Annotated in this window: 49 protein-coding genes (2 of these 49 running past the window's edge); 25 read left to right on the top strand and 24 right to left on the bottom strand. The window is 72.5% G+C overall.

Going from position 1 to position 57120, the window contains the following annotated elements:
- Window positions 1-749: the 5' portion of a hypothetical protein gene (locus ACZ6CZ_RS18710; protein WP_469022036.1), read on the bottom strand. The gene continues 88 nt to the left of window position 1, outside the view; only the first 749 of its 837 coding nucleotides appear in the window; the start codon lies at window positions 747-749; the stop codon falls past the left edge of the window.
- A gap of 337 nt (window positions 750-1086) precedes the next feature.
- Between ACZ6CZ_RS18710 and ACZ6CZ_RS18705 the strand changes: the two genes are divergently transcribed.
- The 3 genes from ACZ6CZ_RS18705 (at window position 1087) to ACZ6CZ_RS18695 (ending at window position 4572) form a co-directional block, all read left to right on the top strand.
- Window positions 1087-1257, top strand: a complete 171-nt coding sequence (locus ACZ6CZ_RS18705; protein WP_469022033.1) for a hydrophobic protein — start codon at window positions 1087-1089, stop codon at window positions 1255-1257.
- A gap of 603 nt (window positions 1258-1860) precedes the next feature.
- Window positions 1861-2190, top strand: coding sequence for an alpha-amylase (locus ACZ6CZ_RS18700; protein ID WP_469022030.1), 330 nt, complete (start codon window positions 1861-1863; stop codon window positions 2188-2190).
- Between the two features lie 252 nt (window positions 2191-2442).
- Entirely contained in the window at window positions 2443-4572 is a 2130-nt protein-coding gene (locus tag ACZ6CZ_RS18695; RefSeq protein WP_469022027.1) for a SpoIIE family protein phosphatase, read from the top strand.
- A gap of 12 nt (window positions 4573-4584) precedes the next feature.
- Here ACZ6CZ_RS18695 and helR read toward each other — a convergent pair whose 3' ends face one another.
- A complete protein-coding gene (gene helR, locus ACZ6CZ_RS18690) occupies window positions 4585-6732 on the bottom strand; it encodes an RNA polymerase recycling motor ATPase HelR (RefSeq protein ID WP_469022024.1) in 2148 nt (715 codons plus the stop codon).
- A gap of 763 nt (window positions 6733-7495) precedes the next feature.
- Between helR and ACZ6CZ_RS18685 the strand changes: the two genes are divergently transcribed.
- A complete protein-coding gene (locus ACZ6CZ_RS18685) occupies window positions 7496-11341 on the top strand; it encodes a discoidin domain-containing protein (RefSeq protein ID WP_469022022.1) in 3846 nt (1281 codons plus the stop codon).
- An 89-nt stretch (window positions 11342-11430) separates the two neighbouring features.
- Here ACZ6CZ_RS18685 and ACZ6CZ_RS18680 read toward each other — a convergent pair whose 3' ends face one another.
- The 7 genes from ACZ6CZ_RS18680 to ACZ6CZ_RS18650 all read right to left on the bottom strand — a co-directional run bounded on the left by ACZ6CZ_RS18680 (window position 11431) and on the right by ACZ6CZ_RS18650 (window position 21668).
- Window positions 11431-13806, bottom strand: a complete 2376-nt coding sequence (locus tag ACZ6CZ_RS18680; RefSeq protein ID WP_469022019.1) for a discoidin domain-containing protein — start codon at window positions 13804-13806, stop codon at window positions 11431-11433.
- A gap of 78 nt (window positions 13807-13884) precedes the next feature.
- Entirely contained in the window at window positions 13885-15480 is a 1596-nt protein-coding gene (locus ACZ6CZ_RS18675) for a glycoside hydrolase family 13 protein (protein WP_469022016.1), read from the bottom strand.
- Between the two features lie 179 nt (window positions 15481-15659).
- The gene (locus ACZ6CZ_RS18670) at window positions 15660-16556 is read right to left on the bottom strand and encodes a carbohydrate ABC transporter permease (RefSeq protein ID WP_469022014.1); all 897 of its coding nucleotides are present in this window, start codon (window positions 16554-16556) and stop codon (window positions 15660-15662) included.
- A gap of 17 nt (window positions 16557-16573) precedes the next feature.
- Window positions 16574-17551: a carbohydrate ABC transporter permease gene (locus ACZ6CZ_RS18665; protein ID WP_469022012.1), complete on the bottom strand. Its 978-nt coding sequence runs from the start codon at window positions 17549-17551 to the stop codon at window positions 16574-16576.
- A 7-nt stretch (window positions 17552-17558) separates the two neighbouring features.
- Complete coding sequence (locus ACZ6CZ_RS18660) at window positions 17559-18917, bottom strand: ABC transporter substrate-binding protein (protein WP_469022009.1); 1359 nt, start codon at window positions 18915-18917, stop codon at window positions 17559-17561.
- A gap of 161 nt (window positions 18918-19078) precedes the next feature.
- Complete coding sequence (locus tag ACZ6CZ_RS18655; protein WP_469022007.1) at window positions 19079-20092, bottom strand: LacI family DNA-binding transcriptional regulator; 1014 nt, start codon at window positions 20090-20092, stop codon at window positions 19079-19081.
- Between the two features lie 82 nt (window positions 20093-20174).
- Complete coding sequence (locus ACZ6CZ_RS18650; protein WP_469022005.1) at window positions 20175-21668, bottom strand: polysaccharide pyruvyl transferase family protein; 1494 nt, start codon at window positions 21666-21668, stop codon at window positions 20175-20177.
- 250 nt (window positions 21669-21918) lie between these two features.
- Here ACZ6CZ_RS18650 and ACZ6CZ_RS18645 point away from each other — a divergent pair, with 250 nt between their 5' ends.
- Together ACZ6CZ_RS18645 and ACZ6CZ_RS18640 are read left to right on the top strand one after the other, a co-directional pair.
- Entirely contained in the window at window positions 21919-22776 is an 858-nt protein-coding gene (locus tag ACZ6CZ_RS18645; RefSeq protein WP_469022002.1) for a DUF4253 domain-containing protein, read from the top strand.
- A gap of 84 nt (window positions 22777-22860) precedes the next feature.
- Entirely contained in the window at window positions 22861-23136 is a 276-nt protein-coding gene (locus tag ACZ6CZ_RS18640) for a hypothetical protein (protein ID WP_469021999.1), read from the top strand.
- 63 nt (window positions 23137-23199) lie between these two features.
- Here ACZ6CZ_RS18640 and ACZ6CZ_RS18635 read toward each other — a convergent pair whose 3' ends face one another.
- Window positions 23200-23892 carry a hypothetical protein gene (locus ACZ6CZ_RS18635; RefSeq protein WP_469021996.1) on the bottom strand — a complete coding sequence of 231 codons (693 nt, stop codon included), beginning with the start codon at window positions 23890-23892 and terminating at the stop codon, window positions 23200-23202.
- A 290-nt stretch (window positions 23893-24182) separates the two neighbouring features.
- Here ACZ6CZ_RS18635 and ACZ6CZ_RS18630 point away from each other — a divergent pair, with 290 nt between their 5' ends.
- Both ACZ6CZ_RS18630 and ACZ6CZ_RS18625 read left to right on the top strand, forming a co-directional pair.
- Window positions 24183-24602, top strand: coding sequence for a YciI family protein (locus tag ACZ6CZ_RS18630; protein ID WP_469021993.1), 420 nt, complete (start codon window positions 24183-24185; stop codon window positions 24600-24602).
- Window positions 24599-25744 carry an RNA polymerase sigma factor gene (locus ACZ6CZ_RS18625; protein ID WP_469022606.1) on the top strand — a complete coding sequence of 382 codons (1146 nt, stop codon included), beginning with the start codon at window positions 24599-24601 and terminating at the stop codon, window positions 25742-25744. Before ACZ6CZ_RS18630 ends, ACZ6CZ_RS18625 begins: the two co-directional genes overlap by 4 nt.
- Before the next feature lie 31 nt (window positions 25745-25775).
- On the opposite strand, the gene folE is transcribed toward ACZ6CZ_RS18625, so the two are convergent.
- Window positions 25776-26405: a GTP cyclohydrolase I FolE gene (folE, locus tag ACZ6CZ_RS18620; RefSeq protein ID WP_469021990.1), complete on the bottom strand. Its 630-nt coding sequence runs from the start codon at window positions 26403-26405 to the stop codon at window positions 25776-25778.
- Between the two features lie 160 nt (window positions 26406-26565).
- Between folE and ACZ6CZ_RS18615 the strand changes: the two genes are divergently transcribed.
- Both ACZ6CZ_RS18615 and ACZ6CZ_RS18610 read left to right on the top strand, forming a co-directional pair.
- The gene (locus tag ACZ6CZ_RS18615; protein ID WP_469021987.1) at window positions 26566-27333 is read left to right on the top strand and encodes a helix-turn-helix transcriptional regulator; all 768 of its coding nucleotides are present in this window, start codon (window positions 26566-26568) and stop codon (window positions 27331-27333) included.
- A gap of 218 nt (window positions 27334-27551) precedes the next feature.
- A complete protein-coding gene (locus ACZ6CZ_RS18610; protein ID WP_469021985.1) occupies window positions 27552-28142 on the top strand; it encodes a DoxX family membrane protein in 591 nt (196 codons plus the stop codon).
- A gap of 103 nt (window positions 28143-28245) precedes the next feature.
- On the opposite strand, the gene ACZ6CZ_RS18605 is transcribed toward ACZ6CZ_RS18610, so the two are convergent.
- Window positions 28246-29202, bottom strand: a complete 957-nt coding sequence (locus ACZ6CZ_RS18605; protein ID WP_469021983.1) for an ornithine cyclodeaminase family protein — start codon at window positions 29200-29202, stop codon at window positions 28246-28248.
- Window positions 29199-30005, bottom strand: coding sequence for an IclR family transcriptional regulator (locus ACZ6CZ_RS18600; protein WP_469021979.1), 807 nt, complete (start codon window positions 30003-30005; stop codon window positions 29199-29201). Before ACZ6CZ_RS18600 ends, ACZ6CZ_RS18605 begins: the two co-directional genes overlap by 4 nt.
- Before the next feature lie 155 nt (window positions 30006-30160).
- Between ACZ6CZ_RS18600 and ACZ6CZ_RS18595 the strand changes: the two genes are divergently transcribed.
- Both ACZ6CZ_RS18595 and ACZ6CZ_RS18590 read left to right on the top strand, forming a co-directional pair.
- Window positions 30161-31474 (top strand): amidohydrolase family protein, encoded by a 1314-nt coding sequence (locus tag ACZ6CZ_RS18595; protein WP_469021977.1) that lies wholly within the window; start codon window positions 30161-30163, stop codon window positions 31472-31474.
- Window positions 31471-32604, top strand: coding sequence for a dipeptidase (locus ACZ6CZ_RS18590; RefSeq protein WP_469021974.1), 1134 nt, complete (start codon window positions 31471-31473; stop codon window positions 32602-32604). Before ACZ6CZ_RS18595 ends, ACZ6CZ_RS18590 begins: the two co-directional genes overlap by 4 nt.
- Before the next feature lie 130 nt (window positions 32605-32734).
- On the opposite strand, the gene ACZ6CZ_RS18585 is transcribed toward ACZ6CZ_RS18590, so the two are convergent.
- Together ACZ6CZ_RS18585 and ACZ6CZ_RS18580 are read right to left on the bottom strand one after the other, a co-directional pair.
- Window positions 32735-33082, bottom strand: coding sequence for a VOC family protein (locus ACZ6CZ_RS18585; RefSeq protein WP_469021972.1), 348 nt, complete (start codon window positions 33080-33082; stop codon window positions 32735-32737).
- Window positions 33083-33181: 99 nt separating this feature from the next.
- Window positions 33182-33670, bottom strand: coding sequence for a MarR family winged helix-turn-helix transcriptional regulator (locus ACZ6CZ_RS18580; protein WP_469021969.1), 489 nt, complete (start codon window positions 33668-33670; stop codon window positions 33182-33184).
- A gap of 58 nt (window positions 33671-33728) precedes the next feature.
- Between ACZ6CZ_RS18580 and ACZ6CZ_RS18575 the strand changes: the two genes are divergently transcribed.
- From ACZ6CZ_RS18575 to ACZ6CZ_RS18565, 3 genes are all read left to right on the top strand, one after another.
- Window positions 33729-34607, top strand: coding sequence for an alpha/beta fold hydrolase (locus tag ACZ6CZ_RS18575; RefSeq protein ID WP_469021967.1), 879 nt, complete (start codon window positions 33729-33731; stop codon window positions 34605-34607).
- Window positions 34608-34751: 144 nt separating this feature from the next.
- Window positions 34752-35489: an esterase/lipase family protein gene (locus ACZ6CZ_RS18570; RefSeq protein ID WP_469021965.1), complete on the top strand. Its 738-nt coding sequence runs from the start codon at window positions 34752-34754 to the stop codon at window positions 35487-35489.
- A gap of 115 nt (window positions 35490-35604) precedes the next feature.
- On the top strand, window positions 35605-36537 hold the full coding sequence (locus ACZ6CZ_RS18565) for an immunity 49 family protein (RefSeq protein ID WP_469021962.1): 933 nt from the start codon (window positions 35605-35607) through the stop codon (window positions 36535-36537).
- Between the two features lie 57 nt (window positions 36538-36594).
- Here the strand turns inward: ACZ6CZ_RS18565 and ACZ6CZ_RS18560 are convergent, their stop codons facing one another.
- The 3 genes from ACZ6CZ_RS18560 to ACZ6CZ_RS18550 all read right to left on the bottom strand — a co-directional run bounded on the left by ACZ6CZ_RS18560 (window position 36595) and on the right by ACZ6CZ_RS18550 (window position 39117).
- Complete coding sequence (locus tag ACZ6CZ_RS18560; protein WP_469021960.1) at window positions 36595-36813, bottom strand: hypothetical protein; 219 nt, start codon at window positions 36811-36813, stop codon at window positions 36595-36597.
- Window positions 36814-36840: 27 nt separating this feature from the next.
- On the bottom strand, window positions 36841-38301 hold the full coding sequence (locus ACZ6CZ_RS18555; RefSeq protein WP_469021957.1) for a hypothetical protein: 1461 nt from the start codon (window positions 38299-38301) through the stop codon (window positions 36841-36843).
- Between the two features lie 129 nt (window positions 38302-38430).
- A complete protein-coding gene (locus tag ACZ6CZ_RS18550) occupies window positions 38431-39117 on the bottom strand; it encodes an SDR family oxidoreductase (protein ID WP_469021953.1) in 687 nt (228 codons plus the stop codon).
- A gap of 128 nt (window positions 39118-39245) precedes the next feature.
- Between ACZ6CZ_RS18550 and ACZ6CZ_RS18545 the strand changes: the two genes are divergently transcribed.
- From ACZ6CZ_RS18545 to ACZ6CZ_RS18505, 9 genes are all read left to right on the top strand, one after another.
- Entirely contained in the window at window positions 39246-39806 is a 561-nt protein-coding gene (locus tag ACZ6CZ_RS18545) for a TetR/AcrR family transcriptional regulator (RefSeq protein WP_469021950.1), read from the top strand.
- A gap of 393 nt (window positions 39807-40199) precedes the next feature.
- Window positions 40200-42782, top strand: a complete 2583-nt coding sequence (locus ACZ6CZ_RS18540) for a lantibiotic dehydratase (protein WP_469021947.1) — start codon at window positions 40200-40202, stop codon at window positions 42780-42782.
- A 50-nt stretch (window positions 42783-42832) separates the two neighbouring features.
- Window positions 42833-44173, top strand: a complete 1341-nt coding sequence (locus ACZ6CZ_RS18535; RefSeq protein ID WP_469021945.1) for a B12-binding domain-containing radical SAM protein — start codon at window positions 42833-42835, stop codon at window positions 44171-44173.
- Between the two features lies 1 nt (window position 44174).
- Window positions 44175-45266, top strand: a complete 1092-nt coding sequence (locus tag ACZ6CZ_RS18530; RefSeq protein WP_469021943.1) for an arginase family protein — start codon at window positions 44175-44177, stop codon at window positions 45264-45266.
- A complete protein-coding gene (locus tag ACZ6CZ_RS18525; protein ID WP_469021940.1) occupies window positions 45263-46315 on the top strand; it encodes a hypothetical protein in 1053 nt (350 codons plus the stop codon). Before ACZ6CZ_RS18530 ends, ACZ6CZ_RS18525 begins: the two co-directional genes overlap by 4 nt.
- On the top strand, window positions 46315-47250 hold the full coding sequence (locus ACZ6CZ_RS18520) for a PHP domain-containing protein (RefSeq protein ID WP_469021938.1): 936 nt from the start codon (window positions 46315-46317) through the stop codon (window positions 47248-47250). The genes ACZ6CZ_RS18525 and ACZ6CZ_RS18520 overlap by 1 nt, the downstream gene beginning before the upstream one ends.
- A complete protein-coding gene (locus ACZ6CZ_RS18515; RefSeq protein WP_469021935.1) occupies window positions 47247-49832 on the top strand; it encodes a lantibiotic dehydratase in 2586 nt (861 codons plus the stop codon). The genes ACZ6CZ_RS18520 and ACZ6CZ_RS18515 overlap by 4 nt, the downstream gene beginning before the upstream one ends.
- Entirely contained in the window at window positions 49829-51073 is a 1245-nt protein-coding gene (locus ACZ6CZ_RS18510) for an MFS transporter (RefSeq protein ID WP_469021933.1), read from the top strand. Before ACZ6CZ_RS18515 ends, ACZ6CZ_RS18510 begins: the two co-directional genes overlap by 4 nt.
- A complete protein-coding gene (locus ACZ6CZ_RS18505; protein ID WP_469021931.1) occupies window positions 51063-51974 on the top strand; it encodes a phosphotransferase family protein in 912 nt (303 codons plus the stop codon). Before ACZ6CZ_RS18510 ends, ACZ6CZ_RS18505 begins: the two co-directional genes overlap by 11 nt.
- A gap of 87 nt (window positions 51975-52061) precedes the next feature.
- Here the strand turns inward: ACZ6CZ_RS18505 and ACZ6CZ_RS18500 are convergent, their stop codons facing one another.
- The 4 genes from ACZ6CZ_RS18500 to ACZ6CZ_RS18485 all read right to left on the bottom strand — a co-directional run bounded on the left by ACZ6CZ_RS18500 (window position 52062) and on the right by ACZ6CZ_RS18485 (window position 55362).
- Window positions 52062-53426 carry a phosphatase PAP2 family protein gene (locus ACZ6CZ_RS18500; protein ID WP_469021928.1) on the bottom strand — a complete coding sequence of 455 codons (1365 nt, stop codon included), beginning with the start codon at window positions 53424-53426 and terminating at the stop codon, window positions 52062-52064.
- 146 nt (window positions 53427-53572) lie between these two features.
- The gene (locus ACZ6CZ_RS18495; RefSeq protein WP_469021925.1) at window positions 53573-53833 is read right to left on the bottom strand and encodes a hypothetical protein; all 261 of its coding nucleotides are present in this window, start codon (window positions 53831-53833) and stop codon (window positions 53573-53575) included.
- Window positions 53834-53905: 72 nt separating this feature from the next.
- Window positions 53906-54085: a hypothetical protein gene (locus ACZ6CZ_RS18490; protein WP_469021922.1), complete on the bottom strand. Its 180-nt coding sequence runs from the start codon at window positions 54083-54085 to the stop codon at window positions 53906-53908.
- Window positions 54086-54201: 116 nt separating this feature from the next.
- Window positions 54202-55362: a S1 family peptidase gene (locus ACZ6CZ_RS18485; RefSeq protein ID WP_469021920.1), complete on the bottom strand. Its 1161-nt coding sequence runs from the start codon at window positions 55360-55362 to the stop codon at window positions 54202-54204.
- Between the two features lie 299 nt (window positions 55363-55661).
- Here ACZ6CZ_RS18485 and ACZ6CZ_RS18480 point away from each other — a divergent pair, with 299 nt between their 5' ends.
- Window positions 55662-56276, top strand: coding sequence for a lysozyme family protein (locus ACZ6CZ_RS18480; RefSeq protein ID WP_469021918.1), 615 nt, complete (start codon window positions 55662-55664; stop codon window positions 56274-56276).
- On the opposite strand, the gene ACZ6CZ_RS18475 is transcribed toward ACZ6CZ_RS18480, so the two are convergent.
- Window positions 56269-57096, bottom strand: a complete 828-nt coding sequence (locus ACZ6CZ_RS18475) for a carbohydrate ABC transporter permease (protein WP_469021915.1) — start codon at window positions 57094-57096, stop codon at window positions 56269-56271. The two genes, ACZ6CZ_RS18480 and ACZ6CZ_RS18475, sit on opposite strands and share 8 nt — an antisense overlap.
- A gap of 5 nt (window positions 57097-57101) precedes the next feature.
- Window positions 57102-57120 carry the end of a carbohydrate ABC transporter permease gene (locus tag ACZ6CZ_RS18470; protein ID WP_469021912.1) on the bottom strand. Its footprint extends 935 nt past the window's final position, so the window shows 19 of its 954 coding nt (coding positions 936-954); the start codon falls outside the window, past its right edge — the gene reads right to left on this strand; its stop codon occupies window positions 57102-57104.

The raw sequence follows: 57120 nt of genomic DNA, 5'->3' as shown, positions 1-57120 counted from the left end.
GCGGTCGCGGCCGGGCCGGCGGCCGCGTCGGGGGAGGTGTAGAAGACGGACGTGCCCTGCTTGCTGCGCTGCGCGTGGCTCTTGGCCACCAGGCTCTCCAGGGTGGTGCGCACGACCGTCGTCTTGATGGCGCGGCCGGGATGCTGCTGCCCCAGCGCCTGGGCGATCTCGGCGGCGGAGCGCGGTTCGCTCTGACTCGCCAGGTGCTCGCGGACCAGGGACACGAGCGAGGGCTGAGCCGGTTCCGCGGATGCCTTCGCGGACGTCTCGGGAGTCGCTTCGGCGGGGGCCTCGGCGACGGCCTCGACGGGGGCCTCGGCAGCGGCCTCGACGGGGGCCGCAGCGGCCGTCTCGCCGGGCGTCCCCGCCGTTTTCTTCCGGGGCGCCCGCTTCTTGGCGGCGGGCTTGCCGGCCGCCGGGGCGGACTTCTTGGACCGCTGCCTGGAGGCGCCCGCCGTGGCCGGGGCCTTCTTCCGCGGGGCGGGGACCACCGCGGCCGATTCCTTCGCGGCCGGTTCCGCCGCGGCCGGTTCCGCCGCCGGGAGGTCCGCGCCGGCGTCCACGCCGAGGGCCTGCTGGATGCTCTGCAGCACCGAACGGTCCCGTTCGAGTCTCGCGAGTTCCTCCTGGAGGAGGGCGATCTCACCGGCGACACGTTCCTGCTCTTTGCGGTTGGTCTCCAGATCGTCGGCGACCCGGGCCGCGTACTGGTTGGTCACCCCGTTTGATCCGGTGGTGGTCTCGGACATGACGTTCACGCTCCTTCATGGACCCCACAGGCCCTGGGCCGGGAACCCGCGCCCGTGCGGAGTCCGGATTGCGGTCTCCGGCACTGCATGCGAGACGGCAGCCCGTACCGCTGTGTGCCGCCGTGACGTAGTGATACCACGGGTGAGCGGTCGGGTGTTCTCTTCTGCAAGTCCGGCAACCGGCGCGGCGGTATGGGTGCGGGGCGGCAACACGGCGCGTAACGCGCGGAGTTGGGGAAAAGGAGGAAAGTGCCCGGAGGCGGCGTGAAAAAACCAGGTGGATCGCTCGTATGTTCCCAGGTTCGCAGGGCACCAGTAGCGTCGGAGGTTGATAACTATGGTTCCCCTGCTTCTCGTTCTTCTGCTGGCTCTGGTCCTCTTCGGTGCGGGTTTCGCACTGAAGGCACTGTGGTGGATCGCGGTGATCGTGCTGATCGTGTGGCTGCTCGGTTTCGTGGTGCGTACCGCGGACGGCGGCGGCCGCAAGGGCCGTTGGTACCGCTGGTGATTTGGCGGCAACCCGGCCTGTAGCGAGACCACTTGTGGGCCCCGGGACTTCCGGGGCCCACAGTCATGTCCGGGCCCGGCCGGGCCCGCGGGCAAACGGTGTGAGCACTGTCTTCCCGGGCACCCGGACCGACAGTTGGGGTCCGGCGAAAGCAGTGGGACCTGCCTCCGATCGCCGGGCCCCAGCCCATCCCATCCCCATCCCCATCCCCATCCCCATCCCCTTCCCACCCGCTGTCGTCGGTCCGGAACGGGGCGGTGACCGGCCAGAAGCGGGCCGGTGCGACGCGCGGCGGCTTGCAGGCGAAGCGGGCGCCCCGTCGGCGGACGGAGCCGCTCGCCTGCCCGAACGGCCGCGCTCCCGGCGGGACGTACCGCAATGGTTGAGTCGTCACCTTGTCAAAGAACGCCGACGCAGCGGCATTTCCGCAGGTGAGGCCGCATCAGAAATGCAACACCCCAGGTGACCTGAACCGTTGGCGGCGCTTTGCGTTCGGCCGACCGGTCTTGAAAGCTTCGACTCTCGAACGCGCCCACAGCGCGTTCGGACCGAATCATTCGGTATGGGAACATCTGTCCCTTCACGAAATCGAGGCCACCGGTCATGCAGAAGCGGATGAAGCGCATCACCGCGTCCGTCGGACTCTTCGGGTCGCTCGCGGCGTCGGCCCTCTCCCTCGCCCTCGCGGGGCCGGCCTCCGCCGAGCCCCTCACCCCGGTGGCGGCCCCCTCGTGCGTCGCCATGTACGAGAGCTGGCGCTACACGAACGCCGCCAACGACTGCGCCGACACGCTGAGTGTGGCGGTCGTCTACCAGGACGGTGCCACGAGCCTGTGCCGCACGCTGCCGCCGACCGCCTTCGCCACGGTCGGCGAGGGCTACCTCGGCCAGCACGGTCACGCCGACCACCTCGCCCTGTGCGAGCCCACGTGACCGCCTCGCGCGAGCGGGCCCGGGTGCCGCCGGTGCCCCCGCGGGCGCTCCCGGCCCGGCACCCGGCGCCGGGCGGTGGCAGGCCGTGCCGCCACTGCATCGCGGGCGTATCGTCCCTGTATGGGTGACGCTCAGTGTGCCCGGGGCGACGGGCGCGGCCCGGCGCCGCCGCGGCCGGCCGGGCCGGGGGCGGGTGCGGCGGTGCCCGCCGGCCGGTGGCCCGGGGCCGGCGCCCGTACGGGGAGGTGACGCATGTCCGACACCCCGTCCGGGACGTCCGGCGCGGACCTCGGCCCCGAACTGCTGAGTCCGGTGATGACCCGTGTCGTGCGGGACACCGGTGCCTACCTAGGTGCGCTCTACCTGCTGTCGCCGGACGGGCGGACGTTGCAGCTGACGGTGCTCGGCGGCATCTCGTGGCGGATCGCCTCGGCGTGGGCCAGAGTGGCACCGGCGGCCGCGACCCCCGTGAGCGACGCCGTGCGGGAACAGCGCCTGGTCTGGATCGGGAGTCAGCAGGAGCTGGCCCGCCACTATCCGCAACTGGCGCTCGTCCTGCCCCACCCCTTCACCATGGCCGCCGCCCCCGTCGCCGGCGGCCAGGCCGTGTGGGGCGGCCTGGTGCTGCACTGGTCCAGCACCCACCCGCCCGCGCTGAGCGAGGGTGAGCGCGAGGCGATCACCGACGCCTGCCGCTGCCTGGGCCGGCTCCTGTGGCAGGCCGCCGACGGCGGGCGGCCGGTACTGGCACCGCCCGAGCCGCACCTGCTGCCCGCGCTGCCCACCCGTACCGCCGGGCCGGACGAGGCACAGGCCGCGGTCGGCTTCGCCGAGCGGCTGCCCGACGGCTGCTGCGCCCTCGACCCGGACGGGCGGATCACCTTCATCACCACCGCCGCCGCGGACCTGCTCGGCGCCACGGTCCACGACCTGCTGGGCGCCCTGCCGTGGGAGGCGCTGCCCTGGCTGGACACCCCGGTCTCCGAGGACCGCTACCGGGCCGCGGCGCTCAGCCGAGAGCCCACCTCGTTCACCGCCCTGCGCCCACCGGACCGCCGGCTGTCCTTCCACCTCTACCCGGACGCGACCGGCATCAGCGTGCGCGTCGTCCCCAGCGCCTCGGTCCACACCTGGGCCCCGCCACGGCTGGTGCACCCCGCACCCCCCGTGGAACCCGGCCGCGCCACGGCCCTCTACCACCTGATGCACCTCGCGGCCACGCTCACCGAAGCCGTCGGCGTACGCGACGTCGTCGAACGGGTCGCCGACCAGGTCCTGCCCGCCTTCGGTGCCCAGGCGCTCGCCCTGATGGCCGCCCAGGACGGCCGGCTGCGCGTCATCGGCCACCGCGGCTACTCCGCCGCCCTCGTGCGCCGCTTCGACGCCGCCCCGCTGAACTCGGACACCCCCGCCGTGCACGTCCTGACGACCGGCGTCCCCGGCTTCTTCGCCGCCTTCGATGACCTCCAGCGGGCCTATCCCCCCGCGGTCCGGCAGGACGACATGGCCGCCTGGGCGTTCCTCCCGCTGATCACCTCCGGGCGCCCGGTCGGCTCCCTGGTCCTCGCCTACGACCGGCCGCACACCTTCTCCCAGGAGGAGCGCGCCATCCTGACCTCGACCGCCGGACTGATCGCCCAGGCCCTGGACCGCGCCGGTCTCTACGACGCCAAGCACCAGCTCGCCCGCAACCTCCAGGCCGGCCTGCTGCCCAGCGCGCTTCCCGACGTGCCGGGTCTGGACGTCGCCGCCCGCTACCTCCCCGCCAGGCACGGCATGGACGTCGGCGGCGACTTCTACGACCTGATCCGCCTCGACGAGGCTAAGGCCGCCGCGGCCATCGGCGACGTCCAGGGCCACAACGTGCAGGCCGCCACCCTCATGGGCCAGGTCCGCACCGCCGTCCACGCCAGCGCGGGCGCGCCCCCGGGCGAGGTCCTCGCCCGCACCAACCGCCTGCTCACCGACCTCAACCCCGGCCTGTTCACCAGCTGCCTCTACGTCGACCTCGACCTCCCCCGCCGGCGTGCATGCCTGGCCACCGCCGGGCACCCGCCGCCGATCCTGCGCCACCCGGACGGCCGCACGGAGGTCGTGGAGCTGTCGCCCGGACTGCTGCTGGGCATCGACCGGGCCGCCGACTACCCCAGCACCGGGATTCCGCTGCCGCCCGGCGCCATGCTCACCCTGTACACCGACGGGCTTGTCGAGGCGCCCGGCACCGACATCGAGGACGCGATCGCCGCTCTGGCCGACCAGGTCGCGCACGCCCGGAACGTGAGCATGGACGCCCTGGCCGACAGCCTCGTGGGCCAGGCCCGGCGCTCGGCGCGCCGCGACGACGACATCGCCCTGCTCCTCATCAGCCACCGGCCGGGCTGAGCCCGTCCGGCGTCAGGAACCGGTGAGGACGACGAGCTGCCGGGTTGCCCGGGTCATCGCGACGTATCGGTCGACCGCCCCCTCGACGCCCGCGCCGAACTCCTCCGGGTCGACGAGCACGACGAGGTCGAACTCCAGGCCCTTGGACAGCTCGGGCGTCAGCGACCGCACGCGCGGCGCCGGCGGGAAGGACGGGTCGCCGATGACGCACGCGGTCCCGTCGGGATGGGCGGCGAGCCAGGTGTCGAGGACGGACCGCAGATCGCCGGTGGAGCCGTGGACGACGGGAACACCGCCGGAGCGGATGGAGACCGGCACGTTGGCGTCCGGGAGCGCGGCCCGGATCACCGGCTCGGCTTCCGCCATGATCTCTTCGGGCGTCCGGTAGTTGATGCTCAGGGAGGCCAGGTTCACCCGGTCGAGCCCGATGCGGCGCAGGCGTTCCTCCCACGACTCCGCGAACCCGTGCCGGGCCTGTGCCCGGTCCCCGACGATGGTGAAGCTCCGCGACGGGCAGCGCAGCAGCAGCATCTGCCACTCCGCGTCGGTGAGTTCCTGGGCCTCGTCGACGACGACGTGCGCGAACGGGCCGGCCAGCAGGTCCGGTTCGACGGCGGGCAGCGCGCTGTCGTCGATCAGGCTGTCCTGGAGGTCCTCGCCGGCCAGCATCGTCACCGCCCCCTCGCCGTCGGGGTCGGCCGCGAGCAGGTTGTCGATGACACCGGCCATGCGCTCGCGTTCGGCGGCGACCGAGGCCTTGTGCCGGCGGCTGCGCCGTGACGCCTCCGGGTCACCGAGGCGCTGCCGGGCCGCGTCCAGGATCGGCAGGTCGGACACCGTCCAGGCCTGGGTCCCGGCGCGCTGGAGCTTGCGCACCTCGTCGCGGTCGAGCCAGGGAGCGCACAGGCGCAGGTAGGCGGGGACCGACCACAGGTCCGACACGATGTCGGTCGCCTCCAGCAGCGGCCAGGCGCGGTTGAAGGCCGCCAGCAGCTCCCGGTTCTGCAGCAGCGACTTGCGCAGCAGGGCGGGCGGGACGTCTCCGCCGTGCTTCTCCGTGAGGATCGCCAGGAGTTCCTCCCAGACCTGCTCACGCGCGTCGTTGTGCGGCGTGCCGGGTTCCGCCGCCTCGAAGGCGACGGCCCAGTCGTCGGCGGTCAGCGGAACGTCGGACCAGTGGGTGGTGACCGTCATCCCCTCGGCGGGCGGCTCCTCGTAGAACCGGACGGCCTTCTCGATCGCCTTCACCATGTCCGCGGACGACTTCAGCCGGGCCACGTCCGGGTCGGTCTCGGCCACCGCCGAGGCCCCCTCGGCGACGAGGTCGCGCAGGACGCAGATCTGCACGCCCTCCTCCCCGAGGCTCGGCAGGACGTCGGCGACATAGGCGAGGTAGGGCCGGTGCGGGCCGACGAACAGCACGCCGCCCCTGCGGTGACCCAGACGCGGGTCGGAGTACAGGAGGTAGGCGGCGCGGTGCAGGGCGACGACGGTCTTGCCCGTACCCGGGCCGCCGTCGACGACGAGGGCGCCTCGGGACGTGGCCCGGATGATGGCGTCCTGGTCCGCCTGGATGGTGCCGAGGACGTCCCGCATCCGGGGCGAGCGGTCGCCGCCCAGGCTGGCGATGAACGCGGACTGGTCGTCGAGCGCGGCGTGCCCGGCGGCCCCGTCCGGGGTGAACACCTCGTCCCAGTAGTCGCTGATCCGGCCCCGGGTCCAGCGGTACCTGCGGCGGCTGGTCAGACCCATCGGGTTGGCGTGGGTGGCACCGAAGAACGGTTCGGCCGCGGGAGAGCGCCAGTCGATCAGCAGCCGGCGGCCCGTGCTGTCCGTGAGGCCGAGACGCCCGACGTAGACGGGTTCGGGGTCGTCCGCGGTGACCATGTGCCCGAGGCACAGGTCCAGCCCGAAGCGGCGCAGCGCCCGCAGCCGGGCGGTCAGCCGGTGGACCTCCGTGTCCCGGTCCATCGCCTGGCGGCCGGCGCCGCCGGGCGCCCGGCGCTCCGCGTCCAGCTGGGCGGCCACCTCTGCGATCGACTGCTCGAGGCACTCCGCGAGGGCCGCGAAATGCCGCTCGTCGCGGGCGATCAGCGCCGGGTCGGCCTTGGGGGCGAGGCGCTCGGGAAGGTCGAAGGCGCTGGTGGTCAGGGGGTTCACTTGATCAGCTCCGATATGAGGCCGCTTGCGACGGTCATGCGCGGCAAGGCGTACCGGCGCTCCGCGGCGAGGATATCCCGGTCGGTGGCCGCAGCCGTGGTCGCAGCCGCGGACGAGGTCGCGGCGGTGGCCGGGCCGGGTCGTGCGGTGACCGGTGGCGGGTCGCCGGGGTGCCGGGTGGCAGGTCGCGGCGCGGGGGTGCTCGGGCGCCTGGGCGCTCGGGTGCGTGGGCGTGCTGGTGCGCGGGCGTGCGGGTATGCCGGTGTCCGGGGGTCGTGAGGGCGGGTGGTCGCTCAGGCCGGAGATTCTCCGGCAGGAGGGGGGCCTTGCGGCAAGCCCCCCGGTGCGCTATAGCTTGAGAGTGGCAAGGAGCGGCTGACCTCCTTGCCTTTTCCTTTTCCGCCCGGTCGGAGGGCCTCCTGCCACCGGCTGCGCGAGACGCCCCGCCCGGCCGTGAGCGGCCCCCGTGCGTCTCCTGACCGGCGGCCGCGCCCCGGAACCACCTGCCCGAGCCACCGGCCGGTGTCATCTCCCCGCAGCAACGCCCGAGCGCCCGGGTGTAATAGAGCGCGCTGATCCTGTAGACCCCAACACAGTTCTCTGGCATTCTCCGGCAGCCGAACGCAAAAAATCGAAGGCTGTCAGGCAGAGGGTGACACCTTCGGCGATGAAGACAGAGCCGCGCCTCGTCCGTCGTCCTGGCGGCGGGGCTGACGATTGGGGTTCCACCGTGATCAGGCAACGCTTCAGACGACGAGCCCTGGTGGCTGCCGTCACCACTTCGCTGGCAGCCGTGGGGCTGCCGGCACTGGCCGCGGCGGCGGACGCCCCCGCGCTCGGTGCCGACCTCGCCCGGGGAGCCACCGTCACCGCGAGCAGCAACCTCGGAGGCCACCCGGCGCAGCGCGCCACCGACGGGAACAGCGCAAGTTTCTGGCAGAGCGAACGGACCGGACGGACGCAGTGGGTCCAGGTGGACCTGGGCGCGACCAGGCGGGTGTCCCAGGTGGCGCTCACCCTGCCCGGCACGGGCGCGGGCGCGGTACCCGCCCGGACGTTCAAGGTGCAGGGCAGTACGACCGGGCGGGACTTCACCGACCTCACCGCTCCGCAGGAGCGCCGGGCGGGCGCGGCGGGAGCCGGCCGGGTCACGCTGTCCCTCGGGGTCACCACCACCCGCTACGTCCGCGTGCTGTTCTCCACCACGTCCGGCACGCGGGCCGGTGAGCTGGCGGATCTGGCCGTGTACGGCCCGGCCACCGGCGACAACCAGCCGCCCGCCGCTCCCGGCGGCGCGGCCCTGACCCGGTCCGGCCGGACGACGCTGACCTGGGGCGGCGCGCGGGACGACACGAAGGTGACCGCCTACGACGTCTACGTCGACGGTCGGCTGCGCACCAGCGTCCCGGCGTCCGTGCACCGGTACACCGACCCCCAGGGCGGCACCGGCGCGGCGTCGTACTTCGTCCGGGCCAGGGACGCCGCGGGCAACCAGTCGGCGAACAGCAGGACGCTCACCCGGACCGCGGCGGCGGGCGACACCGGCCGGCCGGTCGCGCCCGCCGCACCGGCGCTCACCCCGGACGGGCGCGGCAGGCTCGCGCTGACCTGGCAGGCGTCGCGCGACGACGTGGCGGTGACCGGGTACGACATCTACGCCGACGGCAGGCGGACGGCACAGGTCGGCGCGCACGCCACCTCGTACACCTTCACCCCGCCCGCGCACCGGACGGTCGCCTACTCGGTGCGCGCCCGGGACGCGGCGGGCAACCTCTCGCCCGCCAGTCCGGCCGTCACCCGGTACAGCGGCGCGGACGCCGCCACCAACCTCGCCCTCGGCAAGCCGGTCAGCGCCTCCTCCGTGCAGCAGACGTACGTGGCCGCCAATGCCGTCGACGGCAGCACGAGCACGTACTGGGAGAGCGCGCCGGGCGGCTACCCGAGCACCCTCACCGTGAAGCTCGGGGCGAACGCCGACACCAGCGCGGTCGTCGTCAAGCTCAACCCCGACAGCATCTGGGCGTCGCGCAGCCAGACCATCGAGGTCCTCGGCCGGGAGCAGAGCGCCGGCACCTTCGCCACGCTGGTGGCGGCCCGGAGCTACGCCTTCGACCCGGCGAGCGGCAACTCCGTCACCATCCCGGTGACCGGCCGGGTCGCCGACGTCCAGCTGAGGTTCACCGCCAACTCGGGCGCGACGGGCGGGCAGGTCGCGGAGTTCCAGGTGCTCGGGACGCCCGCGGCCAACCCGGATCTGGAGATCACCGGCCTGACGGCGTCCCCGCAGAGCCCCACCGAGGCGGACTCCATCAGCCTGTCCGCCACGGTCCACAACCGCGGCACGGCCGCCTCGGCGGCGACCGGCGTCGACTTCCAGCTCGGCGGCACCAAGGTCGCCACCGCGAACGTCGGCGCCCTCGCCGCGGGCGCGTCGCAGACGGTCACCGCGGGCATCGGCACCCGCGGCGCCGGCAGCTACCCGCTCAGCGCCGTCGCGGACCCGGCGAACAAGGTCATCGAGCAGAACGAGGGCAACAACTCCTACAACGGCCCCAGCCCCCTGGTGGTCAGGGCGACCGACACCTCCGACCTGGTCGCGTCCCCGGTGAGCTGGTCGCCCGGCGCCCCGGCAGCCGGTGACACGGTCGCCTTCTCGGTCGCGGTCAAGAACCAGGGAACGATCGCCTCCGCGTCCGGCGGCCACGCCGTCTCGCTCACCCTGACCGACGCCGGCGGCACCGTCGTCAAGACCTTCACGGGCACCTACGACGGCTCGATCCCGCCCGGTGCCACCACCGCGCCCCTCCGCCTGGGCACCTGGACGGCCGTGAACGGCAAGTACACCGTCAAGACGGTCATCGCCGCCGACGCCAAGGAGATACCGGCCAAGCAGGCCGACAACACCAGCACCCAGCCGCTGTTCATCGGGCGGGGCGCGGGCATGCCGTACGACATGTACGAGGCCGAGGACGGCGTCGTGGCGGGCGGTGCCCAGGTGATCGGGCCGAACCGGACCGTCGGCGACCTCGCCGGCGAGGCGTCGGGCCGCAAGGCGGTCACCCTGGACGGCACCGGTTCGTCGGTGGAGTTCACCACCAGGGCCGCCACGAACACCCTGGTGACCCGGTTCTCCATCCCCGACTCCGCGAGCGGCGGCGGCACCAGCGCGACCCTCGACGTCTACGTGGACGGCACCTTCCTCAAGGCGATCGACCTCACCTCCCACTACGCCTGGCTGTACGGCGCGGAGACCGGTCCCGGCAACTCGCCCGGCGCGGGCCCGGCCCGGCACGTCTACGACGAGGCCAACGTCCTGCTCGGCAGGACCGTCCCGGCGGGCAGCAGGATCAGGCTCCAGAAGGACGCGGCCAACACCTCGCGGTACGCCATCGACTTCGTCAGCCTGGAGCAGGCCACCCAGCTCGCCAACCCCGACCCGGCCGCCTACACCGTGCCGGCCGGCTTCTCGCAGCAGGACGTGCAGAACGCCCTCGACAAGGCCCGGATGGACACCACCGGCAAGCTCGTCGGCGTCTACCTGCCGGCCGGTGACTACGACACCTCCAGCAAGTTCCAGGTGTACGGCAAGGCCGTCAAGGTCGTCGGCGCCGGTCCCTGGTTCACCCGCTTCCACGCGCCCGCCGGGCAGGAGAACACCGACGTGGGCTTCCGCGCCGACGGCACGGCGGCCGGTTCGACGTTCGCGAACTTCTCCTACTTCGGCAACTACACCTCGCGCATCGACGGCCCCGGCAAGGTCTTCGACTTCTCCAACATCGCGAACGTGACGATCGACAACATCTGGAACGAGCACACGGTGTGCCTCTACTGGGGCGCCAACACCGACAACATCACCATCAGGAACTCCCGCATCCGCGACACCTTCGCCGACGGCGTCAACATGACCAACGGCTCCACGGACAACCACGTCGTCAACAACGAGGCGCGGGCCACCGGCGACGACAGCTTCGCGCTGTTCTCCGCGATCGACGCGGGCGGCGCGGACGAGAAGAACAACGTCTACGAGAACCTGACCACCCTGCTGACCTGGCGGGCCGCGGGTATCGCCGTGTACGGCGGCTACCACAACACCTTCCGCAACATCCGCATCGCCGACACCTTGGTCTACTCCGGCATCACCGTCAGCTCGCTCGACTTCGGCTACCCGATGAACGGGTTCGGTACGGATCCGACGACGCTGGAGAACATCACCGTCGACCGCTGCGGCGGCCACTTCTGGAACGGCCAGACCTTCCCCGGCATCTGGCTGTTCTCCGCGTCCAAGGTCTTCCAGGGCATCCGCATCAACAACGTCGACATCACCAGCCCGACGTACAGCGGCATCATGTTCCAGACCAACTACTCCGGCGGGCAGCCGCAGTTCCCCATCAAGGACACGATCCTCAACGACATCACCATCTCCGGCGCGCACCGCAGCGCGGACGCCTACGACGCCAAGTCGGGCTTCGGGGTGTGGGCGAACGAGATGCCCGAGGCGGGTCAGGGGCCGGCCGTCGGTGAGGTCACCTTCAACCGGCTGACCCTCAGCGACAACGCCCAGGACATCAAGAACACCACGTCCACCTTCAAGATCAACGTCAACCCGTAGGAGCCGCGTTCCGCCTGGCGGACACGAGTGCAGGGTCCGGCCCCGTGATCGGCGGGCCGGACCCTGTACGTCGTCCTTCTGCCGTTCGGTCAGGAGGTGTACGCCTCGACCTCGCTGAACTGGGCCGCGGGCCAGCCGGTGTTGGCCGTCACCCGGACCCTCAGGTAGCGCGTGCTCGTACCGGCGGGCAGGGTCACCGTCGCCGTGTTGCCGGTCGCCGGGTCGAAGCGGTAGGCCTTCGACGCGAGGAGTTCACCGAAGGACGAGCCGTCCGTGCTGCCGAGCACCGACAGGGTCTGCGTCCTGGCTCCCCAGGCGGTGGCGGGCGGAAGCTTCAGGACGACCCGGCCCACGCTCCGGGCGGCGCCGAGGTCGACGGTCAGCCACTGCGGGAAGGCGTTGTTCGTGCTCTCCCAGTACGAGTTCGCGTCACCGTCGACGGCCCTTGCCGGCACGTACACGTCGGTGCTGCCGCTGGCCGTGACCGGGCGCCCCTTGGCCAGGTTGTCCGTCGAGGAGGGCGGCGGGGACGTGGGCGGCGGCGAGGTGGGCGGCGGGGTGGGGTCCGTTCCGCCGTGGTCGTAGTTCGGCTTGGGCCACTCACCGCAGTAGGTGGCCGGCAGCTTGCTGTTCCAGCCGGAGTTGCCCGCGCCCTGGGTGAGGGACAGCTGGCTGCCCAGGCAGCTGTAGACCGGCTCCGAGAACCCGAGGTGCTTGGCCGTGACGTTGGTGAAGGAGGCCGACGCGGGGTCGTTGAACTGCATCGCGAAGGTGCCGGTGCCGTCGATGTTCACGTTGCTGAACTCGACGCCCTTCGTGGTGCCGGAGACGAACATGACGGCCGAGTAGGAGCTGTCCAGGATGTCGGTGTCGGTGACCTTGATGACGGCCTTGTCGATGGCGCTGCCCCGGGCGTCGAACCACACCGCGCCGATCGGGAACGGCCAGCCGTAGTCCGTGTTGCCCGCCCGGATGGTGGTGTTGCGGGCCAGTGTGAACGTACCGGAGACGTCCGTGCCGTTGCCGGGGCCGACCCCCGGGTAGCGGTTGCCGACGTGCAGGCCGCCGCCGTTGGTCAGCGTGTCCGCGACGACGTTGTCCGTGACGGAGATGTCCTTGCCGCCGTAGACCGCGATGTTGTTCGCGAGGATCGGCGCCACCACGGTGTTGTTCCTGAAGCTGTCACCGACGTTGTTCTTGGTGTCGGCCCACATGGCGAGGCCGTCGTCGCCCGTGTTGCGCAGGAAGGTGTTCTCCACCGACGAGTTGGTGACACCCCAGTGGAAGTTCACCCCGTCGGCCGTCTGGTCGAGGATGCGGCTGTTCCTGAGGTGGAAGTTGTCCATGGGCCCGTCCATCCAGGCCCCGACCTTGGTGTGCTGGATCCACAGGTTGTCGGCCGTGGAGTCGCTCAGCGCGCCGCCGAGCCCGTTGACCTGGTCCTCGTCGACCCGCTCGGTGATCTCGCCCATGATGGCGAAGTCCTTGAGCGTGACGTTCCGGCTGGGCCCGCCCGCCTCCTGCGGACGGATCTGGCCGCCGTAACCGCCGCCGCCGACGTACTTGCCGTAGATGCCCGCCGCCCGGCTGCGGTCGGTGGAGCTGCGGCCGGTCAGCACGGAGTACCAGGGGCCGGCCCCGCGCAGGGTCACCTGGTCGACCACCACATGGTCGGTGAGCCGGAACGTGCCCTGCGGGATCCACACCGTCCTGGCCTGCGCCTTGCCCGCGTCCACCGCCTTCTGGATGGCGGCCGTGGAGTCCGCGGCGCCGGAGGGGTCGGCGCCGTAGTCCGTGACCGACAGCGAACCGGCGGGCTGCGTCACGGGCGCCGCGACCTGCTCGAAGTCGGCGAGGTCCACGGTGGCCGAGGGGGTGGCGGTGGTCGAGGGCAGGGTGACGCGAACCTTCGCACCGGCCGGCAGGGTCTTGCCGAACAGGGCGCGGGTCTCGTCGTAGAAGTGGTGCGGCTTGTCGCCGGGGGAGTTGGTGAACGGGTAACTGCCGTAGAACCAGCTGTACTTCGACGTGAAGGACAGGTCCTTCAGCTTCGTCCCGTCCGCGCTCAGCTCGACGGGCGCGGTGATGCCCGTACCGGCCGCGTTGTCCGGCACGCTGTAGCGCACCGTCACCGCGTTCGCCGGCTGGGTGAGGGTGAACTCCACGTACTCACCCGCCGCGTCGAGCTTGACCGCGCTGCGGCCCGAGGCCTCGGAGGGCAGCGCGGTGTAGGTGCGGTCGGGGCCGATGACGGTGCCGTTGGTGCGCGCGGCCTCCGCCTCCAGCTCCGTGAACGGGACGGTGGCGCCGCGGCCCGCGACGGCCAGCGGTGAGAGGGCGGCCGTCGCGGCCTGGGCGCCGCCGGCCGTCCGGGCGACGGCCGTGGCGGCCCCTGTGCAGGCCAGCGCGGCTCCCAGGACGGCGGCGAGCCACCGTCTTGGTGTCGGCCTGGTGGTTGTCTCCATGTCGTTCTGCACCTTCCTGATGGGGGGAGGGGAAGTGCCGTGTGCAGTACTTCGGGTCCGGCGGCCGGGCTGCGGAGGTCAGGCCCGCAGCCAGGCCGCCGTGTCCTGCGGCAGCCGGCCCTCGTCGTCCAGGGGGCCACTGGTCAGCAGGACGGCTGTGTGGCCGGGGAGCGCGACGGGCTCCGCGGCCAGGTTGACGACGCAGACCAGTCCGCCCTCCCGGGCGAAGGCCAGCACCTCGCCGGGGGAGTCGAGCCAGCTCAGCGGTCCGTCGCCGAAGCCGGGCTCGCCGCGGCGGATGCGCAGCGCCGTGCGGTAGAGGGCGAGCATCGACCCGGGATCGGCGGCCTGCCGGTCGGCCGCGTACGCCGCCCAGTCAGCGGGCTGCGGCAGCCACGGCTCGGACACCGAGCCGAACCCGTGGTGCGGCTCACCGGCGGCCCAGGGCAGCGGAACCCGGCAGCCGTCCCGGCCCGGGTCCAGACCGCCGGAGCGGAAGTGCATCGGGTCCTGGATGCGCTCCGGCGCCAGCTCCACCTCCGGCAGCCCGAGTTCCTCGCCCTGGTACAGGTAGACGGCGCCGGGCAGCGCGAGCGACAGCAGGGCGGCGGCACGCGCCCTGCGGGTGCCCAGCGCCAGGTCGGTCGGCGTGCCGAACCGCTTGGCGGCGAAGGAGAACCCGGACTCGGCCCGCCCGTACCGGGTGACGGTGCGCGTCACGTCGTGGTTGCACAGCACCCAGGTCGCCGGCGCCCCGATGGCGGCGTGCTCGGCGAGGGTCGCGTCGATGGACTGGCGCAGCTCGGCGGCGCACCAGGGCCGGGTCATGAAGTCGAAGTTGAAGGCGGTGTGCAGCTCGTCGGGGCGCAGGTAGCGGGTGAAGCGCTCGGTGTCGGGCAGCCAGACCTCACCGACGAAGACGGCGCCGTACTCGTCGGCGACGGCCCGCCAGGAACGGTAGATGTCGTGCAGCTCGTCGCGGTCGACGTACGGGTGCGGATCGCGGCCCTTGACGAAGTCCGGCAGCTCGGGGTCCTTGGCGAGCAGCGCCGCGGAGTCGATGCGCACCCCGGCCACGCCCCGCTCGAACCAGAAGCGCAGCACCTCCTCGTGCTCCCGGCGGACCGCCGGGTGCGCCCAGTTGAGGTCGGGCTGCGCGGCCGTGAACAGGTGCAGGTACCACTCCCCGTCCGGGACCCGGGTCCAGGTGGCGGCGCCGGGGAACTCCGACGGCCAGTCGTTCGGCGGCAGTTCGCCGTGCGCACCGCGCCCGGGGCGGAAGTGGAACAGCTCGCGCTCCGGGCTGCCGGGTCCGGCGGCGAGCGCCGCCTGGAACCACGGGTGCCGGTCGGAGACGTGGTTGGGCACGATGTCGACGATGGTGCGCAGGCCCAGCTCGCGTGCCTCGCTGATCAGCTTCTCCGCCTCGCCGAGCGTGCCGAAGGCCGGGTCGATGGCCCGGTAGTCGGCGACGTCGTAGCCGCCGTCGGCCAGGGGCGAGAGGTACCAGGGGGTGAACCACAGGGCGTCGACGCCGAGTTCGGCCAGGTAGGGCAGCCTGGCGCGCACGCCCGCGAGGTCACCGGTGCCGTCTCCGTCTCCGTCCGCGAAGCTGCGCACGTAGATCTGGTAGATGGCGGCGCCACGCCACCACTGCTCGTCGGCCGGGTCCATGAGGGTTCCTTTCGGGCATGCGTGGTCTCGCCCGCGGCCGTGGGACCGTGAGCGGCGGGATACGGGCTCGGCGCGGCGGGCTGCCGCGCGCCGCCGCTCCCCGGCAGCGGGGACGGGGAGGGCCGGGAGGCGGCGGCGCGCGGGAACGGGGTGCCGGGGTGCCGGGTTCGCGGGCCGGTTCAGCCCTTGGTGCTGCCGGCGCTGATCCCGGCGATGATGTGCCGCTGGAACACGAGGAACATGGCGACCATCGGGACGCTGGCGATGACCATGGCGGCGATCAGGACGGTCAGCTGGATGTTCTGCGAGAGCTGCACCAGGGCCACGCTGATCGGCTGTTTGTCGGGGTCGGAGAAGACCATCAGCGGCCAGAGGAAGTCCTGCCACACGGCGACCAGGGCGAAGATGGACACCACCCCCAGCACCGGCCGGGACATCGGCAGCACCACCGACCACAGGGTGCGCAGGCGGCCGGCGCCGTCGAGTTCGGCGGCCTCCAGGACGTCGCGCGGGATATGGTCGAAGAAGCGCTTGAGCAGGTACAGGTTGAAGGCGTTGGCCACGGCGGGCAGCCAGATCGCCAGCGGGTCGTTGAGCAGACTGGTGTGGATCAGCGGCAGGTCGGCGACGGTGAGGTACTTCGGCACGACCAGTGCCTGCGCCGGGACCATCAGGGTCGCCAGGATGCCGCCGAGGATCACCTTGCCGAAGGCGGGCCTCAGCTTGGACAGGGCGTACGCGGCGGCCGTGCACAGGACGATCTGCAACAGCCAGGCCCCGGCCGCCTGGACGACCGTGTTCCACAGGTGCTGGGGCAGCTGCATCAGGTCCCAGGCGTCGGTGTACGCGCTGATGTGCCACCGGTCCGGCACCAGGGTCGGCGGGGTGCGCGTGACCTCGTCCGGTGACTTCAGGGCGCCGGTCGCCATCCAGTAGACGGGGAAGAGGAAGGCCAGGGCGAAGGCGACGATCACCGCGCCGAACACGGTCCAGTAGACGGCCTTGCCGCGGGTCCTGGACAGCGTGAGCGGTGACACGAGGGTGCGCACCGCGTACCCGTTCTGCTTGGCGGACATGATCGCTGGTCCTCCTCTCAGTCGTCGGTGCGGGTGAACCGCAGGTACAGGGCGGAGAACGCGCTCAGCAGGACCAGGAGCATGACGCTCAGGGCGCAGGCCCCGCCGAAGTCCTGATAGAGGAACGCGTACTTGTAGATGAGGTAGAGCACCGTGACGGTGGAGCTCTCCGGCCCGCCACCGGTGATGACGAACGGCTCGGTGAACACCTGCATGGTGGCGATGATCTGCAGGAGCATCAGCATCAGCATGATGAACCGGGTCTGCGGGATCGTGACGTGCCGCACCCGCTGCCAGATGTTCGCGCCGTCCAGCTCGGCCGCCTCGTACAGCTCGCCCGGGATGCCTTGCAGGGCGGCGAGGTAGATCAGCACGGTGCCGCCCATGTTGGCCCAGGTCGCCACGATGACCAGCGACACCAGCGCGGTGTCGGCGCCGTTGGTCCAGTTAGACGTCGGCAGGTGCAGGAAGCGCAGCGCCTCGTTGGCGAGGCCGGCGCCGGGGTCGTAGAACCACTTCCACAGCAGCGAGCTGACCACCGGCGGGATCATCACCGGCAGGTAGACCACGACGCGGAAGAAGGCCCGGGCGTGCCGTAGTTCGTTGAGCACCAGCGCCATGACGAACGGCACGGCGAAGCCGATGAGCAGGGCCAGCGCGGTGAACACGAGGGTGTTCTGCCACGCGGTCGTGAACTCGGGGTCGTGGAAGACATGGGTGAAGTTGTCCGTGCCCACCCACTGGGGCGCCGACCCCGGCGTGTACTTCTGGAAGGCGATGACCACCGCGCGGATCGCCGGGTACCAGGAGAACAGGGCGAAGCAGAGCAGGCCGCCGACCAGGAACGCGTAGGCCCGGACCTGGTCGAGGAGGGTGCGCCGCCACGGCGCGCCGCCCCGGCGGCCCGCCGTGCGCGCCTTCGGGGAGGAAGGCGGCGGCACGGTGGCGCGTACGGGGGCCGGGGCGGCGGCCGCGCGTTCAGCTGCGGTCTTCATCGTGGCTTCAGCCTCGCGCGAGGATGCCGTCGATCTTGCCGGAGGCGTCCTTCAGCAGACCGTCGATGTCGGCGTCCTTCTTGGTCAGGACGGCGGAGACGACGCCGTCGAGCACCGAGTAGATCTGCTGCGCCTTCGGCGGCTCGATCTTCATGTCGAGGTTCTGGTTGCCGTCGAGGAAGGCCTGGTAGTTCTCCACCGGGACGTTGGCGTTGGCCTTCTTGACCTGCTGGTCCTTGGCGTCGGCGGCGCCGGTGAACAGGCGCGGCTCGGGCAGGCCGACGGGTGCGTGGTTCTGCTTGGCGCGGGCGTAGTCACCGAGGAAGCCCTTGCCGGGGGTGAGGAACATGTGGTCGAGCCACTTCAGGCCGGCCCGGATCTGGGCGGGCGTGTCCTTCTTGCTGAACATGTAGCCGTCGCCGCCGATGAGCGTGCCGTGGCCGCCGGGCATGGGCGCGAGGGCGAGGTCCTTGTAGTTGCCGCCCTTCTCCTTGACCAGGATCGGGATGTTGTCGGGGGCGGAGAGGTACATGCCGAGCTTGCCCGAACCCATCATCTGCTGCACGTCGTTGATGACGAGCAGCTGCTTGCTGCCCATGGAGTCGTCCTCCCAGCGCATGTCGTGCAGGTTCTGCAGGACGGCGCGGCCGGCCGGGGAGTCGACGGCGGCCTTCTTGCCGTCGGCGGTGACGACGTCGCCGCCCTGGGAGTACATCTCGGCGGTGAAGTGCCAGCCGCCCTGGTTCTGGGCGCTGTAGTCGGCGTAGCCGACGGTGTTGTCGCCGAGGGCGGCGATCTTCTTGGCGTCGGCGCGGACCTCGTCCCAGGTGGTCGGGGGCTTGTCGGGGTCCAGGCCCGCCTTCTGGAACAGGCTGCGGTTGTAGATGAGGCCCATCGAGTAGCCGGTGCGAGGGACGCCGTAGACCTTGCCGTCGACGGTGTAGATGTCGCGCAGCTGCTTCTGGATGGTGCCGTAGCTCTTGAGTTCCTTGACGTACGGGGTGATGTCGGCGGCCTGGTTGACGTCCACGACGTGTCCGGCGTCGGTGAAGTACGTGTAGAAGACGTCCTCCATCTGCCCGCCGGCGAGCTTGGCGTCGAAGGTCTTCGGGTCCTGACAGGGGAACGCGTCGTGCGCGACGACGTCGATGTCCGGGTTCTGCTTCTCGAAGGCCGCGACGTCCGCGTCGAAGAACCGCCGGTCCACCTTGGCGCTCTTGGGCGGCTCGCAGTTGACCGTGATGCGGGTCTTGCCGTCGGCAGCGCTGGAATCACTGCCGGAGTCGCAGGCGGTGAGGCCGCCGGCCAGGGTCAGGGTGCCGGCTATCGCGGCGACGGTGGTGCGGCGGAACCCGGAACTTCTCATCGGTGGACCCCTTTGGCCATGAGCGTGGGAGGCACACACGGCTGCTCGCTGTGTGGCGGCCCACACTCAATCACCAACGACAGGGGCCCGCAAGATGTCGCGCTGAAGTTGTAAAATTACGACAGAGAAGCGGAACGCTGCCGCTTGGATGAGCGGAGCGCTCAGTCCGCGCGGACCACCTGCGCGGTGGAGCCCCGCACCACCAGTTCCGGCTCGAAGAGCAGTTCCTCCGGGGTGACGGCGCTGCCCGCGATCTGCGCCGTGAGCAGTTCCACCGCGGCCCGGCCCATGGCCTCGATGGGCTGGCGCACGGTCGTCAGCGGGGGTTCGGTGCAGTTCATGAACGCCGAGTCGTCGTAACCGACCACCGAGACGTCGTCCGGGACCCGCAGTCCGCGGCGGCGCGCGGCCCGCACGGCGCCGAGCGCGATGGGGTCGCTGGCGCAGATGATCCCGGTGACACCCCGGTCGAGCAGCCGGGCGGTGGCCGCCTGGCCGCCCTCCAGGGAGAACATCGCCCGCACCACGTACTCGTCCGGCAGTTCGGCGCCGGCCGCCCTGGCCATGGCGCGCGCCGTGGCGAGCTTGCGCTGCGAGGGCACGTGGTCGGCGGGGCCCAGGGCGAGCCCGATGCGCTCGTGGCCCAGCGAGGAGAGGTGGCGCCAGGCCTGCTCCACCGCCACGGAGTCGTCGCACGAGACGGCGGGGAAGCCCATGTCCTCTATGGCGGCGTTGATGAGCACGACCGGGATGTTGCGGTCGGCGAGCACCTCGTAGTGCTCGTGCGGGGCGTTGGCCTGCGCGTACAGGCCGCCCGCGAAGACCACGCCGGAGACCTGCTGCTGGAGCAGCAGCTCCACGTAGTCCGCCTCCGAGACCCCGCCCTTGGTCTGCGTGCACAGCACCGGGGTCAGTCCCTGCTGGGCGAGCGCCCCGCCGATGGCTTCCGCGAAGGCCGGGAAGATCGGGTTCTGCAGCTCCGGCAGTACCAGGCCGACCAGACGGGCGCGTTCGCCCCGCAGCTGCGTGGGTCGTTCGTAGCCCAGTACGTCGAGCGCGGTGAGCACCGCCTGGCGGGTGGCCTCGGACACCCCCGGTTTGTTGTTCAGCACCCGGCTGACCGTGGCCTCGCTGACCCCGACCTTGGCGGCTACCTGAGCAAGTCGTCGCGTCATGGGCGCAAGAGTAGCGCAAGAATTTCACGCAATTTGCGCAGATCGGTGACGCGGAGACAGGCAGCGGGATCGAGGTGAGGGGTCAGCCGTTGCCGGTGAACTTCCGGGTGCGGCGGCGCAGCGCGGGCCCGACGCGGACCAGGGCCCGCTTCTCGATGCCGGTGACACGGCGCTCCACCGCGGCGAGCTGCTTGCGGGCGGCGGCCAGCTCGGCCCGCACGGCGTCCAGCTGCTCGGCCTGCTCGCCGGCGCGCTTCTCGGCGGCGGCCAGCCTGCCGCGCAGCTCCTTGGTGTCCTTCGCCTGCCTCTGCGCCTGCTCACGGGTCTTGGCGGCGCCTGCCGCGATCCGTTCCCGCAGGTGGCTGAGGCGGTACCGCAGCTGCCCGTCGTCCGAGCCGTCCCAGACCGGCATCGACGCGGGCAGCTCCAGGGCTGCCAGCCGGGCGTCGAAGGCGGCGCCTCCGTCGCCGTGCGTGTACGTGTTCCGCAGGCCGTTGCGGTCCAGGAAGGCGGTGATGCGCTGGAACCGCTCGCCGTGGCCTGTGATCATCGCCGAGAAGTCGGCGTCCTCGTACAGCTCGCGCGGGTCGGTGCCGGCGGGCAGTCCGGCGATCGGGCGGTGCGGGATGTCGAAGTACCGGCACAGCTCCAGGGTGCGCGAGTCATGGGTGAGCACCACGCTCGGGGTGCCGGCCAGCAGGGCGGCGACGTTGCCGTGGATCCGGGTGCCGTAGGCGAAGTCGTAGCCGCGCAGCTCGTCGATCCAGGTCGCCGGGTCGAGCGGCATGCGCACCTTGTTCTCGCGCAGCAGGGCGTGACTGAGGTGCTGCGGGAAGGGGTCCTCGACGCCCGACTCGGGGGTGGTGTCGCCCCACAGCAGCAGCTCCGCGTCGACGGTGTTCTGCGCGTAGTAGGTCAGGTTCGGGTAGTGCTCCCAGGCGTGCCGGGCGATGCCGGCGACGTCGCCGACGGGTATCGCGTCCGGCGAGAGGTTGATGGCGACGCGCGAGCCGGCCGACAGCTCGGCGGGGCGGATGTCCGGGAACGCGGCGCCGTACAGGAACATCGACGGGCAGCCGATGATGTCGACGTCAGCGAAGCCCAGGCCCTTCAGGTAGCCGGCGGTCAGTTCGCCGCGGACGCCGATGGACGCCGAGCGGTCGAGGACCGCGGACGCGAAGCGCTTGACCGAGTCCGCCATCGGGTCCAGCCAGGAGGTGTCGTAGTCGGCGGGGGCCTGCGCGCCGACGCCGAGGACGACCACCGGGATGGTCAGCTGCTCGATCAGGGTCGACAACCGGTCGAGCGAGGCCTGGAAAGCAGGCCGGAACGCGTTGGCGAGCGGCACGACGAACACGTCGTACCGCTCGTTGATCTCGGCGGCGCGGCGCGCCGAGGGGTCGGTGCGGATGCCGTTCGACGTGACCTCCGTGTCCGGCGTCGTCAGCATCTTGTGCGCGGAGTCGCTGAAGAGCAGATTGCCGGTGTTCGTCCCGATCAGATCCTGCTGGATGAACTCGGTGGGACCGGCGACGCGGAACGGGCTCTTCCCGGAGCGGATCAGGATGCGCTTCACGACATTCCCTGGGGACGGAGGGGCTCGGCGGCGCTGCGACCGGCAACCGATCGAACGCATGAGTGAACGAACACTATAGGGAGGTAAGTGCATAGTGAAGGGAGTGTCGGAAAACGGTGTGAGTAAGGCAAGAGAGTGAGGGGACGATGAGGGGTGGAGGGGGCAAAAGGCATTCACCGGGCGGGGCTTCTTACGCTCGTCGCGCACGGGATGTGCATGGGACGCGGGCGCGTCTTAGGGTCCTGAGCGCATGAGCAGCTTTCTCCATCGGCCGCGGCTGGCCGCCGACGCACTGTCGCGCGCCCTCGCCGCGCGGTTCCCCCGGGCGCGCCCGGAGCGGGCGGTCACGCCCGCCGGGGTCGAGGTGATCGGGGTGTGCGTGGAGCGCGGGGAGGTCCGCGAGGTGTGGGAGGAGTGGCGCGGCAGGCATGCCGAGACGGGCTGGTGGCCGTACGTCACGCTGCTGTCCCCGGACGACGTGGCTCGCAACGGCCGGCACCGGGGCGTCGACGCGGACGCCCTGGAGGAACTGGCGGCCGAGGTGGTGTGCCAGGACCACGACGCACGCGCGGCGTCCGTGGTGGTGTCGAGCTTCCGGTGGTCGCTGATCTCCGACTTCGGCGACGTGGCCGAGGAGGAGGAGCTGCGTGACGAGTACGACCCCGACCGGCTGGCACCGCGGCTGGGACCGGCGCGGACGGAACCGCTCGCCGGGGTGTCGCGGTGGGGGACCGGTGACGAGGACGTCTTCCGGGGGCGCCGCCGACGGTGGATCAACTTCGTACCCGCGCGGGGCGGCCACGAGGTGCCCGTGGTGCTGCCCCGCCTGATCGGCACGGGCAACTGGTTCGGGCACGGCGACCGGGTCCTGACCCCCGCCGACGACGCCGCCCTGCTCCGGCGCTGGCACGAACGCTGGGGCGCCGAGCTCTTCCTCTCGGTGGGCGCCTACCTCGAGCTGGTCGTCGACAGGCCCCCGCTGGAGCCCCGGGACGCCGCGCGGGCCGCCACGGAGCTGATGGGCTACTGCGACGACACGGTGCAGGACGCGCGCGGCGCCGGTGACGGCATGGCGCGCTCGACCGTGTGGTCACTGTGGTGGGACTGACGGGCGAGGCCGGCCACCCTCCCGGGTGCGCGGGAACCCTGGGGCAGGCCCTCGCTGTCAGTGGTGGCTGAGAGGCTGGTACGCATGGACAAGGATGAGGAGCTGCTCCGCGGCCGGGTCTACGGCCAGGACCACGACGACCCCAACCCCGGCCCGCGGCCCGGCCGGACCTACGTCGAACTGGTCGGCGGGCCGCTGGACGGCCTGCTGCTCGACATCACCGGGCGGCGGCTCGACGAGTTCGGCACCGGTGTCGCCCTGGAGACCGAGCTGGGCCGGTTCGGCGCGGGCGGCAGGGCGATGTACGGCCCGAGACCGGGGGACCCGCGCCGCTTCGACTGGTCCGGGGACTCGCCCTGACCCGCACCGTGGGGCGTGCGGGCCGGAGGTCCGGGGCGGTCGTGCGGGCAGCCGCGGCGCGGGTCAGGGGGTGAAGACCTCGTCCAGCCGGTCGATGGCCCCGTCGGCACCGAGGTGGTACTTGAAGACCAGTCCGCTGTTGGGATGCGCCTCCAGCCAGTCGAGGAACTCCTGCACACCGATGTGCTGGTTCTCCGTGCTCTCCACCACGGGGTTGGTGGCGGTGACGTACGCGGCCTGGTCCATGGGCAGGTAGGTCTCCTTGCCCACGGTGACGAAGGGCGCGCCGTCGGAGTCGGCCGGTGCGCAGCCCCAGTTGCCGTACTTGACGATCAGGCTGAGGGACCCGCCCTCGGGGGTGTAGCGGTAGACCGCGATCTCGTCGGGGGAGATGGGCATCTTGTGGTCGCAGTCGTCGCCGTCCGAGCCGTCCGAGCCGTCCGCGCCGTCCGAGGCGGCGGGCTCGGCGGGAGCCGGGGTCGCGGAACCGGCCGAAGGGGCCGACGACTTGGCGCCGCCCGCGGGCGCCTTGGGGGTGCCGGCCGGCTTGGCGCCCGCCGTGGCGGAACCGGCGCCGGTGGCGTCGGAGGCCGGCTCGGCCGTCGCCGAGTGGCCGGCCGTCGGGGCGGACGCGACGTCGCCGTCTCCGTTGCAGGCAGTGAGCGCCAGCGCCAGCACGGCGACGACCGACGCGCTGGTCACGGTCGTACGGAGAGCGGCGCCGGGTCTGCGACGTGTGGTGCGGACTGCTGCCATGGTGTTCTCGATCCCTTCGGCGGGCGCGGCCCGGGTCGGGCCGCTGTCTGTCGCAGTCAGGGACGACTTCAGGCCAGGCGCCGTTGCGGCGGACGGCGGTCGTTGCCGAGTCGTGACAGCACCGCTCGCCACCTGGGCCGGCCAGTACGGCAGTCGGTCCAGTCGGTACGGCAGCCAGTACGGCAGCCGGTTCAAAAAAGTGCGGCCGGGATGTCGAGAACGCGTGACCGGCTCCGTCCCCGCGGTGAACGTGACCAGAATGGGTCGCACCAGCACCGAGGAGAACCACCATGGCCAAGTACCTGCTGCTCAAGCACTACCGTGGCGCCCCCGCCTGCCTCAACGACGTGCCCATGGACCAGTGGACGCCGGAGGAGATCTCGGCGCACGTGACGTACATGCGGGACTTCGCCGCCCGGCTCGAGGCGACCGGCGAGTTCGTCGACGGCCAGGGACTCGCCCCCGAGGGGACGTGGGTCCGCTACGACGGCGAGGGGCGCCCGCCCGTGACCGACGGACCGTTCGCCGAGACCAAGGACCTCATCGCCGGCTGGATGGTGATCGACGTCGACAGCTACGACCGTGCCGTCGAGCTGGCCGGCGAGCTGTCGGCCGCCCCCGGAGCGGGCGGGAAGCCGATCCACGAGTGGCTCGAACTGCGCCCGATCATGGCCGCGCCGCCCACCGTCCCCGGGTGCCCCCACCAGTGAACGAGGCACTGCTGCGCGGCCTCACACCGAGCGTGCTCGCGATCCTCGTCCGCCGCGGAGCCGACTTCGCGGCGGCCGAGGACGCCGTACAGGACGCGCTCGTCGAGGCGGTCCGCGTCTGGCCGGACGACCCGCCGCGGGACGCCAAGGGCTGGCTGGTCACCGTGGCCTGGCGCCGCTTCCTCGACGCGACCCGGGCGGACACCGCCCGCCGCCGGCGCGAGGACCGCGCCGACGGGGAACCGGCGCCGGGACCCGCGCCCGCGGCCGACGACACGCTCCAGCTGTACTTCCTGTGCGCCCACCCCTCGCTGACCCCGTCCTCCGCCGTCGCGCTCACCCTGCGCGCCGTCGGCGGACTGACCACCCGCCAGATCGCGCGGGCCTACCTGGTGCCCGAGGCGACCATGGCGCAGCGCATCAGCCGCGCCAAGCGCACCGTCTCCGGCGTGCGCTTCGACCAGCCCGGCGACGTCGCCACCGTGCTGCGCGTCCTCTACCTGGTCTTCAACGAGGGCTACTCCGGTGACGTCGACCTCGCCGCCGAGGCCATCCGCCTCACCCGGCAGCTCGCGGCGGCGATCGACCACCCCGAGGTCGCGGGGCTGCTCGCCCTGATGCTGCTCCACCACGCCCGGCGCCCCTCCCGGACCGCGCCGGACGGCAGCCTGGTACCGCTCGCCGAGCAGGACCGCGGCCGGTGGGACACCGGGGCCATCGCCGAGGGCGTCACGATCCTCCGGACGGCCCTCGCCCGCGACCGGCTGGGGGAGTACCAGGCCCAGGCCGCCGTCGCGGCACTGCACGCCGACGCGCCCACCGCCGAGGAGACCGACTGGGTGCAGATCGTCGAGTGGTATGACGAACTGGTCCGCCTGACCGGCAGCCCGGTCGTCCGGCTCAACCGCGCGGTGGCCGTCGGCGAGGCCGACGGGCCGCGCGCCGGACTGGCCGCGCTCGCGGCGCTCGACGACTCACTGCCCCGGTACACCGCGGCGGCGGCCTATCTGCACGAGCGCGACGGCGACCTCGCGAGGGCGGCACGGCTGTACGCCGAGGCGGCCCGCGAGGCACCCAGTCTCGCCGAGCGCGACTACCTGACGCGGCAGGCCGCCCGCCTCAACACCCGGCGGGGACACTGACGGCCCGCGCCCGCGTCCGCGCCCGCGTGCTTCAGGAGGCGGCGCCGGTCAGGGCGAGGAACTCGCCGCGGGTGCGGGCGTCGGAACGCAGCAGGCCCAGCAGTGTGGAGGTCATGGTGCTGGAACCGGTGGCCTGGACGCCGCGCAGCGTCATGCAGGAGTGCTCGGCCTCGATCACCACGCCGACGCCCTTGGGGTCGAGGTGGGTCTGCAGCCAGTCGGCGACCTGCTTGGTCAGGCGTTCCTGCACCTGGGGGCGGCAGGCGAAGTGCTCGACGACGCGGGCCAGCTTGGACAGGCCCAGGATGCGGGCGCCGGGAAGGTAGCCGACGTGGGCGGTGCCGACGAAGGGCAGCAGGTGGTGCTCGCACACCGACCGGACGGGGATGCGGCGGGCCAGCACCAGTTCGTCGTAGCCCTCGTCGTTGGGGAAGGTGGTCAGATCGAAGGGGCGCGGGCTGAACAGCTCGGCGTAGGCGCGGGCCATCCGTCCCGGTGTGCCGCGCAGGCTCTCCGAATCCGTCGAGATGCCCAGTGCGCCGAGGAACCGGCCGGCCGCTTCCTCGGCCGCGGCCAGGTCGACACCCCCCGGACTGTGGACGACCCGGAGGGCGGCGGGCCGCGCCGGTACGGCCTCCTGCGCGGTGGCGTCCAGAGCCATGGCGGCCTCCTCGCTCTGTCGTGACCAACGATTGCCGTGACCAACGATTCCTGATTTCACCAACCATTCTTGGTCTTATTCGAGGGGCGCGTCAAGAACCGCAGCAAAAGCACCTGCGGAGAAGGCTTGCGCCCATACGGGTGGGAGTTACGGTGGTGTCGTGGCATTGGATCCGATCGAGCCTGCCGACGCGGACGACACCGCGATCGACTCCCTCAGCGTGCTGAGCGAGGACTCCCGGCGGCGCATGTTCGCCTTCGTCCGCCGCTCCCGCCGCGCCGTCACCCGCGACGAGGCCGCCGCGAGCGTCGGCATCTCGCGCAAGCTCGCCGCCTTCCACCTCGACAAGCTCGTCGACGCCGGGCTGCTGCGCGCCCGCTACGAGACGCCCGGCGGCATCCGCAAGGTCGGCCGGCAGCCGAAGGTCTACGAGCCCACCGACACCCAGATCACCGTCAGCATCCCCGACCGGCGCCACGAACTCCTGGCGGACCTCCTCCTCGACGCCGTCCTCGCCGAAGGCGCCGACGAGACCGCCGCCCAGGCGGCCCTGCGGACCGCCGGCCGGCGCGGCCGGGAACTGGGCGAGGCCGCGCGGCGGGAGGTCCGCCCCGGCCGCCTCGGCCCCGAGCGGGGACTGACCGTCTGCGAGCGCCTTTTCGACCGCTACGGCTACGAGCCCGTCCGGGAGACCCCCGCCCGGCTGCGGCTGCGCAACTGCCCCTTCCACCCCCTGGCCGCACGAGCCCCCGCGCTGGTGTGCGGCATGAACCACGCCTTCCTCAGCGGATGCCTCAGCGGCCTGGAGGTCAACGGCGTCGAAGCCGTGCTGGCACCGGAGCCTGGGGAATGCTGCGTCCGGCTCGCCCCGAGCGGTGACCGTCATGACGATAAGCCCGAGAAGCCCGAGAAGCCCGAGCAGGCCTGACACGCCGCGCCCCACGCCGCCCGGCAGGGTGCCCGGCGCGCCGCCCGGGACGTCCCCGGCGGCCGGCCCGCGCGGTCCCCCACTCCGCGGAGCCGCCCACGCCCCCGTCCCGCTCCCGGGACCGCGCACGGGCGCCCACGCGTCACCCACCGGTGCTCGGCCGCGCCGCCGAGCTGGGGGAAACACCCGTTCCGGCTTTCCGACCGGGGGTTCTCACCATGTCGATCAAACGCATCACGAACCGTTCCGCCCCGTCCGCCACCTCCACCCCGTCCGCGGAACCGGCAGCGCGTCCCGCCGCGCCCGCCGCATCCGCCGCGCCCACGGTGACCGCCGCCGACTGCGGCCTGCTGCTGATCAGACTGACCTTCGGCCTGCTGATGGCCGCCCATGGAGCCCAGAAGGTCTTCGGCCTGTTCGGGGGCGACGGGCTCACGGCGACCGGCCGGGGGTTCGCCGCTCTCGGCTATCACCCGGGCAAGGTCTTCGCGGTGATCGGAGGCCTGTCCGAACTGCTGGGCGGCCTCGGTCTCGCCCTCGGCCTGCTGACCCCGCTCGCGGCCGCCGCCCTCATCGGGGTGATGATCAACGCGATGGTCTCGGTCACCGCGTCCCACGGCCTGTGGGAGACGCACGGTGGTGTGGAGTACAGCGTCTGCATCGCTGTCGTCGCGCTGGCCATCGCCGCCACAGGTCCCGGCGGAGTGGCCGTCGACCGGCTGTTCCCCTGGGGCGCCGGCGGCTGGAGATCGGCGGGCCTCGCCCTTGCCTTGGGAGGCATCGGTGCGGCGATCACGCTCGGTCTCTAGCCGCGACCGGTACACCGGGCGGCTGGCGGACCCGTGAGCCCACGCGGGCGGGCGGCGGCCCGGTCCGGGCGCCGGGCGCGCCGCCCGCCGTCGCCGCGCCCGGTCAGAGATCCACCGTGACGCCCCAGCCGCGGGCGCGGGCGACGTCGTGGGCGACCCGGGCCGCGGCCACGTCGAGGGCGGCGTGGCCGGTGGACTTGAAGACGGTGAGGGCGGTGGTGTCGCCGGCGCGCCCCGGGTGGTCACCACCGAGGACGGAGCCGAGGAGGTGCACCGCCCGCCCGGGGCCGAGCGCCCGCAGTTCATGGGCGCCGGCGGGCGGCGGGCAGGCGGCGGCGCCGGACCACTCGGCGAACAGGACGCCGTCCTCCACGGTGGCCGCGTCCAGTTCGGGCCCGCGGGAGCCGCCGACCGAACTGACATGGGCGCCCGGGGGGAGCCAGTCCCGGCGGACGACGGGAGCGGCGGCGTCCGTGCAGCAGAACACCACGTCGGCCCCGCGTACCGCGTCCTCGATGCCGGTGACCGCGCTCGCCCCGGGATGCGCCGCGGCCGCCTCTTGCGCGCGCCGCGGGTCGCGGCCGGCGACGACCACCTCCGCGTCCGGCCGTACGACCGCGAGCAGGGCCAGCTGGGCGCGGGCCTGGGCACCGGTGCCGACCACCGCGACCCGGCCGAGGCCGGGCCGGGCCGCCAGGGCCAGCGCGCTGTGGGTGGCGGAGGCCGCGGTCCGCACCTCCGTCAGCGACTGCGCGTCCATGACGGACAGCGTCCGGCCGTCGCGCTCGTCGAACAACGCCACCAGGCCCCGGTGCGAGCCGCGCCCCGGTCTGAGCGGGTCGGCCGTCACCGTCACCAGCTTGGCGGCCAGCCCCAGGCCGGGCACATGGCCGGGCATCGCGCCGAGCAGTCCGGCCGGGGTGAACGCGGCGATGCGCGGGGGAGCGGAGACCTCGTCACGGGCGACGGCGACGAGTGCGCGGGCCACCGCGTCCATCACGGCGGCCGGTTCCAGCGCGGCGGCCGTCCTCGCGCGGTCCAGGACCAGGACGCCGCTCATCCGCCGGCCTGCCGGGCCCCGGCCGAAGGCGCGGTCAGGGCGGCCGCCAGGTCGTCCGTGGCGGCACGCAACCGGCGCTCCAGCTCGGCCAGTCGCGGCGCGTCGCACTCCGCCTCCGGGCCGACGACGGTCAGCGCGCAGACCGGCGCGCCCGGACCGGGCACCACCGCCCGGCTGACCGAGGTGACCAGCTTTTCGTTGCGGCCGCGCTCCACCGCGACGCCGGTCCGCCGGACCTCGGTGAGTTCGCGGGTGAGGGCCTCCCGGCCGCCGTCGCCGTCACCCTCGGGCAGCTGCCCCAACCACCGTTCCCACAGGTCCGGTTCGAGCGCGGCGACCAGGGCCAGCGGTCCCGCGAACCGGCGCAGCGGGAGCAACTCGCCCCGCAAGTGGCTGATCATGGCGAGCCGTTCGGGTCTGACGACGTCGACGACCCGGGCGCCGCCCTCCTCCAGCACTTGGAGGTTGACCATCATGGCGGTCGCGGCGGACAGCCGTTCCATGACCGGACGGGCCAGCGCCGTCAGCGAGTTGCCCGCCGCCGACGCGGACATCCGCAGCACGGCGGCGCCCGGCAGATAGCGGTCACCGGCCCGCAGCACCCAGCCGCGCCGGACGAGGTCCAGCAGGATGCGGTAGGCGGTGGCGCGGTGCAGACCGACCTCGGCGGCGAGATCCGTGAGCCGGACCGGGTGCGGCGCGCGGGAGACGGCCTCGACCAGATCGAGCGCCTTGTCCACGGCCGACCTGGCACCTGTCGCCCCCGCACCGACCGCCTCGGACGTACCGACCGCGTCAGACATGGCGAACGCGCCCCCTCTTCCTCTTCCGTTCCCCGGCCCCGGGTCCTCGGTTACTCGTTGCGGTGACGTACGCAGGCTGGAGTACAGTACCGGCACTTTCAACACACGATACAGCTGTTACGTACAGCGCAACAGCGTGACCGGCAGAGGTGGCCATGACCGACGAATCCCCGGGTGCCCGCACCCCCTGGGCGCCGCCGCCCGCAGGAGCGGTCACGGTCTACCGCGGCGCCACCCTGTTCGACGGCACCGGCAGTCCGCCACGGCCCGGCACCACGATCGTCACCGACGGCGCCACCCTCCACACCGTGACCGGGGACGGCGACCCGCTGCCCGCGCTCGCCGCCGACGCCCCGCAGGTCGACCTGGACGGCCGCTTCGTCGTCCCCGGCCTGATCGACACCCATCAGCATCTGGCCACCCCACCCGACCGGCCCGTCGCCGAAGCCGTCCTCGCACGCCTGGTCCACAGCGGCGTCACCGCCGTCCGCGACATGGCCGACGACCTGCGGCAGATCGGCGACCTCGCCCGGGCCACCCTGGTGGGCGAGATCCCCGGCCCCGACATCCACTACGCCGCCCTCATGGCCGGGCCCACCTTCTTCGACGACCCGCGCACCCACCAGGTCTGCCAGGGCGCCGAGCCCGGCGCCGTGCCCTGGATGCAGGCGATCACCCCGGACACCGACCTGCCCCTCGCCGTCGCCCTCGCCCGCGGCACCCACGCCGCCGCCCTCAAGGTCTACGCGAACCTGGACGCCGCGACCGTCGCCGCCATCACCGCCGAAGCCCACCGCCAGGGCGTCCCCGTCTGGGCCCACGCCGCCGTCTTCCCGGCCGCGCCCGGCCAGGTCGTCGAGGCGGGCGTCGACAGCGTCTCGCACGTCACCCTCCTCGCCTTCGAGGACTGCGACGAACCGCTGACCGGGTACGGGACGAAACCCTCCGTCGACCACCGCAGGTTCACCGGGGGCGACAACGCGGCGCTGGCCGCGCTCTTCGCCGCGATGCGCGCCCGCGGCACCGTTCTCGACGCCACCGCGTCCATGTGGGACAGCGACGAGCTGCGCGGCGGCACCGCGGAGTCACGTGAACGCGCCCGCGTCCAGATCGAACTCGCCGCCGCCGTCACGGCTCAGGCCCACCGCGCCGGAGTCGACATCTGCACGGGCACCGATCACGAGACCGCTCCCGACGCGCCCTTCCCCGCCCTCTACGACGAACTCGCCTTCCTCGTCGACCGGTGCGCCGTCCCCGCCGCCGACGTACTGCGCTCGGCCACCCTCATCGGCGCCCGCGCCGCCGGCGCCGAGGCACTGATGGGCAGCGTCGAACCCGGCAAGCTCGCCAACTTCGCCGTCCTGGACGAGAACCCCCTCCAGGACATCGCCAACCTGCGCACCCTCACCCTCACCGTCAAGCGCGGCCACCGCTTCGAGCGCGCCGCATTCGAGAAGGCAGGGCGATGAACCCCACCGAGACAGCCCCCGGCACCGCCACCGCCGACACCGCCGCCGGGGGGACGGCCACACCCCTGATCGTCAACGCCCTGGGACAGCTCGACAATCCCAACGCGCCCGCCTCGGCCGAGGCCGCCGCCCAGCTCAACCCCTCCAGCGACCAGCTCACCATCGACGCCCGCGCGATCGCCGACGCCCACGCCTCGGGCCTGACCGCCGTCAACGTCACCCTCGGCTACACCATGGGCGACCTGCCGCCCTACGAGCACACGATGGACGAGATAGCCGTCTGGGACGCGCTCATCGACACCCACCGCGCCGACCTGCTCAAGGTCCGCACCGTCGCCGACATCCACCGGGCCCGCCGCGAGCGCCGTATCGGCGTCGTCTACGGCTTCCAGAACGCCGTCGCCGTCGGCGAGGATCCCGCCCTCGTCGGCGCCCGCGTCGCCACCTTCGCCCGCGCGGGCGTACGCGTCGTCCAGCTCACCTACAACCAGGCCAACCACCTCGGCGACGGTTCCATGGCCGCCGCCAACCGCGCCCTGACCCCCTTCGGCCACCAGGTGGTCGAGGCCCTGAACGACCATCACCTGATGGTGGACCTCTCCCACAGCGGCGAGAACACCTGCCTGGCCGCGGCCCGGCACTCACGGCAGCCCGTGTCCGTCAACCACACCGGCTGCCGCGCCCTGGCCGACCTGCCCCGCAACAAGACCGACGAGGAACTGCGCCTGGTCGCCTCCCGGGGCGGCTTCGTCGGCATCTACTTCATGCCGTTCCTCAGCCTCTCCGGGCACGCCACCGCCGCGGACGTCGTCGACCACATCGTCCACGCCGTCGACGTCTGCGGCGAGGACCACGTGGGCATCGGCACCGACGGCCCGGTCACCGCCGTCGACGACCTCGACGCCTACCGCGCCACCCTCGCCGAACACGTCGCCGCCCGCCGCGACGCGGGCGTCGGCGCGGTCGGCGAACGCGCCGACACCTACCCGTTCGTCGTCGACCTGCGAGGCGTCGACCAGTTCCGCGACCTGATCCGGCTGCTGGAGAAGCGCGGCTACCGCTCGGAGCGGATAGCCAAGATCCTCGGCCGCAACTTCCTGGACTACGCGGGCCGCGTCTGGACGGCCTGACGGGCGAAGCCGGCCAGCGTGCGGAAGTCGTTCTCCCGCAGGCCCACCCGAGGGTCGACCTGGTGCAGGAGTGCGGCCCCTCGAGACAGGGTGCTGCCGGCCACGGCCCGCCGGCGTACCCACTGCGGCCTCAGCGGTGACCCAGTACGTTGACCACCCGCCCGCTGGGGTCGCGGACGAAGAACCGTCGCACGCCCCACTCCTCGTCCTGCAAGGGGTGGATGATCTCCGCGCCGCTCGCCCGCACGACCGCATAGGCCGCGTCCACGTCGTCCACCTCGACACTCAGGTCGGGGGCGACGGGCGCGGTCTTGTCCCTGGTCATGACGCTGATCTGGGCGGCCGGAGCGGACGGGGACGCGAGAGTCATGATCCAGCCGTGGTTCATGACCTCCTCGAAGCCCAGCAGCCCGTAGAACTCCCGGCTCGCCTGCGCGGCATCCGAGTGAATGTGGGGAACGACACGGCGAACGGCCATCGACGACTCCGAACGAGAGGGAAAGCGGCTCTGCTTGTCTTCCCAGGAGTACTCCTACGACACGTCGACCGCCGCACCCCACGCTGTCGGGTCGCGGCCCTAGCGGGGCGGTTCCGCGTTCGTCAGGTCGACGTCGGCGAAGAGGGCGAGCATCCGGTTCAGTACGCGGACGCACGCGGTGACGTCGCTGTCGGTGAGGTCGCCGGCCGCCTGGCGGAGCAGGGCGTGTTCGCGGGTGGTCACGGCGGTGATCGCGGCGCGCCCGTCGTCGGTCAGCCGGATCAGTGAGGAGCGCTGGTGCGCGGGGTTGGGGATGCTCTCCACGAGATGCGCCGCGGCGGCGTCGTTGACCATCCGCTGCACGAACTGGCGGCTCAGCGACTGGGCGCGGCCCATCTGCGGGACGGTCATCGGCCCGTGCTCGCGCAGCAGGTCCAGCACGGCGCGTACGCCGACGGAGAGCCCCTGGGCGGACTCCTGCTCGATCTTGCGCTGGACGCGCCGGTAGAGCGGTCCGACGAGGGCGAAGACCTCCATCAGCCGGTCCGGGATCTCGTCGGGGGAGAGGCGGCGATCGGTCTCGGTCACCCCACCATCATGACACCTCGGTTGCCATGCCGATGGGCAATATGACACCTTGGTTGTCATGACTGAGATCTCGGGCCTCGCCCCGCACGCCGTCGCCTCCTCGCCCGCTACGGCCACCTTCCCCTCCCAGGACGGCCCGCTCGCCTACCGTGACGCCGGGCCGCGTGACGGTCGTCCGCTGGTGCTGCTGCACAGCGGCTTCGTCGACCACACCCAGTTCGACGACCTCGTGCCCGGCCTGGTCGCGCACGGCTACCGGGTCATCGCCCCCGACGCCCGCGGCCACGGCTGGTCCGCCAACGCGAGCAGGCCCTTCCGGCAGACCGACGACCTGGCCGCCCTGCTGCGCCACCTGGATCTCGGTGCCCCGGCCGTCCTGGCCGGCGTCTCGATGGGCGCGCTCATCGCCGTCGACACCGCTCTCGAACACCCCGACCTGGTACGGGCCCTCGTCGTCAGCGGCCGCGGGATCGGCGAACCCGACCTCGGCGACCCGTGGTCCGCGGCGCGCCTGCGGGCCCAGAGCGACGCGCTCACCGCCGGTGACATCCCCGGCTGGCTGCACGAGTTCGCCCGGTGGGCCACGGGTCCCCGCCGCACCCTCGACGACCTGGACCCCGACATGGTGCGCCACATCAAGGAGATGGCGCTGCGCACCCTGATGAAGCACGCGCCGGGAGAAGCCGACGTCACGGTCGCCGTCGACGACGTGGCCTCCCGCGCCAAGGACATCGCCGTGCCGGTCCTGGCCGTCAACGGCGCCCACGACACCCGCGGTTGCCTCGACAGCGTCACCGCCCTGATGGCCGCCGTGCCCAACGGCCGCAGCGTGCTGCTGGACGACGCGGGCCACTACACGGCGATGGAGCGACCGGAGGAGTTCACCCGGCTCCTCGTGGACTTCCTGCGCGAGATCGAGGCCGAGGGCAGCCGCTGAACGCGCCGGCCCGAGCCGCGGCGCGTACCGGCCGTCCGTTGTCACCACGGACACTGGTGATTCTGCCGATGGCGGCCGCGCCGGGCCGTATGAGGCTGACCGGGACAGGCACCCCACGTCCCCGCATCCTCATCAGGAGGACCCATGCGTTGTCGTCCCCCGCGCCGGCTTCTCGGTCTTCTCGCCGCCGCCACGGTCGCGTTCACCCTGTTCTCCTCCGCGCCGACGGCCGCCGCCGACCCCGCGGCAACCCCGGTCGCCCGGACCGCCGACGCGGCCGCTCAGTCCCTCGCCACCAGCACGCCGGTCGTCTTCGTCCACGGCTACACCGGCAACGCCTCCAACTGGGTCACCGCCATGAGCGTCTTCCAGTTGAACGGCTGGTCCAGCTCCAAGCTCTTCGCCTACGAGTACGACTCCTACGGCAACAACGTCACCAACGCCCAAGGTCTGGCCGCCTTCGTCAACAACGTCAAGGCGCGGACCGGCGCGAGCAAGGTGGCCATCGTCAACCACTCCATGGGCGGCCTGGTCAGCCAGTACTACCTGAAGGTGCTCGGCGGCAACACCAGTGTCAGCCACCTCGCCTCCATCGCCGGCGCCAACCACGGCACCACCTACGCCGGCGCCTGCCTGATCTACACCACCTGCCAGCAGATGTACCCCGGCTCGTCGTTCATCGCCCAGATCACCTCGGGCGACGAGACACCCGGCAGCACCAAGTACGCCACCTGGTACTCGGCGTGCGACGGCATCATCCTGCCGTACACCAGCACCCGCCTCGACGGCGCCGTGAACAACAACGTCGCCTGCCAGAACCACATCGGCTACCTGACGGACACCGTCGTACTGGGCGCGGTCGCCCGCTTCATCGCCTCCTGACACCCCCCGGGCGAAGGCGCGAGGGCCGGACGGAGTGCTCCAGCGCTCATGTCCGGCCTCACCGCGCTCCGGCCTGATGCGGCCGGTGTCAGTGGCGGCTGCCAGGATGAGGCCCATGACGATCAACTCGGTGGCCCGGCACGACGTGAGCGGGCAACGGACAGCGGCGGCCCTGGACGGCATCGAGCGGCGAACCCGCGGTCACTGGCACGCGATGCGCTACGACTGTTACTCCGACGCGAGCCTCCTGGCGATGCGCGACGACTGCCTCGACAACGTCGCCGCCCGCACCGTGACGGATCCTCAGCTCGGTGCCGGCGCCTCGTCGCACACCGTCCTGCTGACCGCCGCGGAATGCGCCCTCGGATACCTGGAACTCGGCTGCTATCCGAACGGCGACCAGGAAATCCGCTTCCCGCTCGTCGACGAGGTCATCAGCAGCGAGGACACGGACTTCGCAGCCGTCGTGGAGCACGCGTCCACCGCCGGGGACTGGCTGGACGCGTTCGCGCTGTGCGTGATCAGCGGCCTGGTCCGGGAACCGGACCGCGTCGTCGGCCTGCTGCTGCGCGGCCATGCCGCCACGATCAACGACGGGCTGCCGCACTCGAAGCTGAAGTCGCGGTCCGACCCGGCCGAACTCGCGGAGATGGACACCCTCGCCTGCTATCTGACCCGGTCGCGCGGACATCTGCCCCGGGACTGGCCGGCGGTTGCCCTGTGCATGCCGGAGGTCGACGAGCGCCTCGACGCCGCGCTCCGCCTGAACGCCATCGGCACGCTGACACCCGACCAGCGGCTCCTGCGCGTGCTACTCGAAGACAACCAGAGCGCCTTCGAACAGGCTCTGGCGCACCGGCTCGCGCAGTACCGCGACAGCGCACCCGCCGACGCGGCGCCCCGGACCCTGCTGCCCCACAGGACGATCGCCCTGTGCGCCCTGGCCGTCCAGGTGCACGGCTGGGACCTGCGCGTCCGGTCCGCCTACCTGCCGCAGACCTTGCTGGGCACCCCGGAGGGCGCGGGCGCCCCGCCGGTCAGCGGCTGAGCCGGCCCTGGACGCGGACGCGGTGCACGGGGTGAGGACCGCGCCGTCACTCCGTGCTCACTCCGGTTCCTGCAGGAGCCGAGTGGCGAGCCGGTAGGCGACGGTGACGTCGTGATACTCCTGCCCGGCCACGACCCGGTCGGGCAGGTGGGCACGGTCGCTGCGGCTCGTCGATTCCCGCTCACCGGTACCGGGGAAGCGGACGTCCGTCGAGGGTTGTGCCGCGAAGCGCAGACGCTCGGCGCGGACCGTGGAGTCGAACGACACGTCCCACACCGGGTTCTCCGCGTCCGCACCCGCCGTTCAGGGAGGTTCCTCGGCCCTCCTGGTTCCCTTCGCCTCCTTGGCTCCCTGAGCCGCCTTGCGCTCCTTGGCCTCCTCGGGAGTCCGGCGGCGCACGGGCCGTGGCGGCAGCTTCCCGTCCTCCGAACGCACCCGGCGCGTACGGGTACCGCTCTCGCCGCTCACGGTCCGGTCCCGCTCTCGGTCCCGGACCGGCTCCGCGGGCCTGCGCGCCGCACTGCGCCCGGCCGGCTCCGTCCGGCCCGCGGTGCCGCCCGCCGCCGCGGCACGCGGGGTGCCCGTGACGGCGCCGCCGGCTTTCCGCGCCGTCCCGCCGGCCGCCTCGGCCACTCCCGAGGCCTGCTCCACCGTGCCCGCGGCGGTGTCCTCCACCACCTCACCGGCCGCCCCGGCCACCTGACCCACCTGGCCGCCCACCTCACCGGCCGCCCCGGCCACCTGACCCACCTGGCCGCCCACCTCACCGGCCGCCCCGGCCACCTGACCCACTTGGCCGCCGACCTCACCGGCCGCCCCGGCCACCTGACCCACTTGGCCGCCGACCTCACCGGCCGCCCCGGCCACCTGACCCACCTGGCCGCCCACCTCACCGGCCGCCCCGGCCACCTGACCCACCTGGCCGCCGACGTCCCCCACCACCCGCCCCGTCCCGCCACCCACGTCCCGAACAGCCCCTCCGGCCCCGCTGCCGACGTCCCGGACAGCCCCTCCGGCTCCGCTGCCGACATCCCTCGCCACCGAGCCGACGCCGCCGCCCACGTCCTCCACAGCCCGCCCGGCTCCTTGACCGACGTCGCGTACGGCGGCCCCGGCCCCTTGACCCACGTCCCGTACGGCGGCCCCCGCGCCCTGGCCGACGTCCTGGACGGCCCGCCCGGCACCCGTGCCCAGCTCGCCGATGGCCCGACGGGCACCGCCGCCCACGTCCTGTACGGCGGACCCGACGCCCCGCGCCAGCTCGTGCAGGATCTCGGGGTTGCGATCGAGCGTGGTGAGCACCCGGTTGATGATCAGCGCGACGTTGTCGAGACGCACCCTGAGCTGGGCCTGGGCCTCTACGCCCGAGATGCCCAGGTGCACCCGGCCCAGTGAGACGTCGGCGCCCACGTTCAGCTTCAGCAGGTCCAGCACCTCGGCCTGCAACGAGACGTGCGCCCGCAGGTCCTCGACGTCCAGGTCGATCTCGTCGACCTTCAGCAGAGGGACGTCGAGGAAGACGTCGGGGTTCGCGTCCCCCCTGACCCGCCCGCCGACCGGGGCGGAGGCGGGGGCGGCCAGGGGAACGGCGGGCGCCTCCGCCTCGCGGTCGTACCGTTCCGGCTCGTCGTCGTGGGAGGAGGACTCCCGGTCGTACGGCTCGGGCTCGGCGTACGCGTCGCTGTCGTAGGCGTCGAGTTCGTCGTCGTACCGGTCGTCCTCGTCGACGTGTTCCTCGTCGCTGCCGGCGTTGTCGTGCGTCACCGCGCCTCCGCGAGCTCGCCGTGTGTTCCGTCCGTTGTGATCCAGTATGGGATCAGTGGACGGTCGGCGCCGCCCGCGGCGGGCGAGGGAGTGGCCGAACGACCTCCCTCTGCCCTGGGGCGGGCTTGCTCAGGCCGCCGTCGGCAGCGCGGCCAGGCCCTGCTTGACGTGGCGGGTGACGTCGTCGGCCAGGATCTCGGTCTGGCCCTGCTCGATGCCGTTCAGCGCCTGGGCGGCGACGTCGGCGGGGTCGGACTTCTGGCCGGCCGGGATGTGACCGGCCATGTCGGTGTCCATGTATCCGACGTGCAGGGCCGAGACGGTGATGCCGCGGGGCGCCAGTTCCTCGCGGGCGGCGTCGGTCAGCGCCCAGGCGGCGGCCTTGGCCGCGGCGTAGGCCCCCAGGTCGGCGGGGTGCAGCCAGGACAGCACCGACAGGACGTTCAGTACGGCGCCGCCGCCGTTGCCCTCGATGACCGGGGCGAACGCCCGGGTGACGGCGAGCGGCCCGTAGAAGTTGGTGTCCATCTCCCGGCGCACCCCGTCCAGGTCGCCGTCGACCAGCCGGGTGGCGGTGGAGATGCCCGCGTTGTTCACCAGCAGCGTCGCGTCGGAGGCGATGCGTGCGGCGGCCCGGACCGACTCCTCGTCGGTCACGTCCAGGCGGAGCGGGACGGCGCCGGCCAGATCCACGCTCTCGGGGCGGCGGGCCGCCGCGTAGACCTTGGCTCCGCGCGCCAGGAGCTGGCCGGCCAGGTGGCGGCCCAGTCCCCGGTTGGCGCCGGTGACCACGACGACTGCGTTGTTGAGTTCCATGCTCGCTCCCTGAGGGCCGTACCCGGCGATCGGACCGCCGGGGGTCGGGGCTGATTGCTTAGATTACGACTGACATCTAACGAGAGCATAGAATAGATGGCAAGCGACATCCAAACGGGAGGTGGGCGATGGGCCGGGTATCGCAGACGCAGGCGCAGGAGAACCGCAGGCGGGTCGTGGAGACCGCCTCCCGGCTCTTCCGCGAGCAGGGCACCCATGTCAGCGTCGCCGACCTCATGAAGGCCGCCGGGCTGACCCATGGCGGTTTCTACAAGCAGTTCGCCTCCAAGGAGGCACTCGTCGACGAGGCCATCGCGCACGCCTTCGGTGAGCTCGCCCGCTCGCACGCGTCCGGGGCCGAGCGGCAGGCCGGGCAACGCCGGACCGCTCAGCGGGAGTTGATCGAGACGTACCTCTCCGCAGAGCACCGCGACGACGCGGCGGACGGCTGCCCGGTCGCCGGGCTCGCCGCCGACATGGCGCGCGCGAGCGGCAGGCACGACGCGCACCGGGTGTACGCCGAGGGGGTGCGCGCCTTCGCCGGCTCGCTCGCCACCGAGGACCAGGACGGGATCGCCCGGCTGTGCACCATGGTCGGAGCCCTCGTCCTGGCCCGTGCCACCAAGGACTCCCCGCTCTCGGAGGAGATCCTCACCGCCGCACGCGCGGCCCTGACGGCGGCCGGCTGACCGCGCTGCCGCGGGCGGGCCGGGATCGGTCCTGGGCTCCGCGCAGCCTGTGCGCGCATATGTCCGATGAGACGCGTGTGCGTCGTGGGGTCGTTTCGGACAGTGTGGATCAGTCCGCGCGCTACGGGTGCCGCAGACGTCGTATGCGCAGGCCGGCGGCCGTGACCGGTCGCTCGTCCCGGTCTCCTGCCGCTGCGCCGCGGCGCTCGCCGGGCCGCTCCGGGCGGTGTGATCGCTCCGGTGCGGGGCCCGGAAGCGCGGGGGTGAGCGGTCCTCGCGGTGATCACGTCATCTTTGGCTGGAAGCCAGCGTGTCGGTGCATATGCCATTGAAGGTGCCCCGGGCCGTGGCTAGCGTCACCACCTGTTGTGGCACGGAGCGACAGGGGACGTCATGGACACACGGAGGCAGCGGCGGGACGACACGCGGCCTCCGGGTGGTGACACCCCGGCCGGGCACCCCGTCGAGCACGGCGGATGGGCGCTCGCCCCGGTGATGCTGTTGCGCCACGCCGGATTCTCCTGCTCCCTCTTACGCCACCTCGCGGACGCGCCGGCCACCGGGGCCGCGGATGCCGTCCTCGCCCACCGCGACGAGGCGGTGCGGCTCGGGCGGCGCGTGAAAGCGGTGCTGCGCGAGGAACGCGTGGGCACCGAGGGGGACATCGCCTCCGGGGTCGGCATGCTGCGCCCCTTCCCGCCCCGGGATCTCGCGCGGCTGGAGACGGACCTCGGCCCGGCGGCCATGGAGGCGGTCAGGACCTACCAGGACGCGGTGACGGCCCTGGACGGCGCGTGGCTCGCCTTCGCCGGGGAGCACGCCGCCGCGCTCGCCCGAGGCCGCGAGACGGTCGTGGACCTGTTCAGGGACCCCGCGTTGCAGCAGGTGCTGCTCCTGTCGAACGACGCGCGCTTCGAGGAGTTCGCCGACTGGATCGACGCCGGTGGCGGTGGCTCGGACGGGCACGTCAAGCGGATGACCGACCTGCTCACCATGTACCTCCAGCGGGTCACCACCAAGAACGAGACCCACTCCCACTTCGGCCCCCTCGCCGTGGCCCGGGTGGCGCAGGACGTCACCGGGATCACCTGGTCCACCGGTGCGCTGCGGCGGGTGGCGTTCCTGAGCCACTGGGCGGGTGAGGCGCTGGCCGAGACGTTCAGCGGGCGCCCGGACACCTTCGGCAGCGTGCGCCCCCGGCGCCGTCCGCTCGCGTTCCGCCAGGGCTCCCGGGTCCAGCTGTACGCCTTCGAGACGCGCACGGGCATGCCGGACGACTGGCGCTTCGTCGAGGTGACGGCCGAGACCTTCGACGACGACCAGACCTGGCTCTGGGAGCGGTGCGACGGCGAGCGCACGGTGGCACAGCTGCGCGCCGCGTGGGCCCGGCGCGCCGGCGGCCCGCACCGGGACGTCGACGAGGTGCTGCGCGAACTGGTGGACAAGGACTGGCTGATCGGGCGCTGGGAGATTCCCGTCGGGACCGCCGATCCCCTCCAGGTGCTGGCCGGGCACCTGGGGGAGGGCGCGGCCGATCTCGCGGTGGTGCGGTGGTTCGCCGACGCCCTGCGGCAGTTCGCCGAGGGTCCGGCCGACGACCGCGCGGCGCTCCTCCGCCGCCTGAAGCGGACCTTCGAGGAGGTCACCGCGACCCCGGCGAACCGCTCGCAGGGCCTGCACTACTCCGACCGGAGCGTCCTCTACGAAGAGGCGTACAGCCCGGTCAGGGACATGGCCGTCGGGCAGGACATCGCCGACGCCATCGGCCGCGAACTGTCCGTGGTCTACGACCTGACGCTCCTCGTCCCCCGGCTCCGCGTCCGCCGCGAGGCGGCCATTCTGCACAGCTGGACGAAGGAACGTTTCGGCCTGGGGAAGCGCGTTCCCCTCCAGCACTTCTACGCCGGCTTCTTCGACGACAAGGCACGGCTCGCCCGGCAGTGCGAGGACGTGGACCGGGACATCGCGGCACTCGACCACGAGATCACCACCGCACTGCTCGAAGGCGCCGCCGGCGATGCCCACGAGACGGTCGTCGACCGGGACCGGCTGGTGGAACTGCTCGCCCGCCACCCCGCGACGCCACCCGCCCTGTGCAATCCCGACGTCATGCTCGCCGCACGGGACGCCGACGCCCTCGCGCGGGGTGACTTCCTCGCCGTCGTCGGCGACTGCCACGCCGTCCGCGAGGCGCTCACCCACTCCAGCTTCGCCCCGATGATGCAGGCCGAGGCCCCGGAACTGCTCGATGAGGTCCACGCGCGCTACCTGAGCCTCCTCGACGAGGACGAGGTGCTGGTCGACCTCTCCCGCGCGCACCCCGACAAGACCGCCACCCAACTCACCTACCCCTGCCCGGACCTGGAGGTGCACGGCCTGTCCCCGAAGGACCGGGACGCCGTGCTCCACCCGGACCGGCTGTACGTCGTCGCGACCGCCGAACGCCTGGAACTGCGCGCGCACGGAGTGGACGGCCGGCTGAAGCTGCTCGCCCCGCTGGCCGGCGGGCCCAGCATCCGCCAGGACCCGCTGTCCCCGTTCGCCTTCCCCCGGCACTTCGGCGGTGTGGGCATCCGCAGCGCCGGCCACGACCATCTGCCGCGCATCCGCTGCGGCCGTGTGGTCCTGCACCGGGAGCGCTGGCGCCTGCCCGCGACCGCGCTGCGCGGATGGAGCCCCGGGACGCGCCCGGCGAAGGGCGACGCGGCGGAGTTCGCCGCCGCCCGCAGGCTCCGGAGTGAGCTGGACCTGCCCCGCCACGGTTTCCTGAAGATTCCCGGCGAACCGAAGCCCGTGTACGTCGACTGGGAGTCCCCGCTCCTGGTCCGGCAGGTCTTCCGCCTGGCCAGGAGATCGCAGGCCCCCCTGGAATTCAGCGAGATGCTGCCCTCTCCGGAGCAGCTCTGGCTGGAGATCGACGGAGAACGCCGCACCAGCGAGCTGCGCTGCGCGGTCTTCTCCCGCGGTGCCCGTTGACCGCACCACTTCGAGGATGCCCCCCAACATCATCGAGACCTAGGACGACCATGCCCAACAGCTGCATAGTCCAGCTCCCCTTCCCCTCCAGCCACGACCCCGACCCCGGCCTCTCGCGCTACTACGACGACTACGACCGGCGCTTTCGCACCCTGCTCCCGGAGTACTTCATCCCGTCCGACGGATTATGGGAGATGCCCCTCTGGGTGGCCCATCTGACCGCCCTGCTGGACACCGCCAAGATCGACTCCGTCTTCCGCGACCTGTCGCGGACGCCACCGGACCCGGAGGCCTGTGCCGCCCCGCTGCTGGAGGCGACCGCCCCCGGCGACCTGGTCCTGATGTCGCCTCTGGCCCAGAACTTCCGCCTCGCGCTGGACGTCTCCAAACACCTCGAACACGCCGGCCGACGCGTCGTACTGGGCGGCAACATGGCGCCGCTCGCCCCGGAGGGCGCCGTCCACGCCGTGCACCGCGGACAGCTCGACGCCGCGTTCGTCCGCCGGCTGGTGGGGCTCGCCTCCACCACGGGCGGCGTCCTGGACAAGCCCCTGCTGCCCGGGCTGGCGTCCGAGCGGATCACCTGGGCGCCGGACTACCGCCACCTCGGCGGCTACCAGGGCCGGGTGCCCCTGCTGCGGCTCAACGCCAGCCACGGCTGCCTGTACCAGTGCTCCTTCTGCGGCGACGCCTGGAGCAAGCAGCTCACCCTCGTGGAGAAGAGCGCCCTGGAGCAGGAGGTCGACGAACTCACCGCCCGCTTCCCGGACACCGAACTCATCTACATCGGTGACAAGACGTTCGGCCAGTCGCGCGAAGCCGTCGGCAACCTCCTGGACGTGTTCCGCGACCGGCCCGGCTACCGCTTCATCGTGCAGACGCACGTGATGCAGGTGAAGGACTGGATCGTCGACGCCATGCTGGAACTCGGCGTGGTCGCCGTGGAACTCGGCTTCGAGTCGGCCGACTCCCAGATGCTGAAGCGGCTCAACAAGCTCTCCCGCGGCCTCGACGACTACACCAGGAAGATCCACCAGCTCAGCGACGCCGGTCTGAACGTCGTGCTCAACATGATGGGCGGACTCGACGAGGAGACGGAGGAGGCGCACGGCCAGACCGTCGGCTGGATGCGGGAGAACAGCTCGGCGCTGTGGCTGTTCAACCTCTACAACTTCGTTCCCTACCCGCTGACCCCGGACTTCCCGAGGCTGCGCGAGCGCATCCACAACTGGGACTTCGCCGACTGGCGGGAGGACGCACCCGTCGTCTACCGGCCCCAGCACCTGTCTCCCGAGGCCAGCTGGGACCTGTTCCAGGAGAAGATCGCCGCGGCGCACGACATCGTCCGCGGCCCGACGGCCGTTCCCACGCCCCCCGCGCAGGAGAAGTGACATGACCGAACTCCCCGATTTCGAGGCGCTGCAGCACAGCGTCAAGGCCGAGGACTTCGAGGCGGACCCGCTGCCGGGCTGGGCCGGGGTCGCCACGCTCTTCGGGGCCCCCACCACCCCGCCCGACCGGGTCGACGTGGGGGAGGACGGCTGGGTGGTGTCCGGCGTCCCCTTCGACGCCACCTCCAGCTCCCGCCCCGGAGCCGCCGAGGGACCCCGCGCCATCCGGCAGGCGAGCCTGGTGTTCTCCAGCTACCTCACCAGTCTGGGCCAGTGGCGGATGCTCGACACCCGCACCGGCCACGCCTTCCGCTACCGCGCTCCGAAGGTCGCGGACGCCGGTGACCTGCACGTCTACCCGACCGACACCGTGCGCACCTTCCAGGCCGTCGCCGCGGAGAGCCGCCGGCTGAGCCAGTCCGCGCCGCGGCTGGTCTTCCTCAACGGCGACCACTCGTGCACGTTCCCCACCTTCGCCGGGTTCCGCGCCGGGCGTCTCGACCGCGGCGCCGGCCGGGTCGGTTTCATCAACATCGACCACCACTTCGACTACGGCAACTGGAGCACCCTGCACGGCCCGCTCTACCACGGCTCCAACTCCCGCCGGATCAGCGAGATCCCGGGCATGCGCCCGGAGGACATGGCCTTCGTCGGGGTCGGCGACGTCACCAAGTACGACCAGTACCGCGGGCTGATCGACAGCGGCTTCCACATCGTGCCGGGCTCCCAGCTCGTCAGGGACGGCGCCGCCGCGCTGCGCCCCCTCATCGACGACCTCGGCTCGCGCTGCGACACCGTCTACGTCTCCCTCGACATCGACGTGCTCGACAGCGCCTCGGCGACCGGCACCGGCCACGTCACCATGGGCGGCATCAGCACCGGTGACCTCCTCGACGTCTACGAGGAACTGCGCGCGCTGCCCGTCGGCGCCGTGGACGTGGCGGAGGTCGCCCCCCGCTACGACCCCTCCGGCAGCACCGCGCAGATCGCCGCCCGCCTGCTCTTCGAGTTCCTCTTCCGCACCGAGAGCGCCCCCTCCCAGCTCGCCCCCTGGTCCGACAGCACGTCTGACGAACCCCTGGAGCACCAGTGAAATTCACCCCCGCCGAGGCGCAGCTCGACTGCGCCCCGCTCCTGGCCGGGCCGGCCGGCCGGCGCGAGCAGGCACTGGACGACCTGGCCGCCCGCGCCGTCGACGTCATCCACCGGGTCGGCTTCGCCGTGTTCCGCATCGGCCGCCTGCGCCTGGGCGTCGAGGAGAGCCGCCGGCTGTCGACCGGCCTCGCCGAACGGCTGCGCACCGCGCTGATCGCCCGCGGCGCCCCCGCACAGCTGCGGCTGGAGGTCGACCGGCCCCAGCAGACCTACGTGCCCGAGGGCTTCACCACCCGGACCCTGCTGCCCCACCACGACGGACAGCACTGCTCCTACCTCACCCCGAGCCTGGAGGACGTGCCCGACTTCGACCCGGCCGCGCGGGAGTTCGGCAGCTCCGGCTACACCACCACCCCCGCGCACAAGATGTACCAGGGCATCTTCCTCCCCGACGTGGGAGAAGGGCTCAGCGTGACGACGTACTACGACTGGCTCGGCGTCATCGACGACGTGCTCGAGCGGCGCGGCATCGGCACCGGGGACGACCGGACGGTCACGGCGGCCCGCTGGCTCGGCGACAACCTGCGCCGCGGGCTGGCACGCCAGCCGGAGCACGGCTGCGCCTATCCGTCGTTCGGCGCCATGCTCGGGCTGGAGGAACCCCTCTGGCACGGCCTGTCCTTCCACCACAGCGAAGCCGTGCTGACCAAGGAGGAGCGGGTCCGCTACCCGGCCGCCGTGCCGCTGACCCGGACCTGCGCCTGCGGGGAGTGCCAGGGCGAGGCCGCCCGCCTCTTCTGCCACCAGGTGCTCATGGCCACCGGCCTCACCTGGGCACAGTTCCGGCGCCGCTGGGAGGTGCTCGCCCCGGGCGAGCACTGCGACCTGCTGTTCGGCCACAACCTCACCATGCTCCACGGCGGCCTGGCCGGCGGCCCCGGCCGGATCATCGAGCCGCTCTGCCTGGTCGTGGACAACCCCTCCGGTCGCGACTACGAACGGTGGCTGGCCGCGTCCTGGCGGCGCACCCTCCCCGGAGGACATTGATGCACGGGACACCCGCCACGCTCGCCACCCCGCTCGACCTGCACCTGCACACCCGGTACTCCGACGGCGACGAGTCCCCGGCCGAGCTGGCGCGGCGCTGCGCCGACGCGGGGCTGCGCGTCGCCGCCGTGACCGACCACAACACCGTGGCGGGTGTCACCGCGTTCGAGCAGGCCGCCGGCGGACGGCTGACCGTCGTCCCGGCCTGCGAGATCACCGCCACTTGGCGCGGCCGGGAGACACACTGCCTGGCCTACTTCGTCGACCCCCGCGACCGGCGCTTCCAGGAACGGATCGGCGCTGTCCACGACGCCGAACTGGACTGGTGGGGCGCCTGGACCGACCGGGTGCAGGCCATCGGAGTGCCGCTCACCCGGGACGACGTGACACGACGCCTCGGCGGCCGGCGGGTGGCCTACGTGGGCGACTACCTCGCCCTGCTGCTCGAAGCGGCCAACGGCGACCCGCGGTTCGCCGGGTACGCCCCCGACCCCTACGGCCCGCTCGTCGCCGACTGGTGCCGCCCCGGCCGGCCGCTGCACGTGGAGCACCCCGAGATGCCCGGCGTCCTCGACGTCCTGGCGTGGATCGAGGAGGCCGGCGGGGTCGCCGTCCTCGCCCACCCCGGCCGGCTGGTGACCGACCTGGACCACCGCGAGGGCGTGGCGCTGCTGGAGCCGCTGCGCGCGGCCGGACTGGCCGGGCTGGAGGTGTGGACGAGCTGGCACACCCCGGCCGACAGCGGCCGTCTCGCCGAGGTGTGCGACTCGCTGGGCCTCGTCGCCACCGCCGGCTCCGACTACCACGGGGCGCGGATCAAACCCTGGGCGCCCCGGCCCGGACTGCTGCCCGCGCTCCCCGCCGATCCGCCGGCCGTCCTCGACGCGCTGCACGACCGCCGCCCCGTCCGCACGAAGACCGAGGCCCAGCTGTGACCACCGCCAACACCCCCCGCACCACCGCGGACCTGCTGCCGGGCGCCGCCTGGAGTCTCGTCCCGGTCGTCGTGCTCCGGCAGGCCGGCTTCCCGATGGAGGTGCTCGACCCCCTCGTGGACCCGGCCGCGGCCGACGAGGCCCGCGCCCTCCTGGAGAGCCGAGGCCGGCTCGCGGCCGCCGCCCGGGACCTCAAACCGGTGCTTCGGCAGCACCCGGTCCCCGGCTGCCCGCAGGCCGCGTCCCGCGTCGGCCGGCTGCGACCGCTGACGGGCCGTGAACTGCGGCGAGCCGAAGCGGCACTGCCCCCCGACGCGGTACCCGTCCTGCACGCCTACCAGGCGTCCGCCGAGGCGTTCGGCGGACAGCAGGCGTCCTTCACCACCCGGCACCGCGCCCGCCTGGAACACGCCAGGGCGTCCGTCGTCGACGCGTTCGGCGACGAGCGACTGCGGCAGGTGCTCCTGCTGTCGAACGACTCCGCGTACCCGGACTTCGCCGCCTGGCTGGACACCTTCCGGGGTGACATGGGCCGCCACACCCGCAGGATGACCGACCTGCTCACCATGTACCTCCAGCGGGTGACGACGAAGAACGAGACCCACTCGCACTTCGGGCCGTTCACCGTCGGCAAGGTCGGCGACCTGCCGGGGATCACCTGGTCCGCCGAGCGCGACATGGAGCGCCGGGCCCTGTTCAGCCACTGGGCCGCGGAGAAGATCGCCCAGAGCGCCGCGGCGGTCCCCGGACTGTCCGACCACGTCCGCCCCCGCAGGCGCCCGCTGTCCTTCCTGCGCGACGGCCGTATCGACCTGTACGCCTTCACCACCCGCGACGGGCTGGACACCGACTGGGACTTCCGCCACCTCGGCGGCCGGGAGGTGACCGCGCACGAGGAATGGCTGTGGCGGCGCTGCGACGGCGAACGGACGCTGCGCGAGCTGCGCGGCGACTGGGACACCGCACTCCCCTCCACCGCCCCGGCCTCCTTCGACCAGGTGCTGAAGGAACTGGTCGCGCGCGAATGGGTGGTCGCGGAGTTCGAGGTGCCCGTGGGCGACCACGAGCCCCTGGCCGCCCTCCGCCGGCAACTGCTCGCCGCACCGGCGGAGTCGGCCGGGCCGGTCCTCGCGGCCATCGACCGCTTCGAGGAGGACCTGACCCGCTTCGCCGGACTGCCCCTCGCCGAGCGTGCCGACGCGCTCGCCGCCACCAAGGCCCGGTTCGAGACGGTGACCGGAACCGCGGCGAACCGCAACAGCGGCCTGCACTACGCCGACCGCAGCATCCTGTTCGAGGAGGCCCACGGCGAACCGGCCGACCTGACCATCGGCCCCGACATCGCCCGCTTCGTCACGGACGAACTGTCCATCGTCTACGAGACCGTCCTCGCCCGGCCACGGCTGCGCATGCGGCGCGAACTGGCCATCCTCACCCGGTGGGTGGGGGAGCGGTTCGGCGCGGACGTCGAGGTTCCCCTGGACCGGCTCTACGCCGGGTTCTTCCGGGACCGCGACGCCCTCGCGGGTGAGTGCGCCGCCGTCGAGGCCGAACTGGCCGCACTGGACCGGCGGATCACCGACGCGCTGCTCGGGGAAGGAGGCCTGGACCGGCCGGAGGTCGTCGTGGAGCGGGATCGCGTGGAGGCCATCCTCGCCGCCCACCCCAGCACTCCCGCCGCGGTCGTCGATCCGGACGTGCTGTTCGCCGCCGCGAGCCGCGAGGACCTGCGCGAGGGCCGGTTCACCGCGGTGATCGGGGACTGCCACGCCGTCCGCGAGGTCATCACCCACACCAGCTTCGGCCCCCTGATCCAGGAACGGGCCCCGGAGCTGCTGCCGGAGGTGTACCAGGGCTACCTGTCCCTGCTCGACGACGGCGAGGTCCTCGCCAACCTGTCCCGGGGCCACCCGGACAAGTCCTCGACCCAACTCGTCTACCCCTGCCACGACCTGGAGGTCTACGGCCGCTCCGGGCAGTCCCGCGACCGGGTGGTGCAGCCCTCCCAGCTGTATGTCGTCCTGCGCGAGGGGCGGCTGGAGCTGCGCGCCGAGGGCGTCGAGGGCAGGCTGCGGCTCATGGCACCGCCGGCCGGCGGACCGAGCATCCGCCAGGACCCGCTCTCCCCGTTCGCCTTCCCCCGTCACTTCGGCGGGGCTGGCCTCGACGCACCCGACCTGGCGCACATCCCCCGTATCCGCTGCGGCCGTGTCGTCCTGCAACGCGAGACCTGGCGCGTCCCCACCACCGGTCTGCGGGGCGAGGCGGTGTTCGACGGGGCCGTCGCGGGGGAAGGCACCGAGGAGGCCGAGGAGTTCGTCGCGGCCTGCCGGCTGCGAGCCGCCTACGGCCTGCCCCGGCACGTCTTCGTCAAGATCCCCGGTGAACCGAAACCGGTCTACGTCGACTGGGAGGCTCCCCTGCTGGTACGGCAGCTGGGCCGGCTGGCCGCACGCGCGGAAGGCACCCTGGAGATCTCCGAGATGCTGCCTACGCCCGACCAGCGCTGGCTGGACCTGCGCGGCCACCGCTACACGAGCGAGCTGCGGTGCGCCGTGTTCTCACCGGGGAGGGCGCGGTGACCACACCCACCACCGCCCGCTTCACCTCCGGCTACCACCGGGTGATCGGTGCCGCGGGCGCGTCGGCGGTCGGCGACGGCATGCGCTTCGCCGCCCTGCCGCTGCTGTCCGCCGCGCTGCTGCCCAACGCGTTCCAGGTGTCCACGGTCACGGCGGCCACGACCGTGCCCTGGCTGCTGTTCGGCCTGCCGGCCGGAGCGTACGCCGACCGGTTCGACCGCCGCCGCCTGATGGTCCTCGCCGACCTGCTGCGGGCCGTGACGCTCATCGTCACCGTGACACTGCTCGCCACCGACCGGCTGACGTTCTGGTCCCTGCTGACCGCGGCCTTCCTGCTGGGCATCGGGGAAGTCCTGTTCGACTGCGCGTCCTTCGCCCTGCTGCCGAGCATCGTCCCCAAGGAACGGCTGGAGGCGGCGAACGGGCGGCTCTTCGCGGTCCAGACGGCCGGCCGCGACCTCCTGGGCCATGTGCTCGGCGGCGTGCTGTTCACGGTCGGCCGGGCGATCCCCCTGCTGCTCGACGGAGTGTCCTTCCTGACGTCGGCGGCGCTGCTGACCGGCGTGCGCGGGCCGCGGCCCGAGCGCCCCACCACGCGGACGCGGCTGCGGACCGACATCCGCGAGGGCCTGGTCCATGTGCTCAGCGACCCCCTGCTGCGGTCGCTGACGGTGTCCGCGGGCGTCATCAACGCCGTGTACCTGGGCCAGATCGCCGTCTTCGTCGTCCTGGTCCGCGACGTGCTGGACCTCCCGGACGCCGCCTACGGCGCCCTGCTGGCCGGCGGCGCCGTAGGCGGCGTGCTCGGCAGTACGGCCGCCGGGCGCATGACCGCGGCGTTCGGCCGGGTCCGCACGCTGATCGGGAACCTGGCCCTCATGGGCGCCGGCGGCCTGGGGGTCGCGGCGACCCGGAGTGTCGCCGTGGTCGCCGTCGCCTACGCCGCCGCCGGCTTCGGCCTGATGGTGTGGAACGTCGTGGCCGTCTCCCTGCGGCAGGAGATCATCCCCGACCGGCTCCTCGGCCGGGCGACCGGTGTGTACCGGCTGTTCGCCTGGGGGACGATGCCGCTGGGCGCGCTGACCTTCGGCTGGCTGAGCACACTGGCGGGGCCGCGCACCGCCTTCGCGGCGGGCGGCGCCGTCACACTGGTGATGTGCCTGCCCATCGCCTTCACCCTGCTGAAGGACGGCAGGATCACCGACGACCGCACGACCGCAGAGGGTGACAATGCCGAGTGAACGCATCGCCGAGCTGGACGGCCTGGCCGGACGGTGGGGCCTGAGCGGCCTGGAACCGGTCGGCGCCGGACTGGAGTTCTCCGTCTACCGGGCACAGGGCCCCGACGGACAGCCCGTCGCCGTGCGGTGCGCCCACCGCCGCTTCGACTCGAACGCCAACGACCCGCATGTGGACACCCGGGTCCTGCTCCAGCAGGAGTACGCCATCGCCCGGCATCTGGCCGCCCACGGTCTGCCCGTCGCCGAGGTGAAGGACCTCGTCCTGGCGGACGACCCGGCGTCCCCCGACGTACTGCTGTCCGCCTACGTCCCCGACGACGGGTCGGAGCTGGACTCCTTCGCCCTCGGCGGGCTCCTGGCCCGGCTGCACCGGGTGCCGCCGCCCCGCCTGGCCCCCGTCGCGTCGGAAGGACTGCCCACGGCACGGGTGATCGCCGAGCGCATCCGGCGTCGCTGGACCGAGGTCGGCCACCACGTCGACGACTGGCCCGCGCCCCCGGACGCGTCCCTGCTGGCCGCACGGCTCACCGGCGTCACCGAGACCGGCCTGCTGCACCTCGACGTCCGCAGCGACAACATCCGGCGACGGCAGGGGCAGGTCACCGCCCTGCTGGACTGGTCGAACGCCCTGCTCGGCACCCCTGCCATGGAATTCGGGCGCCTGGCCGAGTACGCCCGGTACCCGGAGAACGAACTCGACCTCCAAGCCGTCCGCAGGGGATACGCGGCGACGGCCACGGTTCCGCCGGACGGCGACCCCTGCCTGTCGGTGAGCCGGTTGGACGCCGCGCTGATGCTGGCCCTCGTCTTCCTCTCCGAGGCCCCCGACCCGAGCCGCGGCCCGGCGGCGGCCGACCACGCACGGGAACTGGGACTGAGGATGACCGCGACACAGCACTAGCGGGTCGCGAGCGGCGGGACCGGTGCGGCGGACGTCAGGGGCGGTGGCCGATGCGGTCGACGACGGCGGTCCGGCGCACGTTCGGTCTCACACCAGCTCGGGCTGCGGCTGCGGTTGCTGCGCCGCCGCGGTCCTCGGCGTCCACGCCGCGGTGGTCCGTACGTAGCCGTAGACGACGGAGGCCATCGCCAGGACGAGGAGCGGACCGCATATCCACGGGTGTCCGGCCAGCTGCATCGGGGCGAAGCGATAGGACGCCAGGAGCGCGACGAACACCGCGGTGCCGTAACAGACCAACCGTATTCCCTGCCGGTTCCAGCCCTGGTCCAGCGAGCGGAGCCCGGCCTCGATCGTCACCGCGAACACCACGCCGGCGAGGAGGTCCGCGCCGTAGTGATAACCGAATCCCAGTGTCGCGACGAGCGTGGCGACCAGCCAGAAAGCACCCGCGAAACGCAGGAATCGGGGGCCTTTCCGGGAATGGATGAAAATCACGGTGACCCACGCGGTGTGCAGGCTGGGCATGCAGTTGCGGGGCGTGAGGTCGTCGTACGTCATCGGGTGCGGCGTACTGATCGCGGGTGGCGTGCCCGGCCAGATGTCGGCCAGCGCCCAATGGCCGCCGCCGGTGCCGAAAGCGCCGGTGCCGTAGGCGAACACGGGGCCGACCACCGGGAAGATCATGTAGACGGCCGGTCCGAGCAGACCGATGACCAGGAACGAGCGCACCAGATGATGGCCCGGGAAGCGGCGTTCCACCGCCACGTCGCGCAGTTGGTACAGGGCGATGACGACCGCGGCCACCGCGATCTGGATGTAGACCCAGCTGAGGACATGGGCGCCCACGGTGCCGCTGTCCTCCACCAGCCGGCCCACCACCCACGACGGGTTGCCCAGCGCCTGATCGGCGGTGGCCACGTACTGGTCGAGCACGGTCGGGCGGGTCTTCGACGTGATCAGCAGCCAGGTGTCGCCGGTCTTGCGGCCGGCCACCAGCAGCAGGCCCAGTCCGGCACCCTTCAGCAGCAGGGCACGCTCCGGGCCGGTGCGGCGCGTGAGAGCGATGACGCCACAGCCGAGGATCACCCACAGCGCCCCGTTGCCGAACATCATGTCCGCGCCGACGGCCCACCGCATGAGGAAGAAGGCGAGGTCGATGCCGACCGCGGCGGCGGCCGCGACGAACCGTTGCCGCCAGGTCAGCACCACCATCGTGAGCGCCAGACCCGCATAGAGCAGCGGCCCCGATTTCGGGGCGAACACGACTTCTCGGGCCTGATTGGTGACCGGCCCCGGCAGACCGTAACGGCGCGCGACGATTTCCAGTACGACGAGGAACGACAGAACCGCCGCCCCTGCCGCGGCCCATATCACCGCCCGCGTGCGACGCCGCGCCGCGCATTCGATTCCGGGATTGATACGCGAGAGTATTCGCGACGCTATAGATGTCAATTCTCTGCCGATTGAGTAGATTCAGGGGCCGTCGTAAGGTCGGTCATATTAGCGGAACGGGCGGGTCGCGCAGGTCGCGGGGTCGTTGCGAAGCCCCGTCGATCCCGTATCGAGCGCGTGCGACACCGGCCCGGCACGGACCGGGATCAGGGGGCGACCTTGGCCTCCAGCCCGTAACCCAGCTCCGCGCCGTCGACGAGTACCGCCTCGACCGTCCGCGTACGGGGGTCGATGTCGGCCACGATGCCTTCTCCGGCGTAGCGGGGATATCCCGTCGCCCCCGTCTCGCCGGTCGCCTCGACCACGGCCACCCGCACGGCCGTGTCCTGCTCGGAGACGGCGTCCGCGTTCTCGACGTGTTCGGGGACGAGCAGGACGGTGAGGCGATGAGGCTGCTCAGTGGTCATGGTCCGCCATTTAAGCCCCCGGGCGACCCACCACCCGGGAGGCGCACGGGAAGCACGCCGCCCCGGAAGCCATCAGGTGGTCAGGGTGTGGTTGCCGAGCCGGCTGACCACGGCCGGGTCGTGGTGGTCGAGGAACAGGGACGCCCCGGTGTCCAGGGCGGCGACGGCCGCCATCCGGTCGCCGGTGCCCAGGCCCTCGCCTTCCTCGCCGGCTGGGCCGGGGAGCCCGCCACCGCACAGCAGACCGGCCACCGCCGCTCCTGACCAGACGGTGGGACGACCCGGAACTCCTGGTCCCCGCGTCCCCCGCCACGGTCCGGTTCCGCCGGACGGCAACCCGCGGAACCGGGGAGCACGGCGTCGCAGGGTCAGGCCGTGTGCAGCGTCAGGCCGTAGCGGCTGAGGATCTCGTTGACCGGCTGGAACCACGTCTCGCCGCCGCTGGAGCAGTTGCCCCAGCCGCCGGAGGTGACGCCCTGGGCCTGGTCGCCGCTGATGAACGAGCCGCCGGAGTCACCGGGTTCCGCGCAGACGTTGGTCTTCGTCAGCTGGTGCACCTGGCCCTGGCTGTAGTTGACGGTCTCGTTCCGAGCCAGCACGGTGCCGCAGTGCCAGTGGCTGGTGGAGCCGGACCGGCAGATCGAGGCGCCGACCGGTGCCTCCGCCGAGCCGCGCACCAGCTGGTCGGAGACCGTGCCCCAGCCGAGGACGACCGGCACCGTCCACCAGCCGCTGCCCACGCTCACCCAGGCGTAGTCGTTGTCCGGGAAGGACGAACCCTGGAACGTGCCGACGTAGGAGTGGTCCCAGCCGCTGACGCCCGCGCCGGGCTGCCCGCAGTGTCCGGCGGTGACGAAGCCGCCGTAGACGGAGAAACCGATGGAGCAGCGGACGTTGCCGGTGTAGTACGGGTCGCCGCCGACCGTGCCCGCGGCGAGGGTGCGGGCCGCCGACGGTGCCGTGCGCACGGTGACCGGGCCGGTCTTCCGGGCGCGGACGAGGAACCGCTGGACATCGTTGTCAGCTCGCGCGTCCCCGATGACGTCGACGACCACCGCACCGGCGGCCGGATCGACGTGCCAGCCGGTGACACCGGCGGGCGCGTGCAGGCGGTCGATGCGCGCCTTGGCGGCGTCGAGTTCCCCGGCGCTGTGCGCGACGGTGCGCACCAGCGCGCCGGTGGCGCGGACGGCGCGCACGGTGGCGGGGGCCGCGTCGGGCGTCAGGGCGACCGTCAGCCGTCCGCGGCCGGCGTCGAACCACGTTCCGCCGAAGGCGGCGCCCGCGAGGCGCCGGACCACGGGCGCGAGCCCGGTCGCGCGGTGTTCCGCCGCGAGCCGGTGCTCGGCCTGTGCGCGGGTGAGGCCGAGGTCGTGCTGCATCGCCTGGAGGAGCCCGGGGGAGGCGGACGGTGCCCCGGCGGAGGCGGAGGAGGCCGTGGCGGACGCCGGGGAGGCGCCTGCCGCCGTCCAGCCGCCGAGGACGAGGAGGACGGTCAGGCCGAGGTGCTTGAGGTGGGTGCGTTTCACGGTGTTGCCCCTTCGTCGTGCTGACACGGTGGGGTGTGGCAATCTCCGTCGGTCCGCTGAGAGCGGTCACTGAGAGGCGTTACTGAGAGCGCTCTCAGCGGAGGGTCGGCAGGAGCGTAGCCGCAATGGCTTTTCAGGTCCATGTCAAATGCGGGCCAATCTTGGCGGATCCGGTGCGCGAGTGCGGGGGCACCGCGTGTCGTGGGATTGGGGTCGTCCCGGGCGGGCACGTGCACCTCAGCACGGTGCACGCCCTGCCGTCCGGGTGGCGGCGGGCGGCAGGCGAAAGGTGAGTGAGGATGGCCGAGCGATCGACGGCGGCGCGAAAGCGGCGGTCCGGACCCGGGGACGGTACCGGTGACCGCACGCCACCGCTGCGGCCCGGCGGCTACGATCCGGCCGACTACACCGCGTCGGTGGTGCGCAGCGCCGAGGGGGCCGGGATCTCACCCCTGCTGGTGATGACCGTGCTCCACAACGAGGCGTACAAGCCGCACCACCCGCTGCTGGAGCGGCTGTGGCAGTGGTGGAAGCCCGGGGCGTCGTTCGGAGTGGCCAACATGCACCGGGCGACCTTCGAGCAGGTCCGGCGCAGGCACGGTCTGTCGGGGCGCTGGGAGGACCTCCGGGACGATCCCGCCTTCGCCGTCCACGCGGCGGCCCTGCACCTCAAGGACCTCGACCTGAGCCTGCCCGAGCGGCACGTGCGCCGCTACACCCGCGACGAACTGCTCGCCCTCGGCTACAACACGGGTGAGCGCAACATGCGGGCCTTCGCCCGGGGCGTCCCGCCGGGCCCCATGGCACGGTCGTACCTGCGCCGCTTCCGCGCCTACCGGAGCCGGGCCGCCGAGGTCCTGGCGGATCACGGCCGTCCGCTCGGCGCCGGTTCGCCGCCCGCGGCGCTCACTTGACCGAACCGCCGGTGATGCCCGCGGCGATGTACTTCTGGGCGAGGACGAGCAGGACGGCCGCCGGCACCGCGGACAGGACCGAGGCGGCCATCACCGAGCCCCAGTCGCCGACGTGCGCGCCGATGTACTGGTAGATGCCCAGGGTGACCGGTTTGACGTCGTCGGTCGTGTTCAGGGTGAGCGCGAACATGAAGTCGCTCCAGGCGAACAGGAAGGCGAACAGGCCGGACGTGATCAGGGAGTTGCGGCTCATCGGCAGCACCACCCGCACGAACGTCCGCACCGGCCCGGCGCCGTCCAGCTCGGCGGCCTCGAGCACCTCGCCCGGGATCGACACCATGAAGGAGCGCATCAGCACGATGGAGAAGGGGATGCCGAGGGAGGCGTCCGCCAGCATCAGGCCGAAAGAGGAGTTGACCAGGCCGAGATCGACGTACGAGGTGTAGAGCGCGTTGGCGACGACGATGCCCGGCACCATCTGGGTGATCAGCGTGCCGAACACGATCGCGCGCGAGCCGCGCAGCCCGAACCGGGCCAGCCCGTAGGCGGCCGGGGCGGCGATCACCAGGCAGACGACGACCGCGCCGAGCGAGACGGCCAGCGAGGTCAGCAGGTGACCGCCCTGGTCGCCGAGCGCCTTGGAGAAGCCGGACAGGTCCAGGCTGCCGGGCACCGGGTCGACCTGGAGCAGACCGGAGGCGGGCTGCAGGGCGGTGTCGAGCATCCAGTACAGCGGGAAGAGCATCACGCACAGGACGAGTACCCCGGCGGCGGTGGAGCCCCAGCGGCGCCCGGTCGTCGTGGCAGCGGGAGAGGCCATGGACGTCACCTCCCCTCGGTGCGG

The organism is Streptomyces sp. NPDC041135, assembly GCF_055592085.1.
Note: the sequence above shows the minus strand (reverse complement) of the source record. Positions and strands in the feature narration are given on the sequence as shown.

Bases quoted from the DNA above. Each gene is read 5' to 3' on its own strand.
- ACZ6CZ_RS18705 (WP_469022033.1), top strand. From the start codon at position 1,087: ATGGTTCCCCTGCTTCTCGTTCTTCTGCTGGCTCTGGTCCTCTTCGGT.
- ACZ6CZ_RS18700 (WP_469022030.1), top strand. From the start codon at position 1,861: ATGCAGAAGCGGATGAAGCGCATCACCGCGTCCGTCGGACTCTTCGGG.
- ACZ6CZ_RS18695 (WP_469022027.1), top strand. From the start codon at position 2,443: ATGTCCGACACCCCGTCCGGGACGTCCGGCGCGGACCTCGGCCCCGAA.
- ACZ6CZ_RS18680 (WP_469022019.1), bottom strand. From the start codon at position 13,806: ATGGAGACAACCACCAGGCCGACACCAAGACGGTGGCTCGCCGCCGTC.
- ACZ6CZ_RS18675 (WP_469022016.1), bottom strand. From the start codon at position 15,480: ATGGACCCGGCCGACGAGCAGTGGTGGCGTGGCGCCGCCATCTACCAG.
- ACZ6CZ_RS18670 (WP_469022014.1), bottom strand. From the start codon at position 16,556: ATGTCCGCCAAGCAGAACGGGTACGCGGTGCGCACCCTCGTGTCACCG.
- ACZ6CZ_RS18665 (WP_469022012.1), bottom strand. From the start codon at position 17,551: ATGAAGACCGCAGCTGAACGCGCGGCCGCCGCCCCGGCCCCCGTACGC.
- ACZ6CZ_RS18660 (WP_469022009.1), bottom strand. From the start codon at position 18,917: ATGAGAAGTTCCGGGTTCCGCCGCACCACCGTCGCCGCGATAGCCGGC.
- ACZ6CZ_RS18655 (WP_469022007.1), bottom strand. From the start codon at position 20,092: ATGACGCGACGACTTGCTCAGGTAGCCGCCAAGGTCGGGGTCAGCGAG.
- ACZ6CZ_RS18645 (WP_469022002.1), top strand. From the start codon at position 21,919: ATGAGCAGCTTTCTCCATCGGCCGCGGCTGGCCGCCGACGCACTGTCG.
- ACZ6CZ_RS18640 (WP_469021999.1), top strand. From the start codon at position 22,861: ATGGACAAGGATGAGGAGCTGCTCCGCGGCCGGGTCTACGGCCAGGAC.
- ACZ6CZ_RS18635 (WP_469021996.1), bottom strand. From the start codon at position 23,892: ATGGCAGCAGTCCGCACCACACGTCGCAGACCCGGCGCCGCTCTCCGT.
- ACZ6CZ_RS18630 (WP_469021993.1), top strand. From the start codon at position 24,183: ATGGCCAAGTACCTGCTGCTCAAGCACTACCGTGGCGCCCCCGCCTGC.
- folE (WP_469021990.1), bottom strand. From the start codon at position 26,405: ATGGCTCTGGACGCCACCGCGCAGGAGGCCGTACCGGCGCGGCCCGCC.
- ACZ6CZ_RS18610 (WP_469021985.1), top strand. From the start codon at position 27,552: ATGTCGATCAAACGCATCACGAACCGTTCCGCCCCGTCCGCCACCTCC.
- ACZ6CZ_RS18605 (WP_469021983.1), bottom strand. From the start codon at position 29,202: ATGAGCGGCGTCCTGGTCCTGGACCGCGCGAGGACGGCCGCCGCGCTG.
- ACZ6CZ_RS18600 (WP_469021979.1), bottom strand. From the start codon at position 30,005: ATGTCTGACGCGGTCGGTACGTCCGAGGCGGTCGGTGCGGGGGCGACA.
- ACZ6CZ_RS18595 (WP_469021977.1), top strand. From the start codon at position 30,161: ATGACCGACGAATCCCCGGGTGCCCGCACCCCCTGGGCGCCGCCGCCC.
- ACZ6CZ_RS18590 (WP_469021974.1), top strand. From the start codon at position 31,471: ATGAACCCCACCGAGACAGCCCCCGGCACCGCCACCGCCGACACCGCC.
- ACZ6CZ_RS18585 (WP_469021972.1), bottom strand. From the start codon at position 33,082: ATGGCCGTTCGCCGTGTCGTTCCCCACATTCACTCGGATGCCGCGCAG.
- ACZ6CZ_RS18575 (WP_469021967.1), top strand. From the start codon at position 33,729: ATGACTGAGATCTCGGGCCTCGCCCCGCACGCCGTCGCCTCCTCGCCC.
- ACZ6CZ_RS18570 (WP_469021965.1), top strand. From the start codon at position 34,752: ATGCGTTGTCGTCCCCCGCGCCGGCTTCTCGGTCTTCTCGCCGCCGCC.
- ACZ6CZ_RS18565 (WP_469021962.1), top strand. From the start codon at position 35,605: ATGACGATCAACTCGGTGGCCCGGCACGACGTGAGCGGGCAACGGACA.
- ACZ6CZ_RS18550 (WP_469021953.1), bottom strand. From the start codon at position 39,117: ATGGAACTCAACAACGCAGTCGTCGTGGTCACCGGCGCCAACCGGGGA.
- ACZ6CZ_RS18545 (WP_469021950.1), top strand. From the start codon at position 39,246: ATGGGCCGGGTATCGCAGACGCAGGCGCAGGAGAACCGCAGGCGGGTC.
- ACZ6CZ_RS18540 (WP_469021947.1), top strand. From the start codon at position 40,200: ATGGACACACGGAGGCAGCGGCGGGACGACACGCGGCCTCCGGGTGGT.
- ACZ6CZ_RS18535 (WP_469021945.1), top strand. From the start codon at position 42,833: ATGCCCAACAGCTGCATAGTCCAGCTCCCCTTCCCCTCCAGCCACGAC.
- ACZ6CZ_RS18530 (WP_469021943.1), top strand. From the start codon at position 44,175: ATGACCGAACTCCCCGATTTCGAGGCGCTGCAGCACAGCGTCAAGGCC.
- ACZ6CZ_RS18520 (WP_469021938.1), top strand. From the start codon at position 46,315: ATGCACGGGACACCCGCCACGCTCGCCACCCCGCTCGACCTGCACCTG.
- ACZ6CZ_RS18505 (WP_469021931.1), top strand. From the start codon at position 51,063: ATGCCGAGTGAACGCATCGCCGAGCTGGACGGCCTGGCCGGACGGTGG.
- ACZ6CZ_RS18495 (WP_469021925.1), bottom strand. From the start codon at position 53,833: ATGACCACTGAGCAGCCTCATCGCCTCACCGTCCTGCTCGTCCCCGAA.
- ACZ6CZ_RS18480 (WP_469021918.1), top strand. From the start codon at position 55,662: ATGGCCGAGCGATCGACGGCGGCGCGAAAGCGGCGGTCCGGACCCGGG.
- ACZ6CZ_RS18475 (WP_469021915.1), bottom strand. From the start codon at position 57,096: ATGGCCTCTCCCGCTGCCACGACGACCGGGCGCCGCTGGGGCTCCACC.